Source organism: Mesorhizobium sp. M0088, assembly GCF_040322895.1.
Lineage (GTDB): Bacteria > Pseudomonadota > Alphaproteobacteria > Rhizobiales > Rhizobiaceae > Mesorhizobium.
The window spans coordinates 1-55,751 of the sequence record NZ_JAMYUI010000037.1 but is presented as its reverse complement, the minus strand read 5'-3'; the positions used below and the strand labels follow the sequence as shown (position 1 = coordinate 55,751).

General features: G+C 63.1%; 56 protein-coding genes and 2 tRNA genes (1 of these 58 running past the window's edge). 33 read left to right on the top strand and 25 right to left on the bottom strand.

Translation table 11 applies throughout. From position 1 onward, the window contains the following. Positions 1-1,736: the 3' portion of an ABC-F family ATP-binding cassette domain-containing protein gene (locus tag NKJ67_RS32390; RefSeq protein WP_127268152.1), read on the top strand. 142 nt of this gene lie to the left of the window's left edge; the window shows 1,736 of its 1,878 coding nt (coding positions 143-1,878); the start codon falls outside the window, past its left edge; its stop codon occupies positions 1,734-1,736. A gap of 86 nt (positions 1,737-1,822) precedes the next feature. Further along, entirely contained in the window at positions 1,823-3,931 is a 2,109-nt protein-coding gene (locus tag NKJ67_RS32385; protein WP_352585396.1) for a molybdopterin-containing oxidoreductase family protein, read from the top strand. 54 nt (positions 3,932-3,985) lie between these two features. Here the strand turns inward: NKJ67_RS32385 and NKJ67_RS32380 are convergent, their stop codons facing one another. After that, positions 3,986-4,465 (bottom strand): Lrp/AsnC family transcriptional regulator, encoded by a 480-nt coding sequence (locus tag NKJ67_RS32380; RefSeq protein WP_352585394.1) that lies wholly within the window; start codon positions 4,463-4,465, stop codon positions 3,986-3,988. A 106-nt stretch (positions 4,466-4,571) separates the two neighbouring features. Between NKJ67_RS32380 and NKJ67_RS32375 the strand changes: the two genes are divergently transcribed. From NKJ67_RS32375 to NKJ67_RS32340, 8 genes are all read left to right on the top strand, one after another. After that, positions 4,572-5,780, top strand: a complete 1,209-nt coding sequence (locus NKJ67_RS32375) for a diaminopropionate ammonia-lyase (RefSeq protein ID WP_352585392.1) — start codon at positions 4,572-4,574, stop codon at positions 5,778-5,780. Then, positions 5,777-7,003, top strand: coding sequence for a Zn-dependent hydrolase (locus tag NKJ67_RS32370; RefSeq protein ID WP_352585390.1), 1,227 nt, complete (start codon positions 5,777-5,779; stop codon positions 7,001-7,003). Before NKJ67_RS32375 ends, NKJ67_RS32370 begins: the two co-directional genes overlap by 4 nt. Positions 7,004-7,020: 17 nt before the next feature. Further along, the gene (locus tag NKJ67_RS32365) at positions 7,021-8,193 is read left to right on the top strand and encodes a M20 aminoacylase family protein (protein ID WP_352585388.1); all 1,173 of its coding nucleotides are present in this window, start codon (positions 7,021-7,023) and stop codon (positions 8,191-8,193) included. A gap of 402 nt (positions 8,194-8,595) precedes the next feature. Next, on the top strand, positions 8,596-8,769 hold the full coding sequence (locus NKJ67_RS32360) for a hypothetical protein (protein ID WP_081738796.1): 174 nt from the start codon (positions 8,596-8,598) through the stop codon (positions 8,767-8,769). Between the two features lie 89 nt (positions 8,770-8,858). Continuing rightward, entirely contained in the window at positions 8,859-10,952 is a 2,094-nt protein-coding gene (locus NKJ67_RS32355) for an ATP-dependent helicase (protein WP_352585386.1), read from the top strand. Between the two features lie 17 nt (positions 10,953-10,969). Then, positions 10,970-11,749, top strand: coding sequence for a 4-hydroxy-tetrahydrodipicolinate reductase (dapB, locus tag NKJ67_RS32350; protein ID WP_352585384.1), 780 nt, complete (start codon positions 10,970-10,972; stop codon positions 11,747-11,749). Between the two features lie 396 nt (positions 11,750-12,145). After that, positions 12,146-12,349, top strand: a complete 204-nt coding sequence (locus tag NKJ67_RS32345) for a DUF680 domain-containing protein (RefSeq protein WP_256745615.1) — start codon at positions 12,146-12,148, stop codon at positions 12,347-12,349. Between the two features lie 47 nt (positions 12,350-12,396). Then, positions 12,397-12,624, top strand: a complete 228-nt coding sequence (locus NKJ67_RS32340; RefSeq protein ID WP_127270735.1) for a DUF680 domain-containing protein — start codon at positions 12,397-12,399, stop codon at positions 12,622-12,624. Positions 12,625-12,761: 137 nt separating this feature from the next. Here NKJ67_RS32340 and NKJ67_RS32335 read toward each other — a convergent pair whose 3' ends face one another. The 4 genes from NKJ67_RS32335 to purM all read right to left on the bottom strand — a co-directional run bounded on the left by NKJ67_RS32335 (position 12,762) and on the right by purM (position 17,577). Continuing rightward, positions 12,762-15,068: an ATP-binding cassette domain-containing protein gene (locus tag NKJ67_RS32335; RefSeq protein ID WP_352585381.1), complete on the bottom strand. Its 2,307-nt coding sequence runs from the start codon at positions 15,066-15,068 to the stop codon at positions 12,762-12,764. 188 nt (positions 15,069-15,256) lie between these two features. Next, positions 15,257-15,772 carry a SixA phosphatase family protein gene (locus NKJ67_RS32330; protein WP_352585379.1) on the bottom strand — a complete coding sequence of 172 codons (516 nt, stop codon included), beginning with the start codon at positions 15,770-15,772 and terminating at the stop codon, positions 15,257-15,259. A gap of 15 nt (positions 15,773-15,787) precedes the next feature. Further along, positions 15,788-16,501 (bottom strand): phosphoribosylglycinamide formyltransferase, encoded by a 714-nt coding sequence (purN, locus tag NKJ67_RS32325; protein WP_292336737.1) that lies wholly within the window; start codon positions 16,499-16,501, stop codon positions 15,788-15,790. Further along, positions 16,498-17,577, bottom strand: coding sequence for a phosphoribosylformylglycinamidine cyclo-ligase (purM, locus tag NKJ67_RS32320; protein WP_027037916.1), 1,080 nt, complete (start codon positions 17,575-17,577; stop codon positions 16,498-16,500). The genes purN and purM overlap by 4 nt, the downstream gene beginning before the upstream one ends. A 239-nt stretch (positions 17,578-17,816) precedes the next feature. Between purM and NKJ67_RS32315 the strand changes: the two genes are divergently transcribed. From NKJ67_RS32315 to hdaA, 3 genes are read left to right on the top strand one after another with little or no spacing between them, the layout of a single operon-like run. Beyond that, the gene (locus tag NKJ67_RS32315) at positions 17,817-18,374 is read left to right on the top strand and encodes a CDP-alcohol phosphatidyltransferase family protein (RefSeq protein ID WP_127331266.1); all 558 of its coding nucleotides are present in this window, start codon (positions 17,817-17,819) and stop codon (positions 18,372-18,374) included. Then, positions 18,346-19,548: an AI-2E family transporter gene (locus NKJ67_RS32310; protein WP_127270784.1), complete on the top strand. Its 1,203-nt coding sequence runs from the start codon at positions 18,346-18,348 to the stop codon at positions 19,546-19,548. The genes NKJ67_RS32315 and NKJ67_RS32310 overlap by 29 nt, the downstream gene beginning before the upstream one ends. A 1-nt stretch (position 19,549) precedes the next feature. Beyond that, a complete protein-coding gene (hdaA, locus tag NKJ67_RS32305; RefSeq protein WP_127810827.1) occupies positions 19,550-20,254 on the top strand; it encodes a DnaA regulatory inactivator HdaA in 705 nt (234 codons plus the stop codon). Between the two features lie 14 nt (positions 20,255-20,268). On the opposite strand, the gene NKJ67_RS32300 is transcribed toward hdaA, so the two are convergent. Further along, positions 20,269-20,550 carry a hypothetical protein gene (locus NKJ67_RS32300; protein WP_292567475.1) on the bottom strand — a complete coding sequence of 94 codons (282 nt, stop codon included), beginning with the start codon at positions 20,548-20,550 and terminating at the stop codon, positions 20,269-20,271. 93 nt (positions 20,551-20,643) lie between these two features. Further along, a tRNA-Pro gene (locus NKJ67_RS32295) sits at positions 20,644-20,720 on the bottom strand. Positions 20,721-20,860: 140 nt separating this feature from the next. Between NKJ67_RS32295 and NKJ67_RS32290 the strand changes: the two genes are divergently transcribed. Next, positions 20,861-21,166, top strand: a complete 306-nt coding sequence (locus NKJ67_RS32290) for an ETC complex I subunit (protein WP_023812590.1) — start codon at positions 20,861-20,863, stop codon at positions 21,164-21,166. 47 nt (positions 21,167-21,213) lie between these two features. Beyond that, positions 21,214-21,290 (top strand) — tRNA-Arg (locus NKJ67_RS32285). 86 nt (positions 21,291-21,376) lie between these two features. Here NKJ67_RS32285 and NKJ67_RS32280 read toward each other — a convergent pair. From NKJ67_RS32280 to NKJ67_RS32270, 3 genes are read right to left on the bottom strand one after another with little or no spacing between them, the layout of a single operon-like run. Next, the gene (locus tag NKJ67_RS32280) at positions 21,377-21,655 is read right to left on the bottom strand and encodes a hypothetical protein (protein ID WP_127270075.1); all 279 of its coding nucleotides are present in this window, start codon (positions 21,653-21,655) and stop codon (positions 21,377-21,379) included. 39 nt (positions 21,656-21,694) lie between these two features. Beyond that, on the bottom strand, positions 21,695-21,976 hold the full coding sequence (locus tag NKJ67_RS32275) for a helix-turn-helix domain-containing protein (protein WP_127270073.1): 282 nt from the start codon (positions 21,974-21,976) through the stop codon (positions 21,695-21,697). After that, on the bottom strand, positions 21,973-22,260 hold the full coding sequence (locus NKJ67_RS32270) for a hypothetical protein (RefSeq protein ID WP_164749088.1): 288 nt from the start codon (positions 22,258-22,260) through the stop codon (positions 21,973-21,975). Before NKJ67_RS32270 ends, NKJ67_RS32275 begins: the two co-directional genes overlap by 4 nt. A gap of 306 nt (positions 22,261-22,566) precedes the next feature. Here NKJ67_RS32270 and NKJ67_RS32265 point away from each other — a divergent pair, with 306 nt between their 5' ends. Further along, a complete protein-coding gene (locus NKJ67_RS32265) occupies positions 22,567-22,788 on the top strand; it encodes a hypothetical protein (protein ID WP_352585374.1) in 222 nt (73 codons plus the stop codon). A gap of 258 nt (positions 22,789-23,046) precedes the next feature. Next, entirely contained in the window at positions 23,047-23,835 is a 789-nt protein-coding gene (locus tag NKJ67_RS32260) for a GGDEF domain-containing protein (protein WP_127381232.1), read from the top strand. Positions 23,836-23,880: 45 nt separating this feature from the next. Here NKJ67_RS32260 and NKJ67_RS32255 read toward each other — a convergent pair whose 3' ends face one another. Continuing rightward, positions 23,881-24,639 (bottom strand): glycosyltransferase family 25 protein, encoded by a 759-nt coding sequence (locus tag NKJ67_RS32255; RefSeq protein ID WP_352585371.1) that lies wholly within the window; start codon positions 24,637-24,639, stop codon positions 23,881-23,883. A 374-nt stretch (positions 24,640-25,013) separates the two neighbouring features. Between NKJ67_RS32255 and NKJ67_RS32250 the strand changes: the two genes are divergently transcribed. Together NKJ67_RS32250 and NKJ67_RS32245 are read left to right on the top strand one after the other, a co-directional pair. Then, a complete protein-coding gene (locus NKJ67_RS32250) occupies positions 25,014-25,976 on the top strand; it encodes a glycosyltransferase family 4 protein (protein ID WP_352585369.1) in 963 nt (320 codons plus the stop codon). Positions 25,977-26,109: 133 nt separating this feature from the next. Further along, positions 26,110-27,336 (top strand): anion transporter, encoded by a 1,227-nt coding sequence (locus NKJ67_RS32245; protein ID WP_127319253.1) that lies wholly within the window; start codon positions 26,110-26,112, stop codon positions 27,334-27,336. Positions 27,337-27,412: 76 nt separating this feature from the next. Here NKJ67_RS32245 and NKJ67_RS32240 read toward each other — a convergent pair whose 3' ends face one another. Beyond that, positions 27,413-28,000: a TetR/AcrR family transcriptional regulator gene (locus NKJ67_RS32240; protein WP_352585367.1), complete on the bottom strand. Its 588-nt coding sequence runs from the start codon at positions 27,998-28,000 to the stop codon at positions 27,413-27,415. 87 nt (positions 28,001-28,087) lie between these two features. Between NKJ67_RS32240 and NKJ67_RS32235 the strand changes: the two genes are divergently transcribed. Next, positions 28,088-28,918: a crotonase/enoyl-CoA hydratase family protein gene (locus tag NKJ67_RS32235; protein ID WP_127331248.1), complete on the top strand. Its 831-nt coding sequence runs from the start codon at positions 28,088-28,090 to the stop codon at positions 28,916-28,918. Between the two features lie 104 nt (positions 28,919-29,022). On the opposite strand, the gene NKJ67_RS32230 is transcribed toward NKJ67_RS32235, so the two are convergent. From NKJ67_RS32230 to NKJ67_RS32210, 5 genes are all read right to left on the bottom strand, one after another. Next, positions 29,023-29,331, bottom strand: a complete 309-nt coding sequence (locus NKJ67_RS32230; protein ID WP_256745605.1) for a cupredoxin domain-containing protein — start codon at positions 29,329-29,331, stop codon at positions 29,023-29,025. An 11-nt stretch (positions 29,332-29,342) separates the two neighbouring features. Further along, a complete protein-coding gene (locus NKJ67_RS32225) occupies positions 29,343-29,864 on the bottom strand; it encodes a DUF4142 domain-containing protein (protein ID WP_352585364.1) in 522 nt (173 codons plus the stop codon). Positions 29,865-29,979: 115 nt separating this feature from the next. After that, entirely contained in the window at positions 29,980-30,654 is a 675-nt protein-coding gene (locus NKJ67_RS32220; RefSeq protein ID WP_127269120.1) for an RNA polymerase sigma factor, read from the bottom strand. Positions 30,655-30,786: 132 nt separating this feature from the next. After that, complete coding sequence (locus tag NKJ67_RS32215; RefSeq protein WP_027037856.1) at positions 30,787-31,848, bottom strand: HPP family protein; 1,062 nt, start codon at positions 31,846-31,848, stop codon at positions 30,787-30,789. A 130-nt stretch (positions 31,849-31,978) separates the two neighbouring features. Beyond that, positions 31,979-33,157, bottom strand: coding sequence for a cystathionine beta-lyase (locus tag NKJ67_RS32210; protein ID WP_127269118.1), 1,179 nt, complete (start codon positions 33,155-33,157; stop codon positions 31,979-31,981). Between the two features lie 454 nt (positions 33,158-33,611). On the opposite strand from NKJ67_RS32210, the gene NKJ67_RS32205 reads away from it, so the two are divergent. From NKJ67_RS32205 to NKJ67_RS32175, 7 genes are all read left to right on the top strand, one after another. Next, positions 33,612-34,247, top strand: coding sequence for a DUF1326 domain-containing protein (locus NKJ67_RS32205; RefSeq protein WP_023814117.1), 636 nt, complete (start codon positions 33,612-33,614; stop codon positions 34,245-34,247). 9 nt (positions 34,248-34,256) lie between these two features. Further along, a complete protein-coding gene (locus tag NKJ67_RS32200) occupies positions 34,257-35,102 on the top strand; it encodes a DUF2182 domain-containing protein (protein ID WP_352585361.1) in 846 nt (281 codons plus the stop codon). Between the two features lie 440 nt (positions 35,103-35,542). Continuing rightward, positions 35,543-36,571, top strand: a complete 1,029-nt coding sequence (locus NKJ67_RS32195; protein ID WP_023814120.1) for an amino acid ABC transporter substrate-binding protein — start codon at positions 35,543-35,545, stop codon at positions 36,569-36,571. 62 nt (positions 36,572-36,633) lie between these two features. Further along, complete coding sequence (locus NKJ67_RS32190) at positions 36,634-37,821, top strand: amino acid ABC transporter permease (RefSeq protein WP_127268987.1); 1,188 nt, start codon at positions 36,634-36,636, stop codon at positions 37,819-37,821. 9 nt (positions 37,822-37,830) lie between these two features. Continuing rightward, the gene (locus NKJ67_RS32185; RefSeq protein WP_127321837.1) at positions 37,831-38,988 is read left to right on the top strand and encodes an amino acid ABC transporter permease; all 1,158 of its coding nucleotides are present in this window, start codon (positions 37,831-37,833) and stop codon (positions 38,986-38,988) included. Between the two features lie 139 nt (positions 38,989-39,127). Further along, complete coding sequence (locus NKJ67_RS32180) at positions 39,128-39,877, top strand: amino acid ABC transporter ATP-binding protein (RefSeq protein ID WP_031260969.1); 750 nt, start codon at positions 39,128-39,130, stop codon at positions 39,875-39,877. Positions 39,878-39,988: 111 nt separating this feature from the next. Next, entirely contained in the window at positions 39,989-40,657 is a 669-nt protein-coding gene (locus NKJ67_RS32175) for a TIGR02117 family protein (protein ID WP_352585358.1), read from the top strand. A gap of 231 nt (positions 40,658-40,888) precedes the next feature. Here the strand turns inward: NKJ67_RS32175 and NKJ67_RS32170 are convergent, their stop codons facing one another. Beyond that, on the bottom strand, positions 40,889-42,127 hold the full coding sequence (locus NKJ67_RS32170) for an FAD-dependent monooxygenase (protein ID WP_352585356.1): 1,239 nt from the start codon (positions 42,125-42,127) through the stop codon (positions 40,889-40,891). A gap of 19 nt (positions 42,128-42,146) precedes the next feature. Beyond that, positions 42,147-42,392 (bottom strand): zinc-finger domain-containing protein, encoded by a 246-nt coding sequence (locus NKJ67_RS32165; RefSeq protein ID WP_023814125.1) that lies wholly within the window; start codon positions 42,390-42,392, stop codon positions 42,147-42,149. 246 nt (positions 42,393-42,638) lie between these two features. Here NKJ67_RS32165 and NKJ67_RS32160 point away from each other — a divergent pair, with 246 nt between their 5' ends. Next, a complete protein-coding gene (locus NKJ67_RS32160; protein WP_127810804.1) occupies positions 42,639-44,840 on the top strand; it encodes an RNA degradosome polyphosphate kinase in 2,202 nt (733 codons plus the stop codon). Then, positions 44,840-46,375 (top strand): exopolyphosphatase, encoded by a 1,536-nt coding sequence (gene ppx, locus NKJ67_RS32155; protein WP_127270757.1) that lies wholly within the window; start codon positions 44,840-44,842, stop codon positions 46,373-46,375. Before NKJ67_RS32160 ends, ppx begins: the two co-directional genes overlap by 1 nt. A gap of 240 nt (positions 46,376-46,615) precedes the next feature. Here the strand turns inward: ppx and NKJ67_RS32150 are convergent, their stop codons facing one another. From NKJ67_RS32150 to betI, 4 genes are all read right to left on the bottom strand, one after another. Then, positions 46,616-47,032 carry a DoxX family protein gene (locus NKJ67_RS32150; protein WP_352585353.1) on the bottom strand — a complete coding sequence of 139 codons (417 nt, stop codon included), beginning with the start codon at positions 47,030-47,032 and terminating at the stop codon, positions 46,616-46,618. A gap of 153 nt (positions 47,033-47,185) precedes the next feature. Beyond that, a complete protein-coding gene (locus NKJ67_RS32145; protein WP_352585351.1) occupies positions 47,186-47,605 on the bottom strand; it encodes a DoxX family protein in 420 nt (139 codons plus the stop codon). A 235-nt stretch (positions 47,606-47,840) separates the two neighbouring features. Continuing rightward, positions 47,841-49,238, bottom strand: a complete 1,398-nt coding sequence (gene fumC / locus NKJ67_RS32140; protein ID WP_352585349.1) for a class II fumarate hydratase — start codon at positions 49,236-49,238, stop codon at positions 47,841-47,843. A 362-nt stretch (positions 49,239-49,600) separates the two neighbouring features. Next, a complete protein-coding gene (betI, locus tag NKJ67_RS32135) occupies positions 49,601-50,239 on the bottom strand; it encodes a choline-binding transcriptional repressor BetI (RefSeq protein ID WP_352585347.1) in 639 nt (212 codons plus the stop codon). 81 nt (positions 50,240-50,320) lie between these two features. On the opposite strand from betI, the gene choX reads away from it, so the two are divergent. Together choX and NKJ67_RS32125 are read left to right on the top strand one after the other, a co-directional pair. Beyond that, complete coding sequence (choX, locus tag NKJ67_RS32130) at positions 50,321-51,259, top strand: choline ABC transporter substrate-binding protein (RefSeq protein ID WP_352585346.1); 939 nt, start codon at positions 50,321-50,323, stop codon at positions 51,257-51,259. Positions 51,260-51,267: 8 nt separating this feature from the next. Further along, the gene (locus NKJ67_RS32125; RefSeq protein WP_352585344.1) at positions 51,268-52,080 is read left to right on the top strand and encodes an alpha/beta fold hydrolase; all 813 of its coding nucleotides are present in this window, start codon (positions 51,268-51,270) and stop codon (positions 52,078-52,080) included. Here the strand turns inward: NKJ67_RS32125 and NKJ67_RS32120 are convergent. Beyond that, on the bottom strand, positions 52,077-52,856 hold the full coding sequence (locus NKJ67_RS32120; RefSeq protein ID WP_352585342.1) for an NIPSNAP family protein: 780 nt from the start codon (positions 52,854-52,856) through the stop codon (positions 52,077-52,079). The genes NKJ67_RS32125 and NKJ67_RS32120 overlap by 4 nt on opposite strands. A gap of 241 nt (positions 52,857-53,097) precedes the next feature. On the opposite strand from NKJ67_RS32120, the gene NKJ67_RS32115 reads away from it, so the two are divergent. Further along, positions 53,098-53,751 carry a TetR/AcrR family transcriptional regulator gene (locus NKJ67_RS32115; RefSeq protein WP_352585340.1) on the top strand — a complete coding sequence of 218 codons (654 nt, stop codon included), beginning with the start codon at positions 53,098-53,100 and terminating at the stop codon, positions 53,749-53,751. Between the two features lie 64 nt (positions 53,752-53,815). Here NKJ67_RS32115 and NKJ67_RS32110 read toward each other — a convergent pair whose 3' ends face one another. Further along, complete coding sequence (locus tag NKJ67_RS32110) at positions 53,816-54,409, bottom strand: hypothetical protein (protein ID WP_352585338.1); 594 nt, start codon at positions 54,407-54,409, stop codon at positions 53,816-53,818. Positions 54,410-54,519: 110 nt separating this feature from the next. Here NKJ67_RS32110 and NKJ67_RS32105 point away from each other — a divergent pair, with 110 nt between their 5' ends. Continuing rightward, positions 54,520-55,650, top strand: a complete 1,131-nt coding sequence (locus NKJ67_RS32105; RefSeq protein WP_352585403.1) for a metallophosphoesterase — start codon at positions 54,520-54,522, stop codon at positions 55,648-55,650. Positions 55,651-55,751: the final 101 nt, after the last annotated feature.

The window sequence follows — 55,751 nt, the reverse complement described above, 5'->3', positions numbered from 1 at the left end:
CCGGCGATTTCCCGTCCGAGACAGGCTCGATCAGCCTGCCGAAGAGCACCCGCATCGGCCAGGTGGCGCAGGAAGCGCCGGGCACCGAGGACGCGCTGATCGAGATCGTGCTCAAGGCCGATCTCGAACGCACGGCGCTGCTCGAAGAAGAAAAGACGGCGACCGATCCGCACCGCATCGCCGACATCCATATGCGGCTGGCCGATATCGACGCGCACTCAGCCGAATCCCGCGCCGCCACCATTCTCGCCGGCCTCGGCTTCGACGACGCTGCGCAACGGCGTCCGGCCTCGTCCTTCTCCGGCGGCTGGCGCATGCGCGTGGCGCTTGCTGCGGTGCTGTTTGCCGAGCCCGACCTGCTGCTGCTCGACGAGCCGACCAACTATCTCGATCTCGAAGGCACGCTGTGGCTGGAAAACTACGTTTCGAAATATCCGCACACCGTGCTTTTGATCTCGCACGACCGCGACCTGCTCAACCGCGCCGTCAATTCGATCGTCCACCTCGACCAGAAGAAGCTGACCTTCTGGCGCGGCGGCTACGACCAGTTCGAGCGTCAATATACAGAGCAGAAGGAATTGCAGGAGAAGGGCCGGGTCAAGCAGGAGGCCGCGCGCAAGCACATGGAATCCTTCGTCGAGCGGTTCCGCGCCAAGGCCTCCAAGGCGAGACAGGCGCAGTCGCGCATCAAGGCGCTGGAGAAGATGAAACCGATCGCGGCCCTCGTGAACGATTCGGTGCGGCCGTTCTCCTTCCCCGAGCCGGTGAAGACGGTGGCCTCGCCGATCGTGGCGCTGAACAACGTCAATGTCGGCTACACCGAGGGTCAGCCGATCCTCAAGAAGATGACGCTGCGCATCGACGCCGACGACCGCATCGCGCTGCTCGGCGCCAACGGCAACGGTAAGTCGACCTTCGCCAAATTGCTGTCCGGCCGGCTCAAGCAGGAGAGTGGCACCATGACGGTGGCGCCCGGGTTGAAGGTGGCGATCTTCGCCCAGCACCAGCTCGACGACCTCCGGCCGGACGAAAACGCCTACGAGCATGTCCGCCGGCTGATGCCGGAGGCCCCGGAATCGAAGGTGCGCGGCCGCGTCGCCCAGTTCGGCCTCACGACCGAGAAGATGAACACCGCCGCCAAGGATCTGTCGGGCGGCGAGAAGGCGCGGCTGCTGATGGGGCTGTCGGCCTTCGAGGGGCCAAACCTGTTCATCCTCGACGAACCGACAAACCATCTCGACATCGATAGCCGCGAATCACTGATCCATGCGCTGAACGAGTTTCCCGGCGCCGTGATCCTGATCTCGCATGATCGCCATCTGCTGGAGGCAACCGCCGACCGCCTGTGGCTGGTCAAGGACGGCGCGGTCAACCCCTATGACGGCGATCTCGAGGACTACAAGACGCTGGTCACCGGCGTCTCCGGCGACCGCCGCGGCAAGCGCGAGGCCGACAAGGCGTCAAAAGCCGACCGCCGCCGCGATGCGGCGGCTCGCCGCGCTGCCTTCGAGCCGCTGGCCAAGGAGATCCGCGCCACCGAAGCGCTGATGGATCGCATTCGCAAGCGCATCGACGGCATTGAGGACGAACTGTCCAATCCGGCGGTCTACGAGAAGGATCCCTCGACGGCGACACGGCTGGCGAAGGAGCGCTCGCAACTGGCCCAGACGCTGGCCGGCCACGAGGAAAAGTGGCTGACCATGTCGGCAGAGTATGAGGAAGGCACGGCGGAATAGGGGCGTTCTTTCCTTCTCCCACAGGGGAGAAGGCAAGGCGCTATCTGGCCCTACACGCCGCGTCCGGAACCGGTTAACCTCGCCCCATGAACCAACACGCCAAGCTTCGCATCGGCCATTCGGCCTGTCCGCATGATTGCCCCTCGACCTGCGCGCTCGAGGTCGAGCTGCTCGACGGCAATCGCATCGGCCGCGTCCATGGCGCCAAGTCCAACAGCTACACGGCCGGTGTCGTCTGCGCCAAGGTTGCCCGCTATGCCGACCGCGTCCATCATCCCGACCGTTTGCTGAAGCCGCTGATCCGCGCCGGTTCCAAGGGCGACGGCGCCTGGAAAGAAGCAAGCTGGGAGGCGGCGCTCGACCTCGTCGCCGAAAAATTCATTGCGGCCGAGGAGAAATACGGCTCGGAGACGGTCTGGCCCTATTATTATGCCGGCACGATGGGGCTGGTGCAGCGCGACGGCATCGACCGGCTGCGCCACGCCAAGAAATACTCCGGCTTTTTCGGTTCGATCTGCACCAATCTCGCCTGGACCGGCTGGATGATGGGCGCCGGCGCCTTGCGCGGGCCGGACCCGCGCGAGATGGCGAAATCCGATTGCGTGGTGATCTGGGGCACCAATGCTGTGGTGACGCAGGTCAACGTCATGACGCACGCCATCAAGGCGCGCAAGGAGCGCGGCGCGAAGATCGTCGTCATCGACGTCTATGAGAATGCGACGATGAAGCAGGCCGATCTCGGCCTGGTGCTGAAGCCGGGCACCGATGGCGCGCTGGCCTGCGCGGTCATGCATGTGCTGTTCAGGGAAGGCATGGCCGACCGCGCCTATCTCGAAAAGTACACGGACGACCCGAAAGGGCTGGAAGCGCATCTCGAGACGCGCACGCCGGACTGGGCGGCCGGGATCACCGGCTTGACGGTCGCCGAGATCGAGGCCTTCGCCCGCCTCGTCGGCACGACGAAAAAGACCTATTTCCGCCTCGGCTACGGCTTCGCGCGCCAGCGCAATGGCGCCGTCAACATGCATGCAGCGTCCTGCATCGCGGCTGTCACCGGCAGCTGGCAATATGAGGGCGGCGGCGCCTTCCATTCCAACTCCGGCATCTTCAAGCTCAACCAGGAAGTTCTGGAAGGCACCAGGATGCGCGATCCCTCGATCCGCCATCTCGACCATTCGCGCATCGGCCCGGTGCTGACCGGAGCCAGCGACGCGCTGTATGGCGGCCCGCCGGTGACGGCGATGCTGATCCAGAACACCAATCCGGTGAATGTCGCGCCGGAGCAGCGGCTGGTGAAACGGGGTTTTATGCGCGACGACCTGTTCTCTTGCGTGCATGAGCAGTTCATGACCGACACGGCCAAGCTTGCCGATGTCGTGCTGCCGGCGACGATGTTCCTCGAGCACGACGACGTCTACAAGGGCGGCGGCAATCAGCACATCACGCTTGGCCCCAAGCTGATCGAGCCGCCGGAAGGGCCGCGCACCAACCATTTCGTCATCGAGGAATTGGCAAAACGCCTTGGCGTCGCCGATCGTCCGGGGTTTGGTCTGACCGAGCAGCAGCATATCGACATCATCCTGGGCAAGCGCGGGCTGGGCAGCTTCGACAGCTTGAAGGAAGACAAGTGGATCGATCTGCAGCCGGATTTCGAGGCAGCACACTTCATCAATGGATTTGGCCACGCGGATGGAAAATTCCGCTTCCGCGCCGACTGGACCGGGCAGGCGGCGCCCAACCGGCCGCCGAAAAGCATGGGCCTGTTCGGCCCGGTGGCGCTTCTGCCGGAATTTCCCGACCATGTCGACTTGATCGAGGTCGCCGACGAAGCGCATCCGTTCCGGCTGACCACGTCGCCGGCGCGCAATTTTCTCAACTCGACCTTTTCGGAAACGCCGGTGTCGAAGGCCAAGGAGGGCCGCCCGGAACTGCTTCTGCATCCCGACGATGCCGCAGCCCTTGGGTTGGCCGACGGCGACCGTGTCGAGGTCGGCAACACACGCGGCGAAGTCGTGCTGCATGCGAAACTGTTTGACGGGATCAAGCGCGGCGTGGTGATCGCCGAAGGCATCTGGCCAAACAGCGCGCATGAGCGCGGCGAAGGCATCAACGTTCTGACCGGCGCCGATGCGCCGGCACCCTATGGAGGGGCTGCCTTCCACGACAACAAGGTGTGGCTGCGCGCGGCAGGCTGAGATAGGTGAGAATTCCGCTCGCCTCGCGCCAGATCACACCGTTCAGGGATACGCTCAGCCGGGCAATGGCACCGTCAACCCGACCTTGACCCGGTCCATGGCAACGAACGTTCGGAACTTGCGGACATTGTTGCTGTCGAAGAACAGTTTTCGCGTCAGCGTTTCATAGGCGGCCATGTCGGCCACGGTGATGACCAGGATGAAATCGGCCTCGCCGGTGACGTAGTAGCATTGCTGAACCTCGGGGGTTGCCGAGAATTGCCGCTTGGCCGCGTCGATCAGTTCGGCACGTTCGCTCTCGAGTTCCACCTCGACGAAGATGGTGATCGGCTGGCCGACCGCTGCCGGCTCGACGACCGCGACATTGCCGGCGATGACGCCGGTCTGTTCCATACGCTTGATGCGGCGCTGCACCGCCGGCGCCGACAGGTTCACCGCCTCGCCGATCAGCCGCTGCGGCGTCGTGTTGTCGCGCTGCAGGATGGCAAGGATGGCGAGATCGAAACTGTCGAGCATGGGTGGCGATACAGGCAATGGAGAGGTCCTCGGCGAAACAAACTTGCATTTGGGAGGTCATATTACAGCGCCCTTTGCACCGGTCCTGCAATATATTCTCGCCGAACGCCAAGGAGGCCTGCCAGTGTTCCTGCTCAACCGCAATAGTCTGCATCGCCTGCCACTCGATCCGGCCGATGCCGAAATCCTCGGCGTGGCCGGCGCTGACACGGTCGAGCGTTTTCTTTCCCGTCGCGACAATCACCTGAAAACGCCGCTGCATGCGCTGCCGGCGCTCGCCAGCGAATTCGGACTTGGCGCTATCCATATCAAGGATGAAGGCTTTCGCCTCGGCCTCGGCAGCTTCAAGGCTCTGGGCGGCGCTTATGCCGTCTTCCGCCTGGTGCTGGAGGAGGCAGGCAACCGGCTTGGCCGGCCCGTCGATGTTGCCGATCTCGATCGGCCTGATGTACGGGCCGTCGCCGCGGCAATGACATTTGCCTGTGCGACCGACGGCAACCATGGCCGCTCCGTTGCGCAAGGCGCGCAACTCGTCGGCGCGCGGGCGGCGATCTTCGTCCACGCCGGCGTCAGCGAGGAGCGCATAGCGGCGATCGCCCGCTATGGTGCCGAGATGATCCGCGTCGACGGCAACTATGATGATTCGGTCAGGCGGGCCGCCCAGGTTTCGGCGGAGAAGGGCTGGACCGTCGTGTCCGACACCTCGTGGCCGGGCTATGAACGGATTCCTGGCCTGGTCATGCAGGGCTATACGGCGATCGTGCGCGAAGCGCTGCGTCAGTTCCCTCGGACACCAACCCACGTCTTTGTGCAGGCTGGTGTCGGTGGCATTGCCGCCGCGCTGGCCGGTCATCTCGCCATCGTGCTCGGTGACGCCAGGCCGACCTTCATCGTGGTCGAGCCGGCGCGTGCAGCCTGTGTTTTTGCAGCCGCCCAGGCCGGGCACCCGGTCAAGGTCGCGCATGGCCGGCCGACGGTGATGGCCATGCTTGAATGCTACGAGGCCTCCCCGGTAGCCTGGCGGGTGCTGGCGCGCGCCGCCGATGCCTTCATGACGGTGGATGAGGCCGACGCCATCGCGGTGATGCGGCGGCTGGCCCGGCCGGCCGCCGGGGATCCGGTGATCGTCGCCGGCGAAAGCGGCGGTGTTGGTCTTGCCGGGCTGATCCGGGCGATGGCCGACAACCCGACCGAGCTTGGACTGGACGGCAAATCGCGGGTGCTGGTGATCAACACCGAAGGTGCCACCGACCCGCATCGCTATGCCGAGCTGGTCGGCATGAGCCCGGCCGATGTGCTGGAAGGCAAGAGAAAAGCCGAGGCAACGGCATGATCGCCATCGATGCACAGCGCCTGCTTGGCCGTATCCGCGAACTCGGTGCCGTCGGTCGCGACGGCGAGGACAGGCTGATCCGGCTGGCCGCCTCCGACACCGACAAGCAGGGCCGCGATCTCTTCGTCGGCTGGCTGCGGCAGGCCGGACTCGATGTCGCCATCGACCGGGTCGGCAACATATTCGGCACCTGGCAAAGCCCGGAAAGTATCGGGCAGGCGCCGCTGCTCATCGGCTCGCATATCGACACCGTCATCGATGCCGGCATCTATGACGGCTGCTACGGGGTGCTTGCCGGGCTGGAAGTGATCGAGACGCTCAAGGCGACAGGCTTTTCGCCGTCGCGCCCGATCGCGGTCGCCGCTTTCACCAATGAGGAGGGCGTACGCTACACGCCCGACATGATGGGCTCGCTGGTCCACGCCGGCGGCATCGATGCCGAAACGGTGCTGGCGGCCGTCGGCACGGACGGCAGCGTGCTGGGGCAGGAACTCGCCCGCATCGGCTATGCCGGCGACAGCGAGCCCGGCTTCCTCAAGCCGCACGCCTATCTCGAACTGCACATCGAACAGGGGCCGGTGCTGGAACGCGAAGGTTTGCCGATCGGCGCGGTGGAGAATCTGCAGGGCATCTCCTGGCAGCGTATCACCATAGAGGGCGTCGCCAATCATGCCGGCACCACGCCGATGTTGATGCGCAACGATGCCGGCCACGCCGCCGCCCGGACCATCACCTTCCTGCTCGACCGGATCAAAGCCTCGAACGCGCCGACGGTGGCGACCGTGGGTACGATCCGCTTCGAGCCGAATGCCATCAACGTCATTCCCTCGCGCGCCGTCTTCACCATCGATCTGCGCGACCCCGACGAACAGCGCCTCCAGGCGGAGGAGGCGGCGCTTGCCGCCTATCTCGAGCAGCTTGCCACCGATGAGAACGTGACGATCTCGGTCGAGCAACTGGCTCGCTTCGAGCCGGTGATCTTCGACCTTCGCATCGTCGAACGAATCGAGGCGGCCGCGAAACGCCGTGGCCTTGGCGTCAGGCGCATGACGTCCGGCGCCGGCCACGATGCACAGATGCTGGCGCGCATCGCACCGGCGGCCATGATCTTCGTGCCGAGCGCCGATGGCATCAGCCACAGTCCGCGCGAACACACCGAAGATGCCGAGCTTGTTGCCGGGGCCAACATCCTGCTTGATGTGGCCGCGCAACTGGCAAACTAGGTCAGAAGGGGCGGAAAATGTCTGAACTCGATCGCGATGCGCTGAAGCAGGAAATGATTTTCTGGCGGCGCGATCTGCACGCGCATCCCGAGTTCGGTTTCGAGGAGAAGCGTACCGCAGCCTTCGTCGCTGCCAAACTGCGTGAGTTCGGACTCGATGACGTCAGCGAAGGCGTCGGCGGCACCGGTATCGTCGGCACGCTGACGCGCGGCAGCGGCAACCGGGCGATTGCGCTCAGGGCCGACATGGATGCACTGCGCATATCAGAGCAATCGGACGCATCCTACCGGTCCGGCAATCCCGGCATCATGCATGCCTGCGGCCATGACGGCCACACCACCATGCTGCTCGGCGCGGCAAAGCTGCTGGCAGGTGAGGGCGGTTTCGACGGCACCGTGCGCTTCGTCTTCCAGCCGGCCGAGGAATGGGGCAGGGGCGCGCTCGCCATGCTCGACGATGGGCTGATGCAGCGCTTTCCCTTCGACGAGATCTTCGGCCTGCACAACATGCCCGGCCTGCCGATCGGGCATTTCGAGACCCGTGCCGGTCCCATAATGTCGGCCGAGGATATCTTCGAAATCGTGCTCAAAGGGCTCGGTGGCCATGCCGCGCGGCCGCATGCGGGCACCGAGACGCTGGTCGCCGCCTGCGCACTGGTCACCAATCTGCAGACCATCGTCTCGCGCCGGCTGAGCCCGGCCGACATATCGGTGGTTTCGGTGACCGAGCTGATCACCGACGGCACCCGCAACGCTCTGCCCGGCCTTGCCCGCATCCTCGGCGATGCGCGCAGCTTCCGCCCCGAGGTCAGCGCCGAGATCGAGCGGCAGATGCGCATCATAGCCGAGGGCATAGCTGCCGCCTACAATGTCACCGCCGAGGTCAATTACAGCAGGGAGTTCGTGCCGCTGCGCAATGATGCCGAACTTGTCGATGCCGCGTTCGCTGCCGCGAGAGGCGTCTTCGAGCCCGGCAACATCGCTGTCGCCCGCGAGCCGATGACCGCCTCGGAGGATTTCGCTCGTTTCCTCGATCACGTGCCGGGCTGCTTCGTCTTCCTCGGCAACGGCGAAGCTTCCGCGCCGCTGCACAATTCCAGCTACGACTTCAACGATGAGGGGCTGTTGTTCGGCACGAATTTCCATGTCGCAGTGGTCAGGCAACGATTGGGCGGCGAGGCGGGAAGATGAAGGAGATTGCCGGGATGCTGGCCAGGACAAGCTTGTGACGGACCGGCGACCGATAGGGCAGTGCGCCTCGGTACGCTTTTAACAAAGATAATCCGCCGATGACGCAGGGGAAAGACTCAGCTAGCCTTACCTGTGCGGCGGACCTAATTATCCGCTTGGCCGGCGCTTCACTCCTCCCAAGCGGCGCCGGCCTTCTTCTCCAAAAGTCCGTCCGGGACGCCACAGCGGGTTGCGGCAGCACGCGAACCCCGCAAACGCCAAGTTCCGCCTCCGGTTGCCTCGAGAATGCATCGGGGAGCGCTGGCGAAACCGCCCTCCATCTTCGACTGCGCGCGTGGACGATTGGCAAGGGAACCAAAGGCGGTTTCCCCGGTTGGTTCTACTCCAAAGGAGTGTTGCACTATGTTCCGTCTGCTCGTCGCCGGCGCCTTCGCCTATGTCACTTATCGTATCGCCAGGAAGATGGTCGAAAACGTGCCCGATACGGTCGACCCGCTGCTATTGCCGCCGTCGAAGCATGATCGCGAGACCTTGCGGCGGCAGTCGGCCGACATGGGTGTCGATCCGCAACGCTAAAGACAGGGATGTCGCGCTTCGGCCTGTCTAGCACGAGGCCAGCCCCGCATCGATATTGCGAACAAAGCAGAAACGATGCTTGATGGGCGATGAACCTCGCCACTGCTGATTCGACCTTTCGGGACCCGACCGTCCAGCCTGCCTATCTCGCCCGGCTCAACGATGCCCAGCGCCAGGCAGTCGAGCACGGCGACGGCCAGATAGCCGGTCCGCTGCTGGTCATTGCCGGCGCCGGTTCGGGCAAGACCAACACGCTGGCTCACCGCGTCGCCCATCTGGTCGTCAAGGGGGCCGACCCGCGCCGCATCCTGCTGATGACGTTCTCGCGCCGCGCCGCGTCCGAAATGGCCAGGCGCGTCGAGCGTATCGCCGGCGAAGTGCTCGGCCGCGATGCAACTGTCATCACCGATGCGCTGACCTGGGCGGGAACCTTTCACGGCATCGGCGCGCGGCTGCTTCGCGACTATGCGCTGGAGATCGGCCTCGACCCGGCCTTCACCATCCATGACCGCGAGGACTCCGCCGACCTGATGAACCTGGTCCGCCACGAACTCGGCTTCTCGAAGACGGAAGCGCGTTTCCCCACCAAGGGCACCTGCCTTGCCATCTATTCGCGCGCCGTCAACGCACAGGCGCCGCTCAACGAGGTGTTGGGTTCCGCCTTTCCCTGGTGCGCCGGTTGGGCCGAGCAGCTGAAACAATTGTTCGCCGGTTATGTCGAGGCCAAGCAGGCGCAAAACGTGCTCGATTACGACGATTTGCTGCTCTACTGGGCGCAGATGGCGGCGGAGCCCGAGATAGCAGCGCATCTGGGCGGGCGTTTCGACCATGTGCTGGTCGACGAATACCAGGACACAAATCGCCTGCAGGCTTCGATCCTCATGGCACTGAAACCCGACGGCGCCGGGCTGACGGTGGTGGGCGACGATGCGCAGTCGATCTATTCGTTCCGCGCCGCCGAGGTGCGCAACATCCTCGACTTCCCCAACCAGTTCGCGCAAGCCGCCGACGTCGTGATGCTGGAGCGCAATTACCGCTCGACCGAAACCATCCTGGCGGCCGCCAATGCGGTGATCAGCGAAGCCTCGGAGCGCTTCACCAAAAACCTGTGGTCGGAGCGCAAGTCGACCGACAGGCCAAAACTGGTGAGCGTGCGCGACGAGGTCGAGCAGGCCAATTTCGTCTGCGATACCATCCTGGCCGAGCGCGAGGCCGGCACGGCACTGAAATCGCAGGCGGTGCTGTTTCGCGCCTCGCACCACAGCGGCCCGCTGGAGATCGAGCTGACGCGGCGCAACATTCCCTTCGTCAAGTTCGGCGGGCTGAAATTCCTCGATGCAGCCCATGTCAAGGACGTGCTGGCGGTGCTGCGCTTCGCCGAGAACCCGCGCGACCGGGTCGCCGGCTTCCGCGTGCTGCAACTGATGCCGGGCATCGGCCCTTCGGCTGCCGCGCAGATCGTCGAGACCATGACGACGGCGCTGGACGAGGCCATGGGGCTGACCGGCTGGCGTCCGCCGCAACGCGCCGCGGACGACTGGCCGGGCTTCGTCTCGCTCTATTCCGGCCTGCGCGCCGGCGCCAAATGGCCGGCCGACCTCGAACAGATCAGGCTGTGGTATGAGCCGCATCTGGAGCGCATCCACGAGGATGCGACGACGCGGCGCGCCGATCTCTTGCAACTTGAGCAGATCGGTTCGGGCTATGCTTCGCGCGAACGCTTCCTGACAGAATTGACGCTCGATCCGCCGGACGCCACCAGCGACCAGGCCGGGCCGCCGCATCGCGACGAGGACTATCTGATCCTGTCGACCATCCATTCGGCCAAGGGCCAGGAATGGAAGAACGTCTTCGTGCTCAACACGGTCGACGGCTGTATCCCGGCCGATCTCGGCGTCGGCACCAAGGAGGACATCGAGGAGGAGCGCCGGCTGCTTTACGTGGCGATGACGCGGGCCAAGGACAATCTCAACCTGGTCATGCCGCAACGCTTCTTTCCGCACGGCCAGGCGGCGCGCGGCGACCGCCATCTCTATGCCTCGCGCACCCGCTTCATCCCGGCTTCGATCCTGGCTGCGTTCCAGCAGGTGTCCTGGCCGAGCGCACAGGCGGCACAGGGCAGGGCGGCTCGGCCGGAGGTGCGCGTCGACATCGGCGCGCGCATGCGCGGCATGTGGAAATAGCTGCGGGATAGCGCCCCATGTTGAAACCACCGGTCAGGGTCGCCATAGCGGGTGCGCTGGGCCGCATGGGCCGCGAGATGGCGTCCGCCGTTCACGGCGACGCGCGGCTGGCGCTCGCCGCCCGCTTCCACCGGCCGGGCAGTATCGGCGAAGGGCTGGTGAGCCGCGACGAGGCGCTTGCCGTGGCCGACCTGGTCATCGACTTCACCACGCCGGCTGCCTCGGCTGATCTGGCCAGCATTTGCGCCGAGCGCGGCGGGCCGGCCCTGGTCATCGGCTCAACGGGCTTCGATGCTGATGAATCGGCTGCTATCGCTGATGCCGCGAAAACAATTGCCATCGTGCGCTCCGGCAGCTTTTCGCTCGGGCTCAACATGCTGGTCGGACTGGTCGAGCAGGCGGCGCGGGCACTCGATCCCGGTGACTGGGATGCCGAGATTGTCGAGGCACACCATCGCCACAAGGTCGATGCGCCATCGGGGACGGCGTTGATGCTGGGGCATGCCGCAGCCGGCGGACGCGGCATCGACCTGGACACGGTCGCAAGGCTTGCACGCGACGGCGTCATCGGCGCGCGGCCGACCGGCGAGATTGGCTTTGCGGTGCTGCGTGGCGGCAGCATCATCGGCGAACACAGCGTCAGCTTCTGCGCCGAGGGCGAGACCTTGACCTTGTCGCATGCAGCCGGCGACCGCGTCATGTTCGCACGCGGCGCCATCGCCGCCGCGCTCTGGCTCGAGGGACGCCCGCCAGGCGAATATGACATGCGCGACGTGCTGGGCATGACCGGCCTGTAGCGGCCGGTTTGTCGTCCCGGTTGGACGTACGCACCCATATCTCGTCCACCTCCGCACCGAAAAAAGAACGCTGGAGGGGTCAGGTCTCTTCAAACCGAACCGTTCGGTTCGATTTCTGTTGACGGACTGTATAGCAGATGGTGAACGCTGGCCTGGTTGTCGGCCTCGGATAGTGGGAGAAGAATCTCACTAAAGATTTGATTTCGAACAATAAAATTATGACCGCCGGGGGCCTGTGCCAAATTTCAAGGCCCGGATTCAAGCTGCGGAGGAACATCTTCGTGATTGGAATCCGCGGCAGGGCAAACCCATCTCGGGGTGGTCCGAGCGACGCGAAATTCCTCCCAAGGGCACGCCACCAGACGGACAGAACAAAGAAATACTGGAGTAACTAAAATGACCAAGATCGCTCTTACCGCCGCCGCCATCCTCGTTGCCACGGGGACTGCTTTTGCCGGCAGCGACAACTATGGCTCGGCCAACGCCAATCAGCCTGCCGTCACTGTCGACCATTCGGTCACCGCTTCGACCTCGAAGTCGACACAGACCGTCCAGGCCCCAGCGTCGCAGGGCGCTGACCGCAATCTCTTCGGCCGCTAATCGCGACTGCCGATATCAACCCAATCTTGAATTCAGGAGTAAATAAAATGACCAAGATCGCTCTTACCGCCGCCGCCATCCTCGTCGCCACGGGCACCGCTTTTGCCGGCAGCGACAATTATGGCTCTTACAATGCCAACCAGCCGGTTGCGAACCAGTCCGTGTCCAACATCGACACCACACACACCGGCTCGATCCCGAAGTCCGTAAAGACGCAGGGTGATGCCAATGCCAAGGTGCCGGCTCAGTCGGGCCAGGGCATCTGGGGTCGTTGATTTTCTGAAGTCTGCGACCACAAAGAGCGGTGGGCTTTGCCCGCCGCTCTTGTTTTATGCGTTGGGAAAATATTTCGAAATGACGAGCAGTCGGCTAAAGCTCGCCGGGCGCCGGAAAAGTGCTCCACATCCATAATTCAGGTTTCGAGTGATGCACCCGCCCTGATCCAGGGCGCCGTCTGAGACGTTTCCGAGTTGATCATCTCGATCGGATTGCCCTTGAAGATAACGCTGCCGCCATTCTGCCCGGCGCCCGGACCCATCTCGATAATCCAGTCGGCTTGTGTGATGACGTCGAGATTGTGCTCGATCACCAGCAACGTGTTGCCGCTGTCGGCCAGCCGCCCCATCAACCTGACCAGCCTTGCGACATCCGACATGTGCAACCCTGTTGTCGGCTCGTCGAGGATGAAGATGCGTCCGGTATTCTGCAACTCCGTTGCCAGCTTGATGCGCTGGCGTTCACCGCCAGAGAGACTGCTCAGGGGTTGGCCAAGCGTCATGTAGTCAAGGCCGACCTCGGCCACACGGTCGAGTGCCGGGCGGATGTCCGGCTCGTGGAAGAAGCGCTGGGCGTCTGAAACGCTCATGCTCAGCACGTCGTCGATGTTCTTGCCGCGAAGTTTGTAAGCGAGCACCGCGTCGGTGAACCGTCGGCCGTGGCAGACCTCGCAAGCGCTGACGATGGTGTCCATGAAGGCCATGTCGATGCGGGTGACACCGAGCCCTTTGCACCCCGGACAGGCCCCGGCCGAGTTGGAACTGAACAAAGAGGCACCGACGCTATTGGCTTCGGCGAATAGTTTTCGGATTGGGTCGAGGACCCCTGTATAGGTCGCCGTGTTCGAGCGTATGGAGCCGCCCAGCGCACCCTGGTCGATGCATACGGCGTCGGGGTAGCGACGCGAGAACACGCCGTTGATCAGTGAACTCTTGCCCGAACCGGCAACGCCGACGACCGCAGTGAGCACCCCTTGTGGAATGTCGACGCTGACGTTCTTGAGGTTGTGGAGGTTGGCGTTGCGCAGCTTCAACCAGCCTGTCGGGGGGCGCAGCACCGCTTTCGGGTGCGGTCGGGCCTTCATGAAGCGGCCGGTTAAAGTGTCGGATCGTTTGAGATCGGCCACCTTGCCCTTGAAGACGACGCGCCCACCACTCTCGCCCGCGCCCGGACCCATATCGATGACATGGTCGGCGATGGCGATGATCTGAGGATCGTGCTCGACCACCAGCACAGTGTTGCCCTTGTCGCGGATCTCTCGTAGCAGCGCGATCATCTGGTTGACGTCGCGAGGATGCAAACCGATGCTCGGTTCATCGAACACATAGGTCAGATCGGTGAGACTGCTGCCGAGATGCCGGAGCATTTTGACGCGCTGCGATTCCCCGCCCGATAGCGTCGATGTTTGCCGGTCCATGCTGATATAGCCGAGCCCGATGCCAGTCATGTGGTCAAGTCGGGCGCAGAGCGCCGCGACGATCGGCACAGCCGCGGTCGTGGAAATTTCCGCGACAATCGGCACAAGATCGCTGGCCGGCATGGCGGCAAGGTCGGCTATGCTGTTGCCGTTGATCTTGCATGCCAGGACTTCCGGCCGCAACCGCGCCCCATGGCAATCCGGGCATAGCCCGCTGGTCACCACGCTCTCCAGCGCCTCGTTCCGGTCTGAACTCGACCGGTTGTGCAGAAAGCTGCGGTGAAAGCGCGGGATCAGCCCCTCATACATCGAACTCGCCCACCAGCCTTTGGCCGGATGCGGCGGCTTGTGTGGCTCGGCATTCAGCAAAAGCTCCCATTCCTCGGGACTGTAGTCTTCGAGTTTCTTGTCGTTGTCGAAATAACCCGACAGCACATAGCGCTTCCAGCGCGCGCTGCCGACAGCGAGAAGCGGGAAGCGGATAGCGCCATCGTTGAGTGATTTCGAGCGGTCGAGCAGCGCGTCGACATCAACCGTGGTGATGGCGCCGATCCCCTCACAGCGCGGGCACATGCCGTCCGGATGGTTGAAGGAAAAGACGCTGGACAGGCCGACAAATGGTTCGCCGACCCTGGAAAACAACAGCCGCAACAGGGCTTGGATGTCGGTGGCTGTGCCGACGGTCGAGCGGGCATTGCCGCCTAGGCGCTTCTGATCAACAACGATCGCCACCGCCAGATTCTCGATCAAATCCACATCTGGCTGTCCATAGTGCGGCAGGCGATGGCGGGCGAAGGAACTGAAGGTCTCATTGAGTTGGCGCTGCGATTCCGCCGCGATTGTATCGAATACCAGCGAGGACTTTCCCGAACCCGAGACGCCGGTGAAAACGGTGATGAGCTTTTTTGGAATGTCGATGCTGACGTTCTTGAGATTGTGCTCGCGGCTGCCGACGACACGAATGGTCTCATGACTTTGCAGTTCGTGAGACCGCCAGGCGGTTTTGCGCAGGGGAGATCCGGTCATTTCCGGCTCGCGAGTTCAGTCAGCGGGATGGCGCACGTGCGGACCGGTTCGCTCGATTATCGGCGGCCCATGTGGAAAAACTCGCTATATGCGGTCTGGTTCCCAACCAGGGCGGCTTCGCTGGAACATGCGATCGGCAACGTGCCGACGCGTCGTTTTGCATGGGACGAAGCCGTGCGGGACAGGTCTTAGCGGAGATGCTTCGGCCTGAGGCAATGCGTCAGCCGCGCTCCGCCGAAGGCGAGATCCGTCCAGTCGGTGTCAACGGTGAAACGGGCCAGCGCCGCGGTCGGGAATTTTTCCTCAAGCCGGTTCCGAGCGGAGCCATCCGATTGGGAACCGGCAAGGCGCCGTGCGAATTCTTCCAGGCCGGGATTGTGGCCCAGCAACAGAATGGTGTTGGTTGCGGCCTTTACCTTGCTCAGCTCGGCGAGAATGTCCGCCGCCGTCGCTTCGTAGAGCGCTTCGACAAATTCGACAGGCGCCTCCATGGGCCACTCGGCCGCCACCAGCCGCCAAGTGTCGCTGGTGCGCAGCGCCGGCGACACCAGCGCCAGGTCCGGCAGCCAGCCGCGCGCCGCAAGCTCGCGCCCGATCGAGCGCGCCGCCTTCACTCCGCGTTCGGCCAAAGGCCGGTCGAAATCATCAAGGCCAGGGTCGTCCCAGCTGGATTTGGCGTGACGAAGTAGGAGAAGCTGTTTCATCGTCACGCTCTCGCCTCACGGCGTGATGCGCGCCAGATGCTCGAGGTCGGTTTCCTCGCGCAGCGGGTCGGGGGCCATCACCACCGAAGTGCCATTGTCGGCATCGTCGGCGAAGTGGGCAAGCACGGTGCGGCCGGCCTCCATGCGCGCCTTGCCGTCGGCAACCAGTCCTAATGCCAGCGGATAGAGCCGGTGCTCGGCCTTCAGTACGCGGGCCGCCAAAGTATCGGCGGTGTCGCCGACCATCACCGGCACGGCCGCCTGTGCGATGATCGGACCGTCATCCATCTCGGAGGTGACGAAGTGCACGGTGCAGCCATGGATGCGGATGCCGGCGGCCAGTGCGCGCACATGGGTGTCGAGCCCCTTGAACGCCGGCAGCAGGGCAGGGTGGATGTTGATCATGCGGCCCTGCCATCTCTGGACGAAGCCGGGGGTGAGGATGCGCATATAGCCGGCCAGCGCCACGATCTCGGCGTTGAAGGCCGCGAGCGCCGCGTCTATTGCCGCGTCATGCGCCTGCTTGCTGCCATGGTCGGCACGCGAGACGATCTGCGTGGCGATGCCGCGCGCTCTGGCGATGCCGAGCCCGGCGGCGTCCGCCTTGTCGGAAATGACACCGACGATCTCGGCCGGGAACGCCGGGTCGCTGGCCGCGGCAATCAGCGCGGTCATGTTGGAGCCGCGCCCCGAGATCAGGACGACGGTGCGTTTCCTCTGCGCGTTCATAGGCCGATCGAGCCCCGATAGATGACGCCGGCGTCGCGGCGCGGCACGATGCGGCCGATCGGCGTCACCGTCTCGCCGGCCTCCTGCAGCACGGCGGCGACCTGTGCTGCCTGGCCGGACGCGACCGCCAAGATCATGCCGATGCCGCAATTGAAGGTGCGCATCATCTCTTCCGGCGCCACGCCGCCGGTCTTGGCCAGCCACGAAAACACCGCAGGAACGTCGATCGCCTCGAGATCGAGTTCGGCCGAAAAATCCTTGGGCAGCACGCGCGGGATGTTTTCCGGGAAGCCGCCGCCGGTGATGTGGGCGAGCGCCTTGATACCATGCGTGTTGCGGATCGCCTTGAGAATCGACTTGACGTAGATGCGGGTCGGCTCGAGCAGCGCCTCGGCCAGAGTGGCCTCGTCGTTGAACGGCGCCGGATCGCTCCACGACAGACCGCTGACGGCGACGATGCGGCGCACCAGCGAATATCCGTTCGAGTGCAAGCCAGAGGAAGCCAGGCCCAGCAGCACGTCGCCTTCGACAATATCGTCGGTGGGCAGCAGTTGGCCGCGTTCGGCGGCGCCCACCGCAAAGCCAGCGAGGTCGTAATCATTGCCGTGATACATGCCGGGCATCTCGGCCGTCTCGCCGCCGATCAGCGCGCAGCCGGCCTGGCGGCAGCCCTCGGCAATGCCGCCGACGATTGCGGCGCCCTGATCGGGATCGAGCTTGCCGGTGGCGAAATAGTCGAGGAAGAACAGCGGTTCGGCGCCTTGCACGACGATGTCGTTGACGCACATGGCGACGAGGTCGATGCCAATCGTGTCGTGCTTGCCGGCATCGATGGCGATCTTGAGCTTGGTGCCGACGCCGTCATTGGCCGCCACCAGCACCGGGTCGGTAAAGCCCGCGGCCTTGAGGTCGAACAGGCCGCCGAAACCGCCGATCTCGCCGTCGGCGCCCGGCCGGCGCGTCGCACGCACCAGCGGCTTGATCTTCTCGACCATGAGATTGCCCGCGTCGATATCGACACCGGCCTCGGCATAGGTGAGCCCGTTCTTGCGCTTGTTCACGTCGCGCTTGCTCATTTCTGGTGCCCGTTCAACAATTTTCCTTGTCGCGGGCTCTTCGCATGAACGGTTTCTGTCCGCAAGGATAACGGCCATTTCGGCCCATAAAACCGTGGACAGGGCGCGCGTATAGGCGCTCGTGATTGGCGAAAGCCAAGCTGAAAGCCGCTCTCCCGTGCGGGAGATCGGCAGCTTCTCTCTTGTTGCCACCCGCCATCTTCATCATCTATCTCCGACCAAGAGGAGGTGCCAAGCATTTGACCATCCCCAACCTGATCACCATCCTGCGCCTTATCCTGGTGCCGGCGGTGGTGCTGGCGATGCTGCAGGCGCGCTGGGACTGGGCTTTTGCCGGGTTCCTCGTCGCCGGCATTTCCGACGGCGTCGACGGGTTCATCGCCCGCCGTTTCAACCAGCAGTCCACGCTCGGCGCGTATCTCGACCCGGTGGCCGACAAGCTGCTGCTGGTTTCGGTGTTCGTGGTCATGAGCTTCATCGGGCAATTGCCGCTGTGGCTTGTCGTCATCATGGTGTCGCGCGACGCGCTGATCGTCTGCGCGGTGGTGTTGTCCGCCGTCATGACCCATCCGGTCGAGATGAAACCGTTGTTCGTGTCGAAGGCCAACACCGCGATCCAGATCGTGCTGGCCGCGCTTGTGCTGGGAGAACTTGCCCTTGACGTTCACCTCGACCCGCTGAGGTCAGCCCTCATATTGCTGTCCGGGGTCTTGACCGTGGCTTCGGCCGCAGCCTATCTCGTGACTTGGCTGAGGCACATGAGCGGCTATGGCGAAGGCTCCACTCCGGACATCTGAGACAGAAGCGGCAGCGATCGAGGCCGCGGCCGCCGACATCGCCGCGTCCGCGACCTTTCGCCGGCAGATCTTCTTCTGGCTGGCCGGTGCCGCGCTGCTGGCGCTTTTCCTCTATGTTTTCAGCGCCATCCTGCTGCCCTTCGTCGCCGGCATGGTGCTGGCCTATTTCCTCGATCCCGTTGCCGACCGGCTGCAGCGGCTCGGCCTGTCCCGTTTCATGGCGACGGTGGTCATCCTCATCACCTTCCTCATCGTGCTGGTGCTGGCCTTCGTCATCCTCATTCCGGTTCTGGCCACGCAGATGGCCGATTTCGCCGGCAAATTGCCGGAATATCTGACCCGGCTGCAAAGCCTGATCACCTCGTTCGATCCGAAATGGCTGGAACAGAAGTTCGGCGTCAACGCCAACAGCTTGCGCGACGGGTTGAATTCGCTGCTGACCTCGGGCTTCGGCCTGGTCACCACCGTCTTCACCTCACTGTGGAGTTCCGGCATGGCGCTGGTCTCGGTGGTCAGCCTGTTCGTGGTGACGCCGGTGGTCGCCTTCTACATGCTGCTCGACTGGGACCGCATGGTGGCGGTCATCGACGGTTGGGTGCCGCGCGACAACGTCCAGACCGTGCGCGCCATCGCTCGTGACATCAACACCGCAACAGCCGGCTTCGTGCGCGGCCAGGGCACGCTGTGCCTGGTGCTGGGCGCCATGTATGCCACCGGGCTGACGCTGACCGGACTGAATTTCGGCATCCTCATCGGCCTGTTCGCCGGGCTGATTTCCTTCATCCCCTATGTCGGCTCGCTGACCGGGCTGGTGCTGGCCGTCGGCGTCGCCTTCGTCCAGTTCTGGCCGGACTGGACGATGATCGTCGCGGTCGCGGTCGTGTTCTTCATCGGCCAGTTCATCGAGGGCAACATCCTGCAGCCGCGGCTGGTCGGCAAGAGCGTCGGCCTGCACCCGGTATGGCTGATGTTTTCGCTGTTTGCCTTCGGCGCGCTGTTCGGCTTCGTCGGCTTGTTGATCGCGGTGCCGGCTTCTGCGGCCGTCGCCGTGCTGGTGCGGTTCGCCATTGCCCGCTATCTCGAATCGCCGCTCTACAAGGGCCGCGGCGCGGCACCTGTGCCGCAGCTCCCGGCCGATCGCGGCGGCGGCCACCGCACGCAACCGCGTCGCTGAAGTGACTGCCCAGCCAACCGACCCGCCACGCCAGTTGCCGCTCGATCTCGGCCATGGCACCGGCTATTCGCGCGACGAACTCGTCGTCTCCGGCACCAACAACCAGGCCGTGGCGCTGGTCGACCGCTGGCCGGACTGGCCATCGCCGGTGGTGGTGCTGGCCGGTCCCGCGGGTTCGGGCAAGACGCATCTGGCCTCGATCTGGCGCGCGCGTGCCAATGCGGTGGCGGTCGACGCCAGGCGCATCGGCGACAGCATTGCCAATCTCGGCGCGCGGCCGGCACTGATCGACGATGTCGATACCGGCGCGGTCGATGAACAGGGCCTGTTCCATCTGATCAATACGGTGCGTGGTGCCGGGTCGACGCTGCTCCTGACGGCGCGCCGCTTCCCGTCCGCCTGGCGCGTCACGCTGCCTGATCTCGCCTCACGGCTGAAAGCGGCGGCGACAGTGGAAATTCATGAGCCCGACGATCTCCTGCTCGCCGGGGTCATCACGAAACTGTTCGCCGACCGTCAGATCGAGGTCGAACCGCATGTCGTGCAGTATCTGGTCCGCCGTATCGAGCGCTCGCTGGCGACAGCGATGCGCGTGGTGGAGCGGCTCGACCGGACCGCGCTCGAACGCAAGACGCCGATCACCAGGGCGCTGGCAGCCGAAACCGTCAACGCCATGGATGAAGGGCAGGGCGAATTCGAGATTTAGCTGAGAGGTCAGTCTCAGAGCCACATTACGGCGAAATGACGGACCGCGAGGTAGACGGCAGAGTGGGCGGCGATATAGCCGGCGGCGACCAGCACAAACATTCCGATACTGACACGCCAGGAGCGGGAGACGACGGCGCCTGGGGCCTGCCTCGCCTGTCTGCGGCTTTCACGGTTGTTCCACATCGCCAGCGCGGCGCAGGCAATTGCCCACGTCACCATGAACGGAACGGTGATGCCGGCATAGGCAAAGTAGGCCGGTCCGAAAAGCGACACCCAGGCATCGATTCCAAGCATCTGAACCCCCTGTTGCCGAACCGGCCACGAATCCACGACCGGAGCCGGAGCAAGTGACCATATGGCTGCGCCGGGCATTGGGCTATGAGGGGATGGTCGGAGTGGAGAGATTCGAACTCCCGACCCTCTGGTCCCAAACCAGATGCGCTACCAGGCTGCGCTACACTCCGAACGGTCTGTTGCCTATTCATTTCGGTGGTGCATGGCAAGTGCAAAAACCTGCGAGAGCAAAAACCTTGCCGCCGTGCGCATTGCGCAGTAATGACGGGCGAAGGGTGGCGATGCTGCCTTGCACAAGAACGAGGTGGCCATGTCCGCGCGCATTTTCAGCCCAGCCAAAACCGCGATGCAGTCCGGCAAGGCCAAGACCGGCCACTGGGTGCTGGAATTCGATCCCGAGACGCGCAAGAAGATCGATCCGCTGATGGGCTATACGACGTCGGCAGACATGAGAAGCCAGATCAGGCTTAGCTTCGACACGCGGGAAGAGGCGGTAGCCTACGCCGAAAAGCAAGGGCTCGCTTTCCGCGTCGAAGAGCCGAAAGAGACCAAGCGCCGCCAGATTTCCTATGCGGAGAATTTCCGCTATGACCGCAGGACGCCCTGGACGCATTGAACGGCGGCCAATGCCAGAATATTCAGCCGGCCCAAAGGCCGGCCAGCGGTCCCGTAGCTCAGCTGGATAGAGCACCGGCCTTCTAAGCCGATGGTCACAGGTTCGAATCCTGTCGGGATCGCCAAGCCTTTCGGGTCCGTTCCGGACACATAGGTTACGGTTTATACCGGAGACGTGGGCTTTCAGAGAGCGGCATCGGGCCTCGTGCGCTCAAACCGCCGCGGCCAGAAGCAGCGTTACCCCCAGGACCGTCGACGCATAGATCGTCGCTAGAAGCACGATCGGCCGAGGATACTCGGCGGGTGTCGCGAGGCCGGCAAAGTCGGGATTTCGGGTTTCGGTGCCGGGCCACGGGACGTCGTCGTCGGCGGCGGCGTTGTCATTGCAAGCGCGCACAGAAAAACGCCGGGCTATATCGGCGGCGATCAGAGGATCGTCCGCCACCAATTTCGACCAGTCCGAAACAATGCCGATTTCACGTTTGAACATCGCTCGCCTCCCGTTTGCGCTCTAACAGCGATATCTAAATTATGTTCCACCGATAGTTTGACGAGGCGGACCGCTCTTGGTCACTGCGGCCTTCTGATTGACGAAAATCACGCCTGCTGCCTCCAACCCTCGACGGATGGCAGCCAGCTTGGCCGAACTCGGAATCCTTCGTCCGCTCTCGAAACTGCCAATCGTTCCTTCGCTGAGGCCGCACTTCGCGGCGAGTCGCACCTGCGACCATTTCAGCATCGCTCGTGCGGCTCTGCACTGCTGGGATGTAAGGGGCTGGATCCCTGAAACGGTGGAGCTTCGCTTGTTCACATCCTCAGATCCCTTCGCTTCGGCGGGACATGGCTTTGCACCAGGCGTACCTTGTCCCTATCCACTGTGACCATTGTCCCGAGCGATACCGTGACCTTGTCGCCGTCGATTCGCGTAACGCCGCCGGATAATTCCATCAGCTGGCCCTTGGTCAGCCTGGTCGCCGGATCAATGACCGAATGCGGAAAATTGTAACCGGGGATCGACACGCTGACGCGGTCTTCCGTGACGCGCTTCAGCACCGTCGCCATGACCGCCACTTCGTCGCCGACCTTTATTGCCATGCCACTGATTCTGGGGCGTCATCTGCCGGCGTCAAGGATTAGCTAGATCTGATATAACAAAATCGCGGAATCAGCTTTCTCCATGCAGGGTCGCCCCGACAGCGGCAAATACCGCAAGCCGTCCAACTCTGTTCGGTGATGAGGCGTTGGCGTGGCTCGGGCAGCCGCCCGGCGCCAGCGTATTATTTCGTGACTCCGCCTTTTCGGAACCTTCCTGCGCACGGCGCGTTCGGCCCGCTGTATTCGAGGACCCTCATATAAAAGTGGACAGGCGGGAGGCAAACAAGGGTGGGGAGGAGTGTTGCCATGTCGAAGCGAGAAATAGGCATATCTTCGGCTCTGGATCGGCGTATCGCCGATCTCAAGGCCAAGATGCAGGACGCCCGGATCACGGAATACGAACTGAAGACCTTTCAAAAAGTGGCTTCAGCCATGGGAGGCGACGGAGGTTCCCTGCGCCTCGATGCCGACGACCTGATCGCGGCATCCTTTGTCGTCGATGCGCTGAGTGAGCCAACGCTCAACTGACGACGGGCGGCCTGGTTCGCGCGCCGTTTTGCCTTTGTCCGGCCGGCAATTGGCCCACGCCTTCAAGCTCTGAAACAGGATGGCTGCTTTCCAGCGGCCGTCTTGGGGCACGTTTGCGCAAGCCTCTGTCGCAAGTCACCGACAGGGGCTGGTTGGTGGATTTGATTCCGCCGCCCGACATCGAAATTGGAGGGAAAGTCTTATCAATTTGTTTGGGTTGGTGCGTCATAGTAGCGATGGCTAACGGAGTTGAACGGGATGAAGCTCGATCTGTCGCCGACGAGCTGGGGCAGGGTGATCGCTGTCACGGTAGTCGGTACTGCATTCTTCATTGCCGTGGCGTTCTTCGTCGATTCCTTCAATTTCCCCTATCTTTCGCCCGAGGCCGTGTGGCGGGCGAAGATGACCGACTTGTTGCTGCCTTTGGTGCTGGGCGGCTCGTTTCTGTTTTTCCTGATGTGGAAGATTCGCCAGCTGGCCATCGCGCAGCGCGATCTCAGCGTCATCGCCGCGACAGACAGCCTGACGGCGGTGCTGAACCGTGGCGCCTTCTCTATGCTGGTCGAAGCCTATCTCGAGCAGACCCGAAAGCAGGAGCAGACCCGTTCGGGGGCGCTGCTGATCATCGACGCCGACCACTTCAAGTCGATCAATGACCGCCTGGGCCACGATTGCGGCGACCAGGCGCTCAAACTGATAGCGCAGGCGATCAAAGGGCAACTGCGTGGCGGCGATATCGTCGGCCGCATCGGAGGCGAAGAATTCGGCGTGTTTCTGCCCGGCGTGGACCCCTCGCAATCCTGGGTGGTCGCCGAAAGCATCCGCCGGCGTATCAGGGAGATGGAATTCTCACCCGGCGGCAGGCCTTGTCCGCTTTCCGTCAGCATCGGCGGCACAAGCTTTACCGGTCCGATAACCTATGAGGAAATCTTCTCCGCTGCCGACAAAAGGCTTTACACGGCCAAGTCGAACGGACGCGATCAAGTCAGCTTCGATCCGGCCGGAACGTCTCCGGCGCCTCCGCCCGGGGTTGCCACCGTGCATTGATGGGTGACTCGGGACCGTCGCGCAGCAGTGCTTTGGCTGCCGACATCACGCTAAAGAGATAGTTTTCTCACGCCTGAAGCGCCAGATATCGAAAATCTGTCGACCTATGCGCCTTGCTTCGACCAGGAGCTTTTCGGCGGGGCTCCGCTTTGGAGCGGAATTTGCCCTGGCTCTCACGAGCCGCTCCTCACTAAGAAGGCTGGTCAACCCGAAGGCCTCCTCGCGAATAAGGTCATTTTGCACACACAGTGCGGGCAACAGTTGGTAGATCGCTTTGCTTGACGATGTCGGAAGCGACGGATCGAAGATAACGTGATCGGCGGGCGCATCGAGACTTCGGGCGATCAGATCGCGCGCTGCTTGCTTCGAAATGATGTACCCGGCCGCTCCGATGTGGAACCCATATAGCCTAACAACCGAAAACACCCGACTGACGCAGGTGCGCTTCATCGCGATAACGGTTTTCTTTAGGTAGGTTTCCAGCTTGACGATATCGGCGTTGGCCGGAATCCATCCATCATCGGAAAGCATTGGGCCAGCTGCTTCGGACAACAGGACATCATCCTCGAAGATCGCACCAAAGGCATCCTCACCATCTGCGATGATGGTCCAGCAAACTTTGTGGCTCATAAGGCAAGCCGCTTCCGTGGGAGTTAAACTTGGTGAAGTCGCAGCAAATTCCGGTCGATGCAACGCGTCTACGGCAGGAACCCGGTCGAACGAAACACCAACCTTCGCGAATTCAGCCGTGACATGGGCAAGTCGATCGGGAGACCGATCGAGGTTAATAACCATACATTTCATTGATGCCCCCCACAGGCTATCGGTCGATAATTACTGCCTTGACCTTGAAATAACTTGCTTAACTAAATAGCGAGACTCTGCAAGGGGTAGGCGACGCAGCTTAGGCTGCCAGTGATGTTTTTGAGCAATAGATGGACGACTTAGCACTCACTGAATGCCCCCGTATTGACGCAACCTGCGTAATGGGCGACCGATATCTCGGGCAGCTAAATACCAGCTGAAGGTAGATATCTCTGTTCACAGCGATTTTTCAGCAGCTGCGTTAGCTCTGCTCGGCCACAAGTAAGGCCACCGATCGCCATGTGGGCAGCACGGCAACGGCCAGATTTTCACTATCGGCAAACAGCCGGCCAAGCTAACAAAGCGCAGCGACCATGATCCATTTGTTCAACGGCTTTCAGGATCCCTTCGGCGGCAGTGACCTTGAAGCTCTGGAACTGTACCGGCTGTTGAGTGCCGATTCCGAGGTGCATCTGTGGGCAACCTCCTCCAGCGTGTCCGGCGAGTTGATGCGGAATTTCCCGATTCGCCGCGTCTCGCTGTCGAAGTGGGATGTCCCGAATGGCGGCACCTACGTCTTTCTCGGCTCGCATTGGCGCAACAAGGTGTGGCCTTACCTGATCCCGCGGCCGCGCCGGCTGATCTATGTCTTCAATACCTTTCACCCGAAAATCATCGCGCTGACGACGCGCATGCCCCGCATGCTGAACTGGCCAGACGCCGAACTGGTGCTGATTTCCGATTTTCAGAGACGGTTGCTGCGGGTCGATGGCGTCGTGCATCCATCGCTGATCGATGTCGAACGTTTTTCACCCCGGCGTCTGGGTTCGGATCGTCCGTTCACCGTCGGACGCTTGAGCCGCGACGGGCCGGGCAAACATCATGCCGATGACATACCCCTCTACGAGACATTGCTGGCCGAGGGCACAGCCTTGCGGATTCAGGGCGGGGCAGGGCTCAAGGACAGCCTCATGCCGCATCCGCAACTCGAACTGTTCCCACCCGGCCGATTTTCCGCCGAAGAGTTTCTGCAGACGCTCGACGTGTTTTATTATCGCACCGGTTGGCACGTGGAAACCTTCGGTCGCGTCGTGTTGGAGGCGATGGCCTGCGGTCTGCCTGTGGTCTGCCATTCCCATGGCGGCTATTCCGACCACATAAGGCATGGCGAAAACGGTTTCTTGTTCGAGACGACTGAACAGGCGTTGCGCATCCTTGCCGATCTCAAAGCCGATCCGACATTGCGGGCGACAGTGGGAAAAAGGGCGAGGGAGTCCTTCGAGCAGATCTATTCTTCCCAAGCTGTGCGACAGAGGCTGGATTTCTATTTGCGTTAGCCCGGCGTCTGAAACCGTTTGCCCGGCCGGTTTGGCATCCAGCTCGACATCGCGTTAAAGGGTGAGCACCCGAATGGCCTCCGGGTGGGTGGCAGGCTTCGGCGCGGAAACAGACTGGGCAGGACTTCTATCGATGACATTGATGGGCGCGGCGGCACTGCTGATCCTGATCCTGACTTACGCCGGTGTCGCCATTGGCCGCATCCCCGGTCTGCGCCTCGACCGGGCAGGGATCGCGCTGCTCGGCGGGGCCGCGATGATCGCCATCGGCGCGCTCAGCATGGAGGATGCCTACCGGGCGATCAATTTCGACACCATCACGCTTCTGCTCGGCATGATGATCGTGGTGGCGCATCTGAAAGTGTCAGGCGCCTTTCGCGGCCTTGGCGCCATCGCCATCGAACACGCGCACGCGCCCTTCATGCTTTTGGTGATGGTGACGCTGCTGACCGGCGTACTGTCCGCCTTCCTGGTCAACGACGCCATCTGCCTCGTCATGGCGCCGATCGTCGTCCATGTCACCCGTGTGATCAAGCGCAACCCGATCCCCTATCTGATCGCCACCGCCACCGCGTCGAATTGCGGCAGCGTCGCTACCATCACCGGCAATCCGCAAAACATGGTCATCGGCGCGCTGTCGGGCATTTCCTATCCGGCCTTTTCGGCAGCGCTGGCTCCGGTCGCCCTTTTCGGCCTCGTCGCGGTCGTTGTCATCATCCGCATCGTCTACCGGGCCGAATTCGCCCGAACGGTCCAACTGACGCCCGAGGTCTCGCGTGGCCGCATGCACAAGGGGCAGGTGCTGAAGGCGGTGGTGGTCTGCATCGGGCTGGCAATCGCCTTCTTCGCCGGTGTGCCTGTCGCCAAGGCCGCACTCATCGGCGGCGCCATCCTCTTGCTCACCCGGGCCATCAAGCCGGAACGCATCTACCGCGAGATCGACGGGCCGCTGCTGTTCATGTTCGCCGGTCTGTTCGTGGTCGTCGCCGGCGCCGAAAAGACGCTTCTTTCGCCAGACATGATCGCCTCGGCAAAGAACCTCGGGCTGGACGATGTCTGGCGTCTGTCCGGATTCACCGCGGTGCTTTCCAACATCATGAGCAATGTCCCGGCCGTGCTGGCGCTGCGGCCTTTCATACCCGGCCTGGAAAACCCCGAGCGCGCCTGGCTGGTCGTCGCCATGAGCTCGACACTGGCCGGCAATTTCACGCTGCTGGGTTCGGTCGCCAATCTGATCGTCGCCGAACAGGCACGCGCCGCCGGCACGACGCTGTCGTTCGGCGCTTTTTTCAAGGTCGGCTTGCCGCTGACGCTGATAACGCTGGCCGCCGGCACCGCATGGCTGGCGTTTGGGTTCTAATGCATGTCGCCCAAAAGCGGCCCCGGTTTTGGCGCAACGACATGCATAAAACCAAAGGCTTAAAGCGCGTCGCGTATTAGACTTGGCTGCCTGAAATTCGCGCCCGCACCAGCGTCGCCGCGGCGCGTCCGGCGGCCTCGATGTAATCGGGGTTGCGGTGGATCAGCATGATCGAAAAGCAGCCGTCGATCAAAAGCACGATCTCGCGTGCCAAGGCAGCCGGCTCGCCGACGCCATGGTCCGACAAGGCGCCGGCCAGCCATGTTTCGAAATTCAGCTTGTGCCGCGCGCCGACCTTGACCGCCGGATGTCCGGGCATCGAGGCGAGTTCGGCGGCCGTGCGCAGGAAGCCGCATCCTTTCCATTTCGGGTGACGAGCGGACCTCGCCAGATTGGTGAAGATCGCCTCGGCCTTGCGATCCGCGCCGCCTTCGGCGGCATCGAACCAGCCGGCCATCCGCTTCAGATTGGGTTGGTCGCGGCCATCGAGATAGGCGGCGATGAGGTCGTCCTTGCTCTTGAAATGGTAGTAGAGCGTGCGCTTGGTGAGACCCGCTTCCTCGGCGACGGCATCGACGCTGACGCGACCGATTCCTTCGGCATAGAAGAGCCTGGTCGCGGCATCGACAATGCGTTTGCGTGTAGGACTTTGCGTGTCAGGCATGAGCTTAGGTATACCGACTAGTGAATATACACAAGCGGAAAGGGGCATAGTCTTCCGGTCATCAGCATGATGAAGAAGGAAGAGCCAATGACCGATCTTGTCCTCAAGGAACCCCAGGATGGGATTGCCATCCTCACCCTCAATCGGCCGGAGAAGCTCAACGCCTTGAACTATGCCCTGATCGATCGCCTGCTTGCGATCCTTGACGACATTGAAGTCGATGACAGCGTTCGTGCGGTCATTCTGACCGGTGCAGGGGAGCGGGCGTTTTCGGCCGGCGGCGACATTCATGAGTTCTCGGCCAGCGTGGCGCTCGGCGTGGATGTCGCGATGCGTGATTTCGTCATGCGCGGGCAACGGCTGACGGCGAGGCTGGAAGCGTTTCGCAAACCCGTCATCGCTGCCGTCAACGGCATTGCCTTTGGTGGCGGTTGCGAAATCACCGAGGCGGTGCCGCTCGCCATCGCCAGTGACCGCGCTTTGTTCGCCAAGCCGGAAATCAACCTCGCAATGCCGCCGACCTTCGGTGGAACCCAACGCCTGCCGAGGCTCGCCGGGCGCAAGCGGGCGCTGGAGTTGCTGTTGACCGGTGACTGGTTTGCGCCGCCGCGGGCGCTTGAGTTGGGTCTCGTCAACGAGGTTGTGCCGCATGCCGAATTGATGCCGGCCGCGATCGGCCTGGCCAGGCGTATCCTGCGACACTCCGATCTGGCGATTGCCGGCATCCTCACGGCAGTGGCCCGCGGCCTCAACCAGAGCATCGCCGAAGGTTTGCTGGTCGAGGCCGAGCAGTTCGCCCGCATGGCCCCGACCGCTGATCTGCGCGAAGGGCTGAATGCCTGGATGGCACGCCGCGAGCCGGGCTATGACGGCTCGTGGACGCATATCGCGCGTCCCGACGAGGCCAGGCGAGCCTGAAGCGGGTCGCCTGAAAGGCCAGGCGACCAGGTCTTTGTTTTTATGCATGTCGTTCTCCCAAAACCGAGGTCACTTTTGGGCGACATGCACTCGTTGGCGTTGGATCAGGGCGTCACCACCAAACGGCCTTTCATGTTGGGGTGAAAGCGGCAGAAATAGTCGACCGGTCCCGCGGCCTTCAATGTCAGGCTTGCGGATTTCTTCGGCGGGATCATCACCTCCCAGCCGCCTTTCACGGTGGCCGTGTGGGCGAACACATCCTTGTTCACCCACTCGATCGTGTCGCCGACCTTGGCCTCGACGGTGGCTGGCGAGAACACCAGCCTGTCGATGATGACCTGGATGGTTTCCGCTCGCGCCGGAACGGTACCGACGGCCAGCGTCAACGCAATCCACAGATAGCGTTTCGGCATGCTCCCGGTCCTTACTTGAGCCTGCCGGCGACGTGCTCGGCGTGCTGCTCATGGCCCTGGAAAATCTTCAGGCCGGTTTCCAGCAGGCTCTTCAGGTCGGCATTCTGCGCCGACGGGATCAAAAGGGTTTCGAGCGCGCCGTTGACCTGCTTGTGGTAGGCGACCTCGTTATCGACATAGGCCTTGTCGAAGGCAGCGCCGTCGAGTTTGGCGAGCTTGGCCCGCTCCTCCGCCGCAGCTTTGGTCAGCGCCTGGCTGGTGGCGTTGTCTTCCGGCGTGACCTTGAGCTTCTTCACCAGATCGAGCGCCTGCACGTTCACGGCTTCGTGGTCGCGCACCATGTCGTTGGCGAAATCCACGACCTCCTTGGTCTTCGATTTTTCGATGGCCAGCTTGGCCGCTTCAACGTCGATGACCCCGGCCGTATAGGCGATGTGGGCGATCTGCGGATCGGTTGGCTTGTCGGCGGCTTGTGCGAACGGGGCGGTGCCGAGCAGCAGGGCGGCGAGCGCGGCAGTGTGTCGGATGGACATGGCATCTCCTTCGCCGGACGCTGAAAATCTCGCCGGACTATGTTTTCGGTTGACGGTCATTGGATGCTGGCCAGCGGCAAACGTTCCCGCCAAAATCAATTGAATCCGGTGAGGCTCAGCTTTCCAGCCCGAGCCGCCGCATGACCGCGCTGGTCAGTCGTTCGCAACGCCGGCCGGCGAAGGGGAAGGCATCGAGCAGCACCGGCCCGATCTGATCGTCCAGCGCCTTGCGCACGAGGGCGCGGGCGCGGTGCAGCCTTGTCTTGACGGTTTGCGGCCGCACGCCGAGGAGATCGGCGGTCTCCTCGATGCTCAGCCCCTCGATCACCCGCGCCACGAACACCGTCCGGTAGACGTCGGGAAGGCTGTCTGTGGCCTGTTCGACCAGTTGGAGGATCTGCCTTTGCGCCATCGTCCGTTCCGGATCGTCGCTGGGGTGGAGGGGGAACCGGATGATCTCGGCTTGCGGATTTTCCGGCATTGCCACCGTTCTGCGCCTTTTGCGCAGGCGGCCGAGCGCCTCGTTGATGACGATGCGCGACAGCCATGTGGCGAGCGAGGAGTCGCCGCGAAACGCATCGAGATGGGCGAAAGCCTTGAGGTAGGCCTCCTGGACGATGTCCTCGGCCTCGCTGTCATTGCGCACGACGCCGCGCGCGATCCGGTAGAGCCGCTGATTGTGTGTCTTGATGATGGTGCGGAAGGCATCGCCGTCGCGCGCCAGCGCGCGGTGTACAAGCTGCATCTCGCCTGGCGCAGCGGAAGGCACGGCCGTCAACACAGCAGGCATGGCCACTTTCCTCAACCCAATCTCCGAACCAAGATCTCGATTGGGAGATTGGACGCTGTCGCCGGCAAAAGGTTCCCGAAGATTTTCTGCCGGGCCCGGCGGCCGCTACCCTACAGTGCGAGCGAAGGCTTGTCAGGCAGCCTGCAGGCGCGCCGTGGCCGCCAACAGATCGGTCTGGGTGATCAGCCCGAGAATCCGCTTGTCGTCGTCGACGATGATGACCGCATGGCTGCGGCCGTCGGTGAGCACGGGCAGCAGACCCATGGCGGCGAAGCCGGCGGCGGCTGTTGCCGCGGGCGATATAACGGATCCGACCGTCCCGGAGGCCTGGGTGAGTTCGCGCAATCCCACGGTGCCTGCCAGCCTGGCCTCCGCATTGACGACCGGCAAGGTACGGATGTTGTGGTCAAGCAGCAATTGGCGCGCCGCCTCGGTCGAGGTGTGAGCATCGACCGAGATGACATCGCGCGACATGATGTCCTCGCACAGAAGGGTCTTGTGCGCGCGCACCATCGCCTGCAATTCGACCTGCCGCAGCAGCCGGTCGAGATCGTTGCGATCGATATCGAACGTCTCGTCGAGTGCGCCAAGCGCGGCATCGATGTCTTCGGAGCGGAAGCCGACGCGCAGTTGCGCCGGCGGATCGCCGGTGCCGTGGCTGTTCGCCGGCGCTGCAACCGGCACATGCGGATAATTGCGCCGGGCCAGCCTGTGGAAGCCGTAGCCGAGCGCCACCAGCAGGATCGAGTTCAGCGCCACCGGCACGAATGGAAACAGGAAGCCGGCGCTGATGACGGCAGGCCCTCCCAGCACCGCAGTCAGCGCGGCCGCTCCGCCCGGCGGATGCAGGCAGCGCGTGAACGACATGGCGGCAATGGCCAGTGCCACCGCGATGCCGCTGGCAAGGGCGGTTTCGTGGATGAAATGCGCGACGATCACGCCGACCAGCGCCGATATCGTGTTGCCGCCGATGATCGACCATGGCTGTGCCAGCGGACTGGCGGGCACGGCGAACAGCAGCACCGCCGACGCCCCCATCGGCGCCACCAGCAGCGGCACATGCGGGCCGTTGCCGAGTACAAGGCTGGCGATCACACCAGTGAGCGCAATGCCGATCGTCGCGCCGATACAGGCGACGAGACGCTCGCGCAGCGTCGCGCCGGCAAGAATGGGAACAAAAAGGCGGAAAGCCATGGGGTTGAAAACTCTGCCGGTATTCCAGGGGAAGTCGAAAATGTGCTGATCGCACCGCAATGACGCGGCATCGTTGAATTTGAAAGCCAAACTGATCCGGCAAACCGCAATTTTAGGGAATAGAATTCCGCTACGCAGCCGCCGCGGCGGTCAGGCCGCGCGAGATGTCGGCCTTCAGGTCGTCGACGTCCTCGAGGCCGATCTGCAGGCGGATCAACGGACCCTCATAGGGCGCTTTTGCAACGACGCGGTCGCCGAGCCAGACCGGTACGGCAAGGCTCTCATAGCCGCCCCAGGAATAGCCGAGGCCGAAGATCCGCAGCGCGTCGAGAAAGGCGTGCTGCTGCTTCTGGCCGCCACCGGCAAGAACGATGGAAAAGATGCCGCTGGAGCCGGAGAAATCTCGCTTCCACAGAGCGTGGTCCGGATGGCTGGGCAGGGCCGGGTGGAGCACGCGCGCCACGCCCTTCTGGCCCTCGAGCCAGGAGGCGATGGCAAGCGTACTGCGCTGATGGTGTTCGAGGCGCACGCCCATGCTGCGCAGGCCACGCAGCACCTGGTAGACGTCGTCGGGCCCGGCGCAACAGCCAAGCGTGCAGAAGCTCTCGTAAAGATGCGTCCAGCAGCTCTCATTGGCCGACACCGTGCCGAGCAGCACGTCGGAATGGCCGGCTGGGTATTTGGTCGCCGCATGGATCGAGATGTCGACGCCGTGGTCGAGCGGACGGAAATAGAGTGGCGTCGCCCACGTATTGTCCATCATGACGATGGCGCCCGCGGCGTGCGCCGCCTTGGCGATAGCCGGGATGTCCTGCACCTCGAACGTGTTGGAGGCCGGCGATTCCGTGAACACCACCTTGGTGTTGGGCTTGATCAACGCCGCGATGCCGGCGCCGACATCGGGGGCGTAATACTCGACCTCGACGCCCAGCCGCTTCAGCATCGTGTCGGCGAAATTGCGGGTCGGATGATAGACGGTATCGACGATCAGCAGATGGTCGCCGGCCGAGACGAAGGCGAGCAGCGGCACCGTCACCGCCGCAAGGCCCGACGGCACTACGATCGTGCCTGCCGAGCCTTCCAGCGCGTCTATGGCATGGGCAAGCGCATCAGTCGTCGGTGTGCCGCGCGTGCCGTAAGTGTATTTCTGGGTGCGTGCCGCCATCGAAGCCGCGTCGCGAAACAGCACGGTCGAAGCATGCACCACCGGCGGATTGACGAAGCCGAAATAGTCATGCGGATTGTTGCCCGAATGGGCAAGCCGCGTGTTGATGCCCATCCCGCCGTGCTCGCTGCCGTCTTTCGCCATTCTGCGTCGCCTTGTTTGACAAGCCGCTAGCCATAGTGCGGCGCTATGGACCGTGCAACAGCCACCGCCCGCCAGGAGGCGGACTTCGATATGCCAGTTCGTCACGGCAAAAACAGCGATGCTGGGACAGGGTATCAAACGAAAAACCCGCCTGTGCGGCGGGTTATCGGCGCAAATCAGCACCATGGACGAATATGTACCATAGCTGAGTGCAGGGAGTCAAGAAAAAATTCCTATCGCGAAAGGCGCGGCCTTTATTGACCAGCGTTCGGAGCCCTTATCTCAGCCGATCGGCCTATTGTGGGCGGCTGTGGATGGTATATGATCGTCGGCTAATGTTAATCGCCGGATTGCTTCGATCAGATGCTGCCGGATGGTTGCTGCCGGTTGACCTCTGGTCCTCCACGATCCGGATCGCGCTCACGAAGCGTGAGCGCGGCCAGGGAGGAATGCCATGCCGGACGTCAAATGGGCCATGAAGGCGAGCGAATTCATCAACTGCAACTGCGCCTATGGCTGCCCGTGCCAGTTCAACGCCATGCCGACATACGGATTCTGCCAGGCGGTCGCCGGCATGGAAATCGAGAGCGGCCATCACGGCGACACCAAGCTCGACGGGTTGCGGTTCGTCGGGATTTTCAGCTGGCCCGGCGCCATACACCAGGGCGGGGGCGAAGCCGCGGTGGTCATCGACGAGAGGGCGACGGAAGCCCAACGTGGCGCGCTGCTTCGCATATTGGGCGGTCTGGACACCGAGCCAGGTGCAACGATATTTCAGGTCTTTTCGACCACGCTGGAGAAATTCCACGATCCGATCTTCGCGCCGATCGAATTCAAGATCGACGTCGACGCGCGAACCAGTCAGCTGCATGTCGAGGGTATAACCGACGGTCGCGGCGAGCCGATCCGGAATCCGGTCACCGGCGCCGCGCACCAGGCGCGCATCGACTTGCCGCACGGCTTCGAATACGCGATCGCCGAGGTCGGGCGCGGCTGGACCAAGGCGACGGGCCCGATCAAGTTCGAACTGGCCGATACGCACAGCCATTTCGCCAATCTGCATCTTACGCAGAGCGGCATCGTGCATTGACCTGATCCAATGGGCGATACGGCCCTCGAGGCGGTGCTGAGGCGCGATCGCGCGGTCGTGATGGCCGCGCTCGTGGTGATTGCCGTGCTCGCCTGGGCCTATGTGCTGTGGCTCGCCGCCACCATGGTCATGCCCGGCTCCCCCTTGCCGGATAGCGGACGCGGCGACATGGCCGGCATGGATATGGCCGGCATGGATATGGGCGCCGCCATGGCGCCCGGCTTCCGGCCCTGGGCATTAGGCGATTTCGCCTTCACCTTCACGATGTGGGCGGTGATGATGGTCGGCATGATGACGCCGTCGGTCGCGCCGATGTTGCTGCTCTATGCCGGTGTCGGCCGCAAGGCGCGGGCGGATGGCCGGCCCATCGCTTCGACGGGATGGTTTTTTGCCGGCTATCTCGCCGTCTGGGTCGTCTTCAGCCTCCTGGCGACCGGTGCGCAATGGCTTCTCGCCCGTCTTGCCTTGCTCGATCCCTCGATGGCAACCGGCAGCGCGATCCTCGGCGGCCTCGTTCTGATCGCCGCCGGTCTCTATCAATGGACGCCGATGAAGGGCGTCTGCCTGCGCCAATGTCAGGCGCCGATCGCGTTCCTGGCCGGCCGTGGCGGATTCCGCTCCGCTCCGCTCGGCGCGCTTCGGCTGGGCATCGATCACGGCGCCTATTGCCTGGGGTGCTGCTGGGCGCTGATGGCTCTGTTGTTCGTCGGTGGCGTCATGAACGTGCTGTGGATCGCCGGCATCGCCATCCTTGTTCTGCTGGAGAAGACGGTGCCGACCGGGCAGCTGATTCCGCGCGTTTCAGGCGCGTTGATGGCCGCCATCGGGATCTGGATCGTCTTTCAAGCCCTTTGAGAACAGTCTGCGTCGGCGGTCTGTATTGGTATGCAGCCGTCAGTAAATTGTCAGATGACAATCTTGGGACCTGGTAGTTCGTCGCACGCGGAGGTCAACAACGACGAGCTATTGCCCGGGATGGATTTCGCTGCCGCGGCCCGTATTGGCCCCGCGTTGGCGTTGCATGAGATTTGCCGCCTTTATTAGCCTGCTGGCTAAATCGCGGGCGTGTTTGTCTGTAAATCGGGCATTTGCGGCAATCGGTTTTCAAACTCTTTGGGTTTCGGTCATTTCCCTTGACCTCACAGGAATTATCGCCTTCGATGACATTTGTGAATGGGAGGCGGCGCGTCGGTTACGATGCGGGGTTTCGGGAATGGGCCGGGATGAAGCCGCGTTCACACGGGAGAAAAAAATCAGGATTTACTCCTGAAAACAGAGAAAAGGGTCTGTGGGTCATGAAACACATTGCTATCGGCATTCTAGGCGCCGCCACGCTTGGATTGATGGCGTCCGCCGCGTCGGCGGCCACGCTCGACACCGTCAAGGCGAAGGGCTTCATCCAGTGCGGTGTCTCCACCGGCCTTGCCGGCTTTTCGGCGCCGGACGACAAGGGTGACTGGCAAGGCATCGATGCGGATTTCTGCCGCGCTGTCGCGGCCGCCGTCTTTGGTGACGGCTCCAAGGTCAAGTTCACGCCGCTCAGCGCCAAGGAGCGGTTCACCGCGCTGCAGTCGGGCGAGATCGACATCCTGTCGCGCAACACCACCTGGACCATCAACCGCGATACGGCGCTTGGCCTGAACTTCATCGGCGTCACCTACTATGACGGCCAGGGTTTCATGATCAACGCCAAGAAGCTGCCGGGCGTCAATTCGGCCCTGCAGCTTTCGGGCGCGGCCGTCTGCGTGCAGAGCGGCACCACCACCGAGCTGAACCTCGCCGACTACTTCAAGGCCAACAAGATGGAGTACAATCCCGTCGTCTTCGAGAAGCTGGAAGAGGTCAACGCCGCCTATGATGCCGGCCGCTGCGACGTCTACACCACCGATCAGTCGGGCCTCTACGGCATCCGCCTGACGCTGGGAGCGCCGGCCGACCACGTCGTGCTGCCCGAGATCATCTCCAAGGAGCCGCTCGGACCGGCCGTTCGCCAGGGCGACGACCAGTGGTACCACATCGTCAAGTGGACCTATTTCGCGCTGCTGCAGGCTGAAGAGCTCGGCATCACCAAGGCCAATGTCGATGAGATGAAGAACTCTGCCAGCCCCGAGATCAAGCGCGTGCTCGGCCAGGAAGCCGATACCAAGATCGGTACCGATCTCGGCGTCTCCAATGACTGGGTGGTCAACATCGTCAAGGCCGTCGGCAATTATGGCGAAATGTTCGAGCGCAATGTCGGCTCGGGCAGCCCGCTGAAGATCGCGCGCGGCATCAACGCGCTGTGGACCAAGGGCGGCCTGCAATACGCGCCGCCGATCCGCTGATCGAAATGTGATCCGGGAGGCAGATCATCTGCCTCCCGGTTTCTCTTTCCAGGGACGGTCGAATGGCATCGCAGGAAGTACTTCGCGAGGAGCCCAGCCGCGGTTCCTTCATCAACGATCCGAAAATCCGGGGCATATTCTTCCAGGTGCTGGTCGTCGTGCTGCTGGTGGCGGGCGTCTGGTGGATTGCCCACAACGTCATCGACAACCTGACGCGGCTGCGCATCGCTTCAGGCTTCGGCTTCCTCAAGGGCCGCGCCGGCTTCGACATCAGCGAGAGCGCGATCGCGTATTCGTCGGATTCGACCTATGGCCGCGCGATTCTGGTCGGCCTCATCAATACCTTGATCGTCGCCATCGTCGGCATCATCACCGCGACAATCATCGGCTTCGTCATCGGCATCGGCCGGCTCTCGCAGAACTGGCTGATCAGGAAGATCTGCACGGTCTATGTCGAGGTTTTCCGCAACATCCCGCCGCTGCTGGTCATCTTCTTCTGGTATTCCGGCGTGCTCGCCGTGCTGCCGGCGCCGCGCGACAGCATCGGTTTGCCGTTCGGCTCCTTCCTCAACCAGCGCGGTTTCTATTTCCCACGCGCCGTATGGGGCGACGGCTCATGGCTGATCTTCGTCGCCCTGCTCGTCGGCATCGCCATGGCGTGGTTCGTCGCGCGCAAGGCGCGGCAACGGCAGATGGCGACCGGCCAGCAATTTCCAGTGTTTTGGACGTCCACCGCGCTGATCGTCGGGCTTCCGCTGCTCGCCTATGCGCTGAGCGGCTTTCCCCTGAGCTTCGACTATCCGAAGCAGTCGACTTTCAACCTGACCGGCGGCTTCCAGGTCCGGCCGGAGTTCCTGTCGCTTTATCTGGCGCTGTCCTGCTATACCGCCGCCTTCATCGCCGAGATCGTGCGCGCCGGCATCAGGGGTGTCAGCGCGGGCCAGACGGAAGCTGCCGGTGCGTTGGGCTTGCGGTCCGGATCGATCCTGCGGCTGGTCGTCGTGCCGCAGGCTATGCGCATCGTCATTCCGCCGCTGACCAGCCAGTATCTCAACCTGACCAAGAACTCGTCGCTGGCTATCGCCATCGGCTATCCGGACCTGACGGCGACCGCCGGGACGGTGCTGAACCAGACCGGGCAGGCCGTCGAGGGCGTGGTGATCATGATGGTGATCTATCTCGCCATCAGTCTCCTGACCTCGCTGGTGATGAATTGGTTCAACGCCAAGATGGCGCTGGTGGAGAGGTGAGGTAGGGACATGCAAGAACATGATATGTCCTGGGTGCGCACCGAAATGGTGCTGGCGCAGCCGGCGCCCGCCAGCGTCACCGGCCTCGGCGCGTGGGTGCGCAAGAACCTGATCGCTTCTGCCGGCGACACCATCTTGACAATCGTCGGCATCGCCCTTGTGGCGATGATCCTGCCGCAAATCATCAATTGGGCGTTCATCAACGCCGTGTGGACGGGACCGGACCGGACCGTATGCGCCACGGTGGCGCAGGGCGGCATCCAGCCGGACGGCTGGACTGGCGCCTGCTGGGCTTTCGTCAACGCCAAATTCGGCCAGTTCATGCTCGGGCGCTATCCCATCGAGGAGCGCTGGCGGCCGATCCTGGTCGCCATCCTGTTCGTGGCGCTGCTGGTGCCGATGCTGATCCCGAAGGTGCCGCGCAAAGGGCTGAATGCGGTGCTGCTGTTCTTCGTGCTGCCGATCGTCGCCTTCGTCCTGCTGGTCGGCGGCATGTTCGGCCTGCCGCATGTCGAGACCTCGCTTTGGGGTGGGCTCTTGGTGACGCTCAGCCTGTCCTTCGTCGGCATTGCCGTGTCGCTGCCGCTCGGCATCGTGCTGGCGCTCGGCCGCCGTTCCAAGATGCCGATCATCAAGACGCTATGCGTCGTCTTCATCGAGACGGTGCGCGGCATCCCGCTGATCACCGTGCTGTTCTTCGCCAGCGTCATGCTGCCGCTGTTCCTGCCGGAGGGTGTCTCGTTCGACAAGTTCCTGCGCGCTTTGATCGGCGTGTCGCTGTTTGCCGCGGCCTATATGGCCGAAGTGGTGCGCGGCGGCCTGCAGGCGATCCCCAAGGGCCAGTATGAAGGTGCCGATTCGCTCGGTCTCGGCTATTGGCAGAAAATGTATTTCATCGTCATGCCGCAGGCGCTGAAACTGGTCATTCCGGGCATCGTCAACACCTTCATCGGCATGTTCAAGGACACCAGCCTGGTCATCATCATCTCGATGTTCGACCTGCTCGGCATCGTCAAACAGAATTTCTCCGATGCAAACTGGGCAACCGCGCAGACGGCGAGGTCAGGCCTGATCTTCGCCGCCTTCGTCTTCTGGCTGTTCTGCTTCGGCATGTCGCGCTATTCAATGTACACCGAACGCCGGCTCGACACCGGCCACAAACGCTGAATGCATGTCGCCCAAAAGTGTATAGCGGTTTTGGGATAACGACATGCATCACTACCAACGACAAAAGAACAAGGGGATCCCTGTCATGGCCACCGAAAATGCCGTCAGCGCCGAAGAGATCAAGGTCAACGCCGCCAAGATGCAGATTTCGACGACCGATGTCGCCATCGACATCATCGCCATGCACAAATGGTACGGCGAGTTCCATGTGCTGAAGGACATCAACCTGAAAGTGATGCGCGGCGAGCGTATCGTCATCTGCGGCCCCTCCGGCTCCGGCAAATCGACCATGATCCGGTGCATCAACCGCCTGGAGGAGCACCAGAAGGGCAAGATCATCGTCGACGGCAAGGAACTGACCAACGATCTCAAGAAGATCGACGAGGTGCGCCGCGAGGTCGGCATGGTGTTCCAGCACTTCAACCTGTTCCCGCATCTGACCATCCTGGAGAACTGCACGCTGGCGCCGATCTGGGTGCGCAAGACGCCGAAGAAGCAGGCCGAGGAAATCGCCATGCATTTCCTCAAGCGCGTCAAGATCCCGGAACAGGCCCACAAATATCCCGGCCAGCTTTCCGGCGGCCAGCAGCAGCGCGTGGCGATCGCCCGCTCGCTGTGCATGAACCCGCGCATCATGCTGTTCGATGAGCCGACCTCGGCGCTCGATCCGGAGATGATCAAGGAAGTGCTGGAGACCATGGTTGGCCTTGCCGAGGAAGGCATGACCATGCTGTGCGTCACCCACGAGATGGGCTTCGCCCGCAAGGTCGCCAACCGTGTGATCTTCATGGACCAGGGCCAGATCGTCGAGCAGAACACGCCGGCCGAGTTCTTCGACCACCCGCGCCACGAGCGCACGAAGCTGTTCCTGTCGCAGATCCTGCACTAGGCCTCGACGGCCACGAAGAGCCCGGCTGAAACACTGCCGGGCTCTTTTGCGTATGGGATAACAGGCGGGCGTTCGTGTCGCGCCGGAGCGCGTTTGCAGGGCCGCCTTTCAATGAAAAGACTGGGACGTTTTCTAGGTCTTCTGTTGGTTGTCGTCGCACTCGCCGTGGCGACGGGCACCTTCGTGCCACGGCCGCTGTGGCCGGCGGCCGCCGCCATGCCCGCCGCGACGCGCCACATCCTGGTGCTGAACAATCCGATCCACACCGACATCGCCATCCCGGTCGACGACGCCGTGCGCCGGCGTTTCCACTTCCTGGTCGACGCCGGCATACCGGCCGACAGGCCGGAGGTCCGCTACATCGTCTTCGGCTGGGGCGGCCGCGGCTTCTACCTGGAGACGCCGACATGGTCCGAGCTGAAGGCGGTGCCGGTGATGAAGGCACTGACCCTCGACGCGTCGGTCATGCATGTCGATGTCGCCGGTGACATCGTCGAACAGCGCCCCGATGTCGCGGGGTTCGACATCACCGAGGACCGGTTCGCGGCGTTGCTCGATTTCATCGATGCGAGTTTCCAGCGGGGACCGAAAGGCCCGATCCTCATTCCGGACGCAGCCTATTCCAGGTTCGACGGCTTCTACGAAGCCAATGGCCATTTCAACGCACTGGTCGGCTGCAACACCTGGACGGCGGCCGCCTTGCGCACCGCCGGCCTGCGCACCGGCTGGTGGAACCCGCTGCCTGTATCGCTCGGCCTGTCGATGAGGCTGTATAATTAGCTGTCTCGTCTTGTCGCGTTTCGCCAATGCGAGACGCCTCATTCCTTCGCGCCCCCTCTGTCCTGCCGGACATCTCCCCCAGGGGAGATTGGCGGTTCGGCGCCCCGCTCTTTCCTGCGGCCCTGCAACGTTCGAGATTGGTGAAATCGGCGGTGCCGGCCGATCTCCCCCCAGTGGGGGAGATGTCCGGCAGGACAGAGGGGGGCGCTGTCCCGCCAGCCTGTCAGGCTTTCAACGCCTGACAGCAGCCTCAACTGCCCGCCACCCATAGAGCCAATCCAGATCCGCCGCGAGCTTTTCCGAGCGCACCTTCAGGAACACATTGCGCGCAATCGCCACCGGACCCGAGGCATGCCAGGCCAGCCGGTTGACAGCGCCGCGTCGGGCGACCTGCGCTACACGCGGTCGCCGTGACTGTTCCCAGGTCGCAGGTGCGGCCAAGGGGTCGGCAGGGAAGTCGGCGATGATGTCGGCAAGCGTCGCAGCATCCTCTATCGCCATCGCCGCACCTTGCGCCGCGAACGGGGTCATCGCATGCGCGGCATCGCCGATCAGCGCCATGTTGCCGGCCGTCCAAGGTTGTTTGCTGTCGACCGTGTGGATCGGCCATGCGGTCCACGGGCCGGCCTGCTCGACCAGACGGGCAAGTCCTGCCGCGGTGCCGCGCAGGGCATGGGTCAGGATCCCGGCGTCGGCGTTGCCGGACCAGCCCTCGGCAATACGGTCGCCCTTGGTGAAGGCAGCGAGATTGAAGGCCGCACCCTTGCTGACGGGATAGGCCACCATATGGAAGCCGGGATGCAGGAAGGTGGTGACGCAGTCCCTGGCGCCGATGGCGGCAAAGCTCTGACCGGCGGCGCTCTCGGCCGCGACGGTGGCGCGCCAGGCCAGTTCGCCGGAGAAATGGTTCCTTGGCGAAGCCGACCCCTTGGCCGAATCGACAAGTGCGCGCACCGACGACCAGACGCCATCGGCCCCAACCAGCAGGAAACCCTCCGCCTCGATGGTCTTGCCGCCGATCTCGGCCGTCGCGGTGATGCCATCCGGGCCGGTGTCAACGTCGCCGATGCGGGCGCCGGTGGTGAGATGGATATCCGGCATCTCGGCAACGCGCGCGGTCAGTGCGCTCTGCAGATCGGCCCTGTGCGCGACGAGATAGGGTGCCTGCCAGCGCGTTTCGGCGGCTTGCCCCAGCGGCACGCGCGCCAGTTCGCGCAAGGTCGCGGCCTCCTTCAACACCACGGCTTCCGGCCGCACCGTTGCCGGCAGCAGCTTGTCGAGTACGCCAAGCTGGCGAAGGATACGGGTCGCGTTGGGAGAGAGCTGGATGCCGGCGCCGGCAGCTTCCAGGCGCTGCGCCTGTTCGAACACCCGAACAGGGTAGCCGCGGTCGACGAATGCAAGCGCTGCGGTCAATCCGGCGACACCCGCGCCGGCGATGACAATTTGCCGGGATCGCGTGTCGGTCATCGGGCTGGTCGCGAAAGACTCAGGCGGCCTGATCGATGTAGATGCAGCCGGCCGGCAGCGTCTCGGTCGCCTTCAGCTTCGGAGAATAGCGGTAGAGCGTCGAGCAATAGGGGCAGACTTTTTCGTTGTCGTCGCCCATGTCCAGAAACACATGCGGGTGGTCGAAAGGCGGATTGGCGCCCGTGCACATGAATTCCTTCACGCCGATGTCGATTGCCTGATAGCCCGCATCGTTCTGAAAATGGGGAATGGAACCGCCTGCCATCGTCGTCTCCTTAACGCAGTCTCGTCTGCATCTGGATCATATCAGGCCTCTTTGCAAGTTCGATGAAATGAAACTGTCGCAAAAGCCTGTCAGAGGATAAGTTAAGCCGGTTAACGCATGGCCCCGAAGACCGACATCGGTTTTCGGCAAGGACCATGCGTCGCCTTGGAGTGGCAGAGCGTCCTTTGCGCGTCCTGAATGACGCACGACGCTTTAGCTGGCTGACGGTGTGGAAGAGCGGGAATCATGAACGAACTGAAGCCGGTGCAGAACGAATTCGTGGATGTCGAGGTGGCCCGCCCGGAGGGCGGCAATCCGGACCGGTTTGTCAACCGCGAGTTTTCCTGGCTGCAGTTCAACCGGCGCGTCCTCGAGGAGTCGCTGAACCTCAATCATCCGCTGCTGGAGCGCGTCCGCTTCCTGTCGATCTCGGCCGCCAATCTCGACGAGTTCTTCATGGTCCGCGTTGCCGGTCTTGCCGGCCAGGTACGAGAAGGCATTACGCTGAAGAGCCCTGACGGCCGCACCCCCGAACAGCAGCTCGAACAGTTGCTGCGTGAGGTCGAGCGGCTGCAGGAAGACCAGCAGAAGAGCCTTTCGGCGCTTACCGTGCTGCTCAACAAGGAAGGCATCGAGAGCATCACCCGCGATGCGCTGACCAAGGACGAGAAAATCTGGCTGGAAGACCATTTCCAGGAACAGGTTTTCCCGGTGCTCACCCCGCTGTCGATCGATCCGGCGCACCCGTTCCCGTTCATTCCCAATCTCGGCTTCTCGATGGCGCTGCAATTGCGCCATCGCAAGAACGGCGAGGAGATGAGCGCGCTGCTGCGCCTGCCGGTGGCGCTGAAGCGCTTCATCCGTCTGCCGGACCGCAAGCATCATGTCCGCTTCATCCCGCTGGAAGAGGCGGTCGGCCTCTATATCGGCAAGCTCTTCCCCGGCTACGAGGTCAAGGGCTCCGGCACGTTTCGCATCATTCGCGATAGCGATATCGAGGTCGAGGAGGAGTCCGAGGACCTCGTGCGCCTGTTCGAAACGGCGCTGAAGCGGCGGCGGCGCGGTTCGGTGATCCGCATCGAATTCGACAGGCTGATGCCTGGCGAATTGCGCGACTTCGTGGCAGGCGAGCTTGGCGTGTCGTCGAGCCGCATCAGCGTGCTCACCGGGCCGCTGGCGCTCAGCCAGATTTCCGAGATCGTCGCCGTCCCTCGCGACGACCTCAAATTCATGCCCTACAATCCGCGTTTTCCCGAGCGTATCCGCGAGCATGGCGGCGATTGTTTCGCCGCCATCCGCGAGAAGGACATCGTCGTCCATCACCCCTACGAATCGTTTGACGTCGTGGTGCAGTTCCTGCGCCAGGCGATGGCCGATCCGGAAGTGGTGGCGATCAAGCAGACGCTTTACCGCACCTCCAATGACAGCCCGATCGTGCGTGCGCTGGTCGACGCGGCCGAGGCCGGCAAGTCGGTCACCGCGCTGGTCGAGCTCAAGGCGCGTTTCGACGAAGAAGCCAACATTCGCTGGGCGCGCGATCTGGAGCGTGCCGGCGTGCAGGTCGTGTTCGGCTTTCTCGAGCTGAAAACCCATTCGAAAATGTCGCTGGTGGTGCGGCGCGAGGACGGCAAGCTGCGCAACTACGTGCACCTCGGCACCGGCAACTACCATCCGGTAACGGCGCGCATCTACACCGACCTGTCCTTCTTCACCACCGATCCGACGATTGCCCGCGATGTCGCCCAGCTGTTCAATTTCATCACCGGCTATGCCGAGCCGACCGACGAAATGCGGCTTGCGATCTCGCCGTTCACGCTGAGAAGCCGCATCCTGAAGCACATTGCCGACGAGATTGCCTACGCGGTGCAGGGGAAACCGGCGCGCATCTGGATGAAGATGAACGCACTCGTCGATCCGATTATCATCGACGCGCTCTACGATGCCAGCCGGGCCGGCGTCGAGATCGACCTGGTCGTGCGCGGCATCTGCTGCCTGAGGCCGCAGGTTCCGGGCCTGTCGGAAAACATCCGCGTAAAATCGATCGTCGGCCGTTTTCTCGAGCACAGCCGCATCTATTGTTTCGGCAATGGTCACGGCCTGCCGTCGGACGAGGCGATCGTCTACATCTCCTCGGCCGATCTGATGCCGCGCAATCTCGACCGCCGCGTCGAAACCATGGTGCCGATCACGAATCCAACTGTGCACGAACAGATCCTTGGCCAGATCATGCTGGGCAACATCATGGACAATCAGCAAAGTTTCGACGTATTGGCTGATGGAACCTCCCGGCGCGTCGTGCTGGAGGAGGGCGAGGAACCGTTCAACGCGCAGGAATATTTCATGACCAATCCGAGCCTGTCGGGACGGGGTGACGCGCTGAAGTCGCATGCGCCCAAGCGCATTGCGCAGTTCAAGCGCCGCAAGAAGAACGCTGCAGCGTCCGGCTGATGCTGTCTGATTCCCAGGGCCGGCTGCAGGACCGCCGACCGCTGTCCATCATCGACATCGGATCGAACTCGATCCGCCTCGTCGTCTATGAGGGGCTGGCGCGCTCGCCGACCATGCTGTTCAACGAAAAGATGCTGGCCGGTCTCGGCCGGGGCATCGTTTCGACCGGCAAGCTCGACCCCGAGGCGGTGACGCGCTCGATGGAAGAGTTCCGCCGCTTTCGCGCGCTTTCCGACCAGGCCGGCGCCGAGCAGATGTATGTGCTGGCCACCGCCGCGGCCCGCGAGGCGGTCAATGGCCCTGATTTCATCCACCGCGCCGAGGAGGTGCTGAAGACCGAGATCCGTGTCATCAGCGGCCGTCAGGAAGCGTATTATTCGGCGCTCGGCGTCATTTCCGGCTTCCATCCGGCCGACGGCATCGCCGGCGATCTGGGCGGCGGCAGCCTCGAACTGGTCGACGTCGCCGGCGAAGCGATCGGCGACGGCATCACACTGCCGCTGGGCGGCTTGCGCCTGCAGGACATGGCGAAGAACTCGCTGACCCAGGCGGCGAAGATCGCGCGTGACGAACTGGCGAAGGCCAAGCTGCTGAAAGGCGGGCAGGGCAGGCCTTTCTACGCCGTCGGCGGCACCTGGCGAAATCTCGCCCGGCTGCACATGGAAATGACCAACTATCCGCTTGGCGTCATGCACCATTACGAGATCTCGGCCGAAAGCGCGGCGAATTTCCTCAAGCAGGTGGCCAAAGCCGAGATCGAGAAGGTCAAGGGCATCGAAGGCGTTTCCAAGAACCGCCGTTCGCTGCTGCCCTATGGCGCCGTCGTGCTGCAGGAGATCATGGCGGCGATGCAGCCGTCGAAGATCATCGTCTCCGCGCTCGGCGTGCGCGAAGGCTTTCTCTATTCGCTGCTCGACGAGGCGGAGCAGAAGGCCGATCCGCTGATTTCGGCCTCGGAGGAGCTTGCACGCCTGCGCTCGCGCTCCGTCACCCATGCGCATGAACTTGTCGACTGGACCGCCAAAACCTTTGCCGCCTTCGGCATCGACGAGACCGAGGACGAGGCGCGCTACCGCCACGCGGCCGCATTGCTGGCCGATATCGGCTGGCGCGCGCATCCCGAATATCGCGGCAAGCAATCGCTCAACATCATCGCGCACGCCTCCTTCTTCGGCGTCGACCATCCCGGCCGTGCCTTCCTGGCCATGGCCAACGCCTATCGTCACGACGGCATCTTCAACGAAGCCATCGCCCCCGAGATCAAGGCGTTGGCGCCGCCGCGTTATCTGGAGCGGGCGCGCGTACTCGCCGCGATGATGCGCGTCGTCTACCTGCTGACGGCGTCGATGCCCGGCATCATGCCCAGGCTGAAATGGGAACAGCGCGCCAACGGCGTGCTGGCGCTGGTCTTGCCGGCATCGCTGGCCGATCTCTATGGCGAGCGGCCGGCCGGGCGCCTGGCGCAACTGGCAAGGATCACCAACCGCCGTCTGGTGCTGGCTGTCGAGGGTGGGCCCAGCATGTCGGTGAAGTAGGGCGTGTCGGTCAAGTAGGCGTTACGCCGAACCACGCCCGTCGACGCAGGGCCATGGACTCTTGCGAAGAGGACCCTCACCCTAGCCCTCCCCACAAGGGGGAGGGAACGCTGCCGCGTGCCTTAATTGTTCTTTCTTTGCCCCGAAAAGACAGGCGACTAGCCTGGGTCGGCGCCAACGGAAGTCTCCCTCCCCCTTGTGGGGAGGGGTAGGGGTGGGGGTCCGTGCCGGGCAGACATCTCAGGAATTCCATATGCGATAGCCGCGCCCGTCGACCGACCAGGCTCCCGCACCGGCCATCGCCAGCGCAACAAACCCGCCTGATATCGCAATGTCCTTCATCAGCATCTGCTGGTGCAGGAAGGCGAGCATTGCGTCGCCGCCGCCCTGGCCGTAATGGCCGATGAAGCCGGCGGCAATGCAGAAGGCGGCAAGCAGCAGCGCCGCGATCCGGGTCTGGAAACCCACCAGGACGAGCAGCCCGGCGATCAGTTCGAACAGTCCCGTGCCCCAGGCGGCAAGTGCCGGCAGCGGCAGGCCGAGGTTGGCGAAATAGCCTGTGGTGCCGGCTATGTCGCTCAATGCATGGAAACCGGAGGGCACGAACAGGGCGGCGAGCAGCAGCCGGGAGAGCAGGAGCAGCGCGTTGCGGGGCATGTTCACCTCCCTCGGCCGCCGGCCGGCTTCGTCCCGATAGCCCTATCCTAGCAGAAAACTCCGGCCGACAGATCGGCGGGCATACACCGATAACGAAAAAGCGGCGCGGAAAATTCCGCGCCGCTTTTTCGTTCGGCTATTGCCAGTATTGGCTCAGCCGCGCTTGGCGTCGAGCGAATAGGCGCCGGCGCCCGAGGAAGCCAGCAGGAGGAAGCCGCCCGCGATGGCGAGGTTCTTGAGAAACTGGATCATCTGCATTTGGTCGGCCCAACCGGTATGGGCGACCAAACCGGTAGCGACGGTGAAGATCGCAAGCACCCAGGCGACGATCCGGGTCTTGAAGCCGACGAGGATGGCGACGCCGCCAAGAAGCTCGATCAAGCCGACGACAATGGCCGTCACGGTCGGCAAGGGCAGGCCGAGGGCACCGAAATAGCCCGCCGTGCCGGTGATGGCGGTCAGCTTGCCGAAGCCTGAAAGCAGGAAGATGACCGCAAGCAGGACGCGGCCGAGGAGGATGGTGGTCGAGGCATTGGATGCGCCGGAACCGGCGACTGAAGTGTTGATGGACATGGTGGCTCTCCGGGATGGGTTGATACCGGGGAGATAGAGCAAGCCGACTGTTCACCAAAGCCACCAGACTGGCGACACATTGTTCACAGTACTTACGTTTCCGTGATCGGGCGGCCTGCGAAAAATTTGCTTCGCGTCACGTCGTGACGGGAGTAAATTCTCCCGTCACGAAACACCCGGCTTTTGGTTGACGCAATTCCGGACCGAAAACCGCAAGACACTTTCCTGGAATTGACTACCCCGGATGCGTCATGTCCTCCGGCCGCACCAGCCGGTCGTAATCGGCTTCGCTGACCAGCCCGGTTGCAAGCGCTTCCTCGCGCAGCGTGGTGCCCTTCTTGTGCGCGGTCTTGGCGATCTTGGCGGCATTGTCGTAGCCGATGGTCGGCGCCAGTGCCGTCACCAGCATCAGCGATCGGTCGAGTGCCGCCTTGATGTTGTCTTCGCGCGCCTCGATGCCGACGACGCAATTGTCGGTGAAGGACACCGAGGCGTCGGAGAGCAACTGCACCGACTGCAGGAAGTTGTAGGCCATCAGCGGGTTGTAGACGTTGAGCTCGAAATGGCCCTGACTGCCGGCGAAGGTGAGCGCCGCATTGTTGCCGAACACCTGCACGCAGACCTGTGTCAGCGCCTCGCATTGGGTCGGGTTGACCTTGCCCGGCATGATCGACGAGCCCGGCTCGTTTTCCGGCAGCGACAGCTCACCGAGGCCCGAACGCGGGCCGGAACCGAGGAAACGGATGTCGTTGGCGATCTTGAACAGTGCGGCGGCCGCCGCATTGATGGCGCCGTGCGAAAACACCATGGAATCATGGGCCGCCAGCGCCTCGAACTTGTTCGGCGCGGTGACGAAGGCGATGCCGGTAATGGTGGCGATGCGATCCGCCACCCTTTCGGCGAAGCCGACCGGCGCGTTGAGGCCGGTGCCGACGGCGGTGCCGCCCTGCGCCAGCTCCTGCAGGCCGGGCAGCGTCAGCTCGATGCGCTTGATCGACGAGGCGACCTGCGCCGCATAGCCCGAAAATTCCTGGCCAAGCGTTAGCGGGGTGGCATCCTGCGTGTGCGTGCGGCCGATCTTGATGATGTGATTGAACTCTCTGCTCTTGGCGGCGAGCGCCTTGTGCAGGTGCTTCAGCGCCGGCAGCAGATCGTGCACGATGCGTTCGGCGCAGGCGATGTGCATGGCCGTCGGATAGGTGTCGTTCGACGACTGGCTCATATTGACGTGGTCGTTGGGATGCACCGGCTTCTTGGAGCCCATGACGCCGCCCAGCATCTCGATCGCCCGGTTGGAGATCACCTCGTTGGCGTTCATGTTGGACTGTGTGCCCGAGCCGGTCTGCCAGACCACCAGCGGGAAATGGTCATCGAGCTTGCCGTCAATGACCTCTTGCGCCGCCGCGACAATCGTCTTGCCGATCGCAGGATCAAGCCGCTTGAGCTCCATGTTGGCTTCGGCCGCCGCCCGCTTGACGATGCCCAATGCGCGCACGATCGACGCCGGCTGCTTCTCCCAGCCGATCTTGAAATTGCCAAGGGAACGCTGCGCCTGCGCGCCCCAGTACCGGTCGGCGGCAACTTCGATGGGACCGAACGTGTCGGTTTCGGTTCTGGTATTTGCAGCGGTCACGGGTCTCTCCTTGTCGAAGTCGGCAACGGCGTATCGCGTTGCACAAACGGCTTCAAGCGGAGATTGCGGAGGGGATTGATGCAAATCGGTTGAAGGTGATCTCCCCCCTCGAGGGGGAGATGTCGCCGAAGGCGACAGAGGGGGTCGGTTCGACCGGGCGTGACCTCTTATCGCCGCCGGAAGAGGCTGGCGCTCCACGCCTGCTGCCATCTCCCTCAAAGGCGGGGGATTCTTGCGAAGGAGGACCCCCACCCTAACTTGCCGGGGCGAGACCCGTGGCTCGCCCCGGCAAGTTAGGGGTGGGGGTTCGTGCCGGGCAGACATCTCAGGAATACCATATTCGATAGGCCAGCCGAGGCCGGTTACGCGCCGGTGGTCGCAAGCTCCCGCAGGGCCAGCCGGCCCGCGACATAATTCTTGACCTGGCGGACGGCCTGTTCGCGCGAGACGCTGCCCGGCTGCAGGCCGAGCCGCAGCCAAAGCCCGTCGATCAAAGCAGTGACGCCAAGCGCGATGTCGTCGGCATCTCCAGGCGAGGCGAGGCCGTGCAGGCCCGACAACAGGTTCGAGCGCATGCGCGCATGGATCACCCGCTGGATACGGGCCATCTTCTCGTCGCGCGGCACCTCGGCGCAGAGCGACAGCCAGGCATGGCACAGAGGCGGCTGGAACAGATGCTCCTCGAAATTGCCCTCGATCACCGCATCCATGCGCTCCATCGGCGTACGCGCCCGGCGAAGCCGCGCGATCACCGCCTGGCACAGGACGGCATTGGCTTCGCGCATCGCGTGCTCGAACAGTTCCTGCTTGTTGCGGAAATAGTGCAGCACGATGCCTTTGGAGGCACCTGCCTGGGCGGCCACTTTTTCCAGGGTCGCGCCGGCAATGCCCTCGCGCTCCAGAACCACGAAGGCCGCCTGCCGCAGCTCCTTGCGGCGTATCTCACTGAGACGCTTGAGTTTCACGGGATTGGTCCATGCATTTCGAATCCACGTTGACATTTTCGTCCGCTCAGATCAAGAATTGACCCATGGGACAATAAAAAGACCAATTGGTCAATTTTACGAATGAGGAGAACCGAAATGTTGCGCATCTTTGCAAATGGCGTCTGCCTTGCCGCCCTCATGTTGGCCACTCATGCGGCCCAGGCGGCCGAGGGCCAAGAGTGCAGGACGGTCCGCATGGCCGAACCCGGCTGGAACGACCTTGCCTTCACCACGGGGGTCGCCAACGTCCTGTTGGAGGCGCTCGGCTATCAGCCGCAAAGCCAGGTGCTCGGCATAAATGTGATCTACGAGGGCATGAAGAACAGGGACCTCGACCTGTTCCTGGGCTACTGGGATCCGGCCATGGTCACCTATTACGAGCCCTACAAGAAGGACGGCTCGGTCGAAAATGTGCGCGTCAATCTCGTGGGCGCCAAATACACCTTCGCCGTTCCGACCTACGCCTGGGATGCCGGCGTCAAGGACATTTCCGACCTGCACAAATTCGCCGACAAGTTCGGCAAGAAAATGTACGGCATCGAGCCCGGTTCAAACCAGTTGATGATGGACGCCATCGCCGATCCCGCCTTTGGCCTGGACGGCTGGCAAGTGGTCGAGTCCAGCGAAGCCGGCATGCTTTCCGAGGTCGGCTACGAGATCAAGGAAAAGCAGTTCATCGTCTTCCAGGGCTGGGCGCCGCATCCGATGAACACGATGTACGACTTCAAGTACCTGACCGGCGGCGACAAGTTCTTCGGCCCGAACTTCGGCGCCGCGACGGTGACGACGCAGGTGCGCAAGGGCTATCTCGAGCAATGCCCGAACGTCGCGCAATTCCTCAGGAATCTCGCCTTCGACATCGATTTCGAGAATGTCGGCATGGGCTATCTGATCAATGACGGCATGAAGCCGGAGGACGGCGCGCTGAAGGCAATCACGGCCAACAAAAGCCGCCTCGACGCCTGGCTCGCCGGCGTCACCACCTTCGACGGCCAACCCGGCCTCGCCGCGGTCAAGGAAAAGCTCGGTCTGTGAGAGCGGCGGTGCTTGATGCTTTGCCGGAGCAGGGCGCCTGGGCCGGCCGCAAGCAATTCGTCACTGTCGGCGATCTCGACATCGCCTATGTCGAGGTATCAGGCGCCGAGCCGGCACTGCTGTTGGTGCACGGCTTCACCGACACCAGCCGCAGTTTTTCGCTTCTGGCGCCATATCTGGCCGGCCGTCGTCTGATCATGCCGGATCTGCGCGGCCACGGCGCCTCGCAGGCTGGCAAGAACTGCGGCATCGCCGATCTTGCCGATGATATGGCCGGGCTGATCCAGAGTTTACAACTCGACCGACCGGTCGTCGTCGGCCATTCGCTGGGCGCCATGGTGGCTGTCGCCTTGGCTGCGGGGCACAAGGAGTTGATCGGCGGGCTGGTGGTCCTGGCCGGCACGTTGAAGCCCGATTTCGCGCCGGGTCATCCGCTGGTGGTGAGCGTCGAGGCCCTGCGCGACCCGATATCGCCGGCCGATCCGTTCTATGCCTGGTGGCATGCCTGTCGTCCCGACGTGCCCGCAGCCTTTCTCGCCGGCTTGGCGCAAGAGGCCTCGGCGATGCCGACCCCGCGCTGGCGCGCGATTCTCGAGGAAATCCGCCGCGCCGACCTGACCGATGCTGCACGAGCCGTGCAAGCCCGGACGCTGATCATCGCCGGCGCCTGCGACCCGCTGTTCGGCGAGGCGCACCAGCAGGCGTTGCAATCCGCCCTTGCCGGAGCCGTCTTCGTTCGGGCCGAGAGCTGTGGCCACAACCCGCATTGGGAAGACCCGGTCCTTGTCGCAAAGGCGATCATCGAGGCATTTGAAGTCTAACGCCCGACCAATGATTGCGATGTGGGCGACAGCCGCAAAGTCTCCGTTTGTTTGGTCAGGCCGAGCTGCGCGGCCTGCCAAAAATCCCGCCATGCCGGAGAAGCGGCTAGGGCGGCCTGGTGGCGGGCATGCGCCTCGGTGCTGGCAAAACCCATGACGCTGATGAAGACGTTTTCATCAGCCCGTACCGGCAGGCGCGGAAAACTGTTTTCGGCATGCTCGGTAACGAAAGCGGCGAGCAGGCGTGCGTCGGCCGTCATCAGGCAGGCCGTCTCAATCTCGAAGCGAGTGGCGAAATCTATCTCCGTGCCGGGCTGCAAATGATGAATCTCGATGACAGCGATGCCGGTCAGCGGTTTGTTTTGAATGGGCTTTTTATCGTCGGCCAGGCTTGGCCGCTGCTTGCCCGCGAGGTCGAAGCCGGCGCCCGGCCACGCCGGCTTGAGCAGCAGCACATCGTCGGAATCGATCATTGTCTCGTTGGCCGCGTGGCTGTTCGCCGCCCAGACCGGCCCGCCATAAAAAGCGGCGAGAGCATTTTTCCGCGCATCCATGCCGTCGAAGCCGCGCATCCAGACGAACATGTCAGGCCGATCGAGGTCCCGGAACTGGCCGATGATGGTCATGCCGGCGTCCTCCTGGCCCTCGATCAGCCTGCCGTCGAAGATGCCGATGAGCGTGTCGCGCCGACCAGGCTTCAGCGTGTATTGCCGAAGCTCGACGACAGGCGAAGCGAGCGCTGAGGGTTTCGTCGCGACGTTCTGGGGCAGGTTCATCCGACATTCTCCAAAACAGGGTGATCGTCCTGTTTTGTAAAACAGACCGGTTGTCCTGTTTTGTCAACATGCTATCTTCTTTTGCCTTCTCCCCTTGTGGGAGAAGGTGGATTGGCGCGCAGCGCCGAGACGGTTGAGGGGTGCTCGACGGTGCGCCGTTGGTGTCAAGCTGGAGCACCCCTCATCCGCCTTCACTTCGTTCAGGCACCTTCTCCCACAAGGGGAGAAGGGGGAGATTCGCATGGCGGGAAAACGCACCAACGACCCTGAAGGCATGCGCAAGAAAGTGCTCGATGTCGCCGAGGACGCCTTCCAGGCGCGTGGCTATCACGCCTCCAGCATCGGCGATCTGATGGCGGCGGCTGATGTCAGCGGCGGCGCGCTGCATCACCACTTCCCGACCAAGAAGGCGCTGGCGCTGGCTGTGATCGACGAGCGTGTGGCGGCAGCGGTCGAAGAGACATGGATCGCCCCGGTGCTGGCGGCGGCATCGGCGCGCGAGGGCGTGCGCTCGGTGTTCGAGGCCGTGGCGGCGGAACTGGAGCAGCAGGGTTTCGTGCGCGGCTGCCCGCTCAACAATCTGGCGCACGAACTGTCGCTTGCCGATCCCGATTTTCGCACTGCCCTTGCCGGGATTTTTGCCGGGTGGCGGCGCGCGATTGCCGACAAGCTGCGTGCCGACCAGCAGGCGGGCAAGGACGAGGGCACGGACCCCGAACGCTTCGCCGCGCTGACGGTCGCCGCCTATTCCGGGGCGATGTCGATGGCCAAGACGGCGCAGGATGCCGGTGTGCTGCGGTATTGCCTGGCGGGGCTGGAGCGCAGCGCGCCGTCGCCGGGCGGCTTGGTTGCCAGGCGACGCAACAGGATACTGCCACGGCCGAGAACCTCTTGACTTTGCGGCGCTGCGTTCTTCATCCGATGCCGGGCGAGGTGGGGAACGCCGGGCTCTGGTTCAGCTACTCGGCCAGCGGCTTGATCGTCTCGTAGCCGTTGACGGATTCCGAACCGGTGCCTTCATCGTAGCGCCGCGCGAGCGCGGCTTGCAGATCGGGCGCATAGAGGGAGGTGAATGAATCCAGCGTCTCGCCGGCGCCGTTCTTGAAGGTCTCCTTGACCGCCAGGACATTGTATTTGCAGTCGCCCAGACGGAATGTTTCCTTGCCCTTGACGATCAGGCTCAGCGTCTTGGTGCCCTTCGGCGGCTTGTTCGGCGACAACTCGACGAACTCTATCGTGGCCTTTGCCCCCGCCTTCAGCGGGAACAGCTTTCGCAGATCGGAAAACGGGATCATCGCCTGCCGGCCGGTGTCGCTGTCGCGAAACACCTCGATCAGGCCGGCGAACAGATATTGGGTTTGGGGCGATTGCGATTCGTAGGTGTTGGCAACCGACATCATCCCGCCGGCCACGGGCCGAAATTCGCTGTGGATGCCGGGTCTCGCCAGAACGAAACCCTTCCTGGCGGACTTGGCATCGACGCAATCGGCGGCATGCGCGGTGCTCGCGCACAACATCGCGGCCAGGATCATGCAGATAGGTGCGGCTTTCATCTTTCGTCCTCCTCCGCTTGCGCAAGCGAGACATGCCAGACCCGTGGCGTCATGTCGATGATGGCGCAGAGGCGCTGGACGACCGGCCGCTGTCCATGCTGAATCAGCAGATGATGAATCGCCGTTCGACTGGATCGCTTTCCCGACGCAACTTCCTGGTACAGGCTGCGGGATTTGCCGCGGCCGGCGCCTTGCCGCGGCCGGCCTTCGGCCAGACCGGACAACGCGTCCAGTCGATCGACGCCACCTTCCTGTTCATCGCCGATGTCCATGCCTGCCGCATGGCGAGCGGCTTGAGTCCCAACTGCCTGCAGGAAGGCAAGACCGACGCCGCGCTGCTGCGCAACGTGGCGGTGCTGAATGCGCTTGGCGACAAGGACTGGCCGGCCGAGATCAATGGCGTCGCCACCGGCCTGCGTTCCGCCGGCAAGATAGGCACGCCGCTCGGCCTCGTCGTCGGCGGCGACGTCACCGACGATGGCGGCGGCCAGATCACGCAGCCGAGCGAGGGCACCCAACTGCTCCAGTTCAGCCAGCGCTACAGCCAGGGCGTCGGCCCGGATCGCGTGCACATGCCGGTCTATATCGGGCTCGGCAACCATGATCTCGACCAGAACGGGCCGCCGCACCATGTCGACTGGTACCGGCGCGAACTGCGCGACTATGTCGAGGTCAACCATCGCGCCGGCGTGTTCTTCAAGCCGCCGGTGCCGGCCACCGACTATGATGTCGACACCGACTGCTACTCCTGGGACTGGGGCGGCCTGCATCTGATCCAGACGCATCGGTTCGCCGGCGATACCGGCCACGGCGCCGAGAGCAGCCTGCCATGGCTGAAGCAGGACCTGGCGACCTATGCGGCGGACGGCCGTCCGGTCGTCCTGTTCCAGCATTATGGCTGGGACACTTTTTCGGTGGAACGCTGGGATGCCGCCAAGAGCCACTTCGATGATGACGGCACCGGTGCGCCGCATTGGTGGAGCGAGGCCGACCGGCAGGCGTTGCTGGCGGCGCTGAAGGGCTACAATGTCGTCGGCATTTTCCACGGCCACCAGCACGAAACGCCGCTGATCTATCGCAGGGACGGGATCGACCTGTTCAAGCCGAAGGCTGCCTATATGGGCGGTTTCGCGCTGGCCAGGGTGACCAGCGACGGCATGGACGTGGTGCTGGGCGAGGCGACCGGCGATCATGGCGAGGTTGCCTTCACCAATGCTTTCAGCAAGGGCTGGAGCACATGAAAAAGGCGGCCTTCGCGGCTAATGCAGTTCACTTAGGCACCTTCAGTGTTCTGACAGGATATTTGGCTGGTAGCTTTTTGACGACACGGGGGCATGATCGC

Bases quoted from the DNA above. Each gene is read 5' to 3' on its own strand.
- NKJ67_RS32385 (WP_352585396.1), top strand. From the start codon at position 1,823: ATGAACCAACACGCCAAGCTTCGCATCGGCCATTCGGCCTGTCCGCAT.
- NKJ67_RS32370 (WP_352585390.1), top strand. From the start codon at position 5,777: ATGATCGCCATCGATGCACAGCGCCTGCTTGGCCGTATCCGCGAACTC.
- NKJ67_RS32365 (WP_352585388.1), top strand. From the start codon at position 7,021: ATGTCTGAACTCGATCGCGATGCGCTGAAGCAGGAAATGATTTTCTGG.
- NKJ67_RS32360 (WP_081738796.1), top strand. From the start codon at position 8,596: ATGTTCCGTCTGCTCGTCGCCGGCGCCTTCGCCTATGTCACTTATCGT.
- NKJ67_RS32355 (WP_352585386.1), top strand. From the start codon at position 8,859: ATGAACCTCGCCACTGCTGATTCGACCTTTCGGGACCCGACCGTCCAG.
- dapB (WP_352585384.1), top strand. From the start codon at position 10,970: ATGTTGAAACCACCGGTCAGGGTCGCCATAGCGGGTGCGCTGGGCCGC.
- NKJ67_RS32345 (WP_256745615.1), top strand. From the start codon at position 12,146: ATGACCAAGATCGCTCTTACCGCCGCCGCCATCCTCGTTGCCACGGGG.
- NKJ67_RS32340 (WP_127270735.1), top strand. From the start codon at position 12,397: ATGACCAAGATCGCTCTTACCGCCGCCGCCATCCTCGTCGCCACGGGC.
- NKJ67_RS32335 (WP_352585381.1), bottom strand. From the start codon at position 15,068: ATGACCGGATCTCCCCTGCGCAAAACCGCCTGGCGGTCTCACGAACTG.
- NKJ67_RS32330 (WP_352585379.1), bottom strand. From the start codon at position 15,772: ATGAAACAGCTTCTCCTACTTCGTCACGCCAAATCCAGCTGGGACGAC.
- purN (WP_292336737.1), bottom strand. From the start codon at position 16,501: ATGAACGCGCAGAGGAAACGCACCGTCGTCCTGATCTCGGGGCGCGGC.
- purM (WP_027037916.1), bottom strand. From the start codon at position 17,577: ATGAGCAAGCGCGACGTGAACAAGCGCAAGAACGGGCTCACCTATGCC.
- NKJ67_RS32310 (WP_127270784.1), top strand. From the start codon at position 18,346: ATGGCGAAGGCTCCACTCCGGACATCTGAGACAGAAGCGGCAGCGATC.
- NKJ67_RS32300 (WP_292567475.1), bottom strand. From the start codon at position 20,550: ATGCTTGGAATCGATGCCTGGGTGTCGCTTTTCGGACCGGCCTACTTT.
- NKJ67_RS32290 (WP_023812590.1), top strand. From the start codon at position 20,861: ATGTCCGCGCGCATTTTCAGCCCAGCCAAAACCGCGATGCAGTCCGGC.
- NKJ67_RS32280 (WP_127270075.1), bottom strand. From the start codon at position 21,655: ATGTTCAAACGTGAAATCGGCATTGTTTCGGACTGGTCGAAATTGGTG.
- NKJ67_RS32270 (WP_164749088.1), bottom strand. From the start codon at position 22,260: ATGGCAATAAAGGTCGGCGACGAAGTGGCGGTCATGGCGACGGTGCTG.
- NKJ67_RS32265 (WP_352585374.1), top strand. From the start codon at position 22,567: ATGTCGAAGCGAGAAATAGGCATATCTTCGGCTCTGGATCGGCGTATC.
- NKJ67_RS32260 (WP_127381232.1), top strand. From the start codon at position 23,047: ATGAAGCTCGATCTGTCGCCGACGAGCTGGGGCAGGGTGATCGCTGTC.
- NKJ67_RS32255 (WP_352585371.1), bottom strand. From the start codon at position 24,639: ATGAAATGTATGGTTATTAACCTCGATCGGTCTCCCGATCGACTTGCC.
- NKJ67_RS32250 (WP_352585369.1), top strand. From the start codon at position 25,014: ATGATCCATTTGTTCAACGGCTTTCAGGATCCCTTCGGCGGCAGTGAC.
- NKJ67_RS32245 (WP_127319253.1), top strand. From the start codon at position 26,110: ATGACATTGATGGGCGCGGCGGCACTGCTGATCCTGATCCTGACTTAC.
- NKJ67_RS32240 (WP_352585367.1), bottom strand. From the start codon at position 28,000: ATGCCTGACACGCAAAGTCCTACACGCAAACGCATTGTCGATGCCGCG.
- NKJ67_RS32235 (WP_127331248.1), top strand. From the start codon at position 28,088: ATGACCGATCTTGTCCTCAAGGAACCCCAGGATGGGATTGCCATCCTC.
- NKJ67_RS32230 (WP_256745605.1), bottom strand. From the start codon at position 29,331: ATGCCGAAACGCTATCTGTGGATTGCGTTGACGCTGGCCGTCGGTACC.
- NKJ67_RS32225 (WP_352585364.1), bottom strand. From the start codon at position 29,864: ATGTCCATCCGACACACTGCCGCGCTCGCCGCCCTGCTGCTCGGCACC.
- NKJ67_RS32220 (WP_127269120.1), bottom strand. From the start codon at position 30,654: ATGCCTGCTGTGTTGACGGCCGTGCCTTCCGCTGCGCCAGGCGAGATG.
- NKJ67_RS32215 (WP_027037856.1), bottom strand. From the start codon at position 31,848: ATGGCTTTCCGCCTTTTTGTTCCCATTCTTGCCGGCGCGACGCTGCGC.
- NKJ67_RS32210 (WP_127269118.1), bottom strand. From the start codon at position 33,157: ATGGCGAAAGACGGCAGCGAGCACGGCGGGATGGGCATCAACACGCGG.
- NKJ67_RS32205 (WP_023814117.1), top strand. From the start codon at position 33,612: ATGCCGGACGTCAAATGGGCCATGAAGGCGAGCGAATTCATCAACTGC.
- NKJ67_RS32200 (WP_352585361.1), top strand. From the start codon at position 34,257: ATGGGCGATACGGCCCTCGAGGCGGTGCTGAGGCGCGATCGCGCGGTC.
- NKJ67_RS32195 (WP_023814120.1), top strand. From the start codon at position 35,543: ATGAAACACATTGCTATCGGCATTCTAGGCGCCGCCACGCTTGGATTG.
- NKJ67_RS32190 (WP_127268987.1), top strand. From the start codon at position 36,634: ATGGCATCGCAGGAAGTACTTCGCGAGGAGCCCAGCCGCGGTTCCTTC.
- NKJ67_RS32185 (WP_127321837.1), top strand. From the start codon at position 37,831: ATGCAAGAACATGATATGTCCTGGGTGCGCACCGAAATGGTGCTGGCG.
- NKJ67_RS32180 (WP_031260969.1), top strand. From the start codon at position 39,128: ATGCAGATTTCGACGACCGATGTCGCCATCGACATCATCGCCATGCAC.
- NKJ67_RS32175 (WP_352585358.1), top strand. From the start codon at position 39,989: ATGAAAAGACTGGGACGTTTTCTAGGTCTTCTGTTGGTTGTCGTCGCA.
- NKJ67_RS32170 (WP_352585356.1), bottom strand. From the start codon at position 42,127: ATGACCGACACGCGATCCCGGCAAATTGTCATCGCCGGCGCGGGTGTC.
- NKJ67_RS32165 (WP_023814125.1), bottom strand. From the start codon at position 42,392: ATGGCAGGCGGTTCCATTCCCCATTTTCAGAACGATGCGGGCTATCAG.
- NKJ67_RS32160 (WP_127810804.1), top strand. From the start codon at position 42,639: ATGAACGAACTGAAGCCGGTGCAGAACGAATTCGTGGATGTCGAGGTG.
- ppx (WP_127270757.1), top strand. From the start codon at position 44,840: ATGCTGTCTGATTCCCAGGGCCGGCTGCAGGACCGCCGACCGCTGTCC.
- NKJ67_RS32150 (WP_352585353.1), bottom strand. From the start codon at position 47,032: ATGCCCCGCAACGCGCTGCTCCTGCTCTCCCGGCTGCTGCTCGCCGCC.
- NKJ67_RS32145 (WP_352585351.1), bottom strand. From the start codon at position 47,605: ATGTCCATCAACACTTCAGTCGCCGGTTCCGGCGCATCCAATGCCTCG.
- betI (WP_352585347.1), bottom strand. From the start codon at position 50,239: ATGTCAACGTGGATTCGAAATGCATGGACCAATCCCGTGAAACTCAAG.
- choX (WP_352585346.1), top strand. From the start codon at position 50,321: ATGTTGCGCATCTTTGCAAATGGCGTCTGCCTTGCCGCCCTCATGTTG.
- NKJ67_RS32120 (WP_352585342.1), bottom strand. From the start codon at position 52,856: ATGAACCTGCCCCAGAACGTCGCGACGAAACCCTCAGCGCTCGCTTCG.
- NKJ67_RS32115 (WP_352585340.1), top strand. From the start codon at position 53,098: ATGGCGGGAAAACGCACCAACGACCCTGAAGGCATGCGCAAGAAAGTG.
- NKJ67_RS32110 (WP_352585338.1), bottom strand. From the start codon at position 54,409: ATGAAAGCCGCACCTATCTGCATGATCCTGGCCGCGATGTTGTGCGCG.
- NKJ67_RS32105 (WP_352585403.1), top strand. From the start codon at position 54,520: ATGATGAATCGCCGTTCGACTGGATCGCTTTCCCGACGCAACTTCCTG.